Origin of the sequence: Fictibacillus phosphorivorans (genome assembly GCF_023715845.1) — a bacterium.
GTDB classification, from domain to species: Bacteria; Bacillota; Bacilli; order Bacillales; family Fictibacillaceae; genus Fictibacillus; species Fictibacillus phosphorivorans_D.
The window spans coordinates 1-44,168 of the sequence record NZ_JAMBOR010000027.1; the positions used below are offsets into that span (position 1 = coordinate 1).

Annotated in this window: 50 protein-coding genes and 1 rRNA gene; 34 read left to right on the forward strand and 17 right to left on the reverse strand. The window is 40.5% G+C overall.

Features of this window, described 5'->3' with window-relative positions:
* The first annotated feature begins 424 nt into the window (after nt 1-424).
* Nucleotides 425-1,285, forward strand: a complete 861-nt coding sequence (locus M3206_RS16705) for a YfkD famly protein (RefSeq protein WP_251313648.1) — start codon at nt 425-427, stop codon at nt 1,283-1,285.
* 53 nt (nt 1,286-1,338) lie between these two features.
* On the opposite strand, the gene M3206_RS16710 is transcribed toward M3206_RS16705, so the two are convergent.
* A complete protein-coding gene (locus tag M3206_RS16710) occupies nt 1,339-1,656 on the reverse strand; it encodes a winged helix-turn-helix transcriptional regulator (protein ID WP_251313649.1) in 318 nt (105 codons plus the stop codon).
* A gap of 101 nt (nt 1,657-1,757) precedes the next feature.
* A complete protein-coding gene (gene yfkAB, locus M3206_RS16715; protein ID WP_251313650.1) occupies nt 1,758-2,876 on the reverse strand; it encodes a radical SAM/CxCxxxxC motif protein YfkAB in 1,119 nt (372 codons plus the stop codon).
* 152 nt (nt 2,877-3,028) lie between these two features.
* On the opposite strand from yfkAB, the gene M3206_RS16720 reads away from it, so the two are divergent.
* From M3206_RS16720 to M3206_RS16740, 5 genes are all read left to right on the forward strand, one after another.
* On the forward strand, nt 3,029-3,220 hold the full coding sequence (locus tag M3206_RS16720; protein ID WP_251313651.1) for an SE1561 family protein: 192 nt from the start codon (nt 3,029-3,031) through the stop codon (nt 3,218-3,220).
* Nucleotides 3,221-3,334: 114 nt separating this feature from the next.
* The gene (locus M3206_RS16725) at nt 3,335-4,882 is read left to right on the forward strand and encodes a fumarate hydratase (RefSeq protein ID WP_251313652.1); all 1,548 of its coding nucleotides are present in this window, start codon (nt 3,335-3,337) and stop codon (nt 4,880-4,882) included.
* Nucleotides 4,883-5,309: 427 nt separating this feature from the next.
* Nucleotides 5,310-6,122, forward strand: a complete 813-nt coding sequence (gene pdaA, locus M3206_RS16730; RefSeq protein WP_251313653.1) for a delta-lactam-biosynthetic de-N-acetylase — start codon at nt 5,310-5,312, stop codon at nt 6,120-6,122.
* A gap of 116 nt (nt 6,123-6,238) precedes the next feature.
* Nucleotides 6,239-7,627 (forward strand): 23S rRNA (uracil(1939)-C(5))-methyltransferase RlmD, encoded by a 1,389-nt coding sequence (gene rlmD / locus M3206_RS16735; RefSeq protein WP_251313654.1) that lies wholly within the window; start codon nt 6,239-6,241, stop codon nt 7,625-7,627.
* Between the two features lie 26 nt (nt 7,628-7,653).
* Nucleotides 7,654-8,217 (forward strand): maltose acetyltransferase domain-containing protein, encoded by a 564-nt coding sequence (locus tag M3206_RS16740; protein ID WP_251313655.1) that lies wholly within the window; start codon nt 7,654-7,656, stop codon nt 8,215-8,217.
* A gap of 230 nt (nt 8,218-8,447) precedes the next feature.
* Here M3206_RS16740 and M3206_RS16745 read toward each other — a convergent pair whose 3' ends face one another.
* The 5 genes from M3206_RS16745 to M3206_RS16765 form a co-directional block, all read right to left on the reverse strand.
* Entirely contained in the window at nt 8,448-8,615 is a 168-nt protein-coding gene (locus M3206_RS16745) for a YfhD family protein (protein WP_425590744.1), read from the reverse strand.
* 115 nt (nt 8,616-8,730) lie between these two features.
* Nucleotides 8,731-8,877 carry a hypothetical protein gene (locus tag M3206_RS16750; protein ID WP_251313657.1) on the reverse strand — a complete coding sequence of 49 codons (147 nt, stop codon included), beginning with the start codon at nt 8,875-8,877 and terminating at the stop codon, nt 8,731-8,733.
* Between the two features lie 154 nt (nt 8,878-9,031).
* A complete protein-coding gene (locus M3206_RS16755) occupies nt 9,032-9,592 on the reverse strand; it encodes a GNAT family N-acetyltransferase (RefSeq protein ID WP_251313658.1) in 561 nt (186 codons plus the stop codon).
* 252 nt (nt 9,593-9,844) lie between these two features.
* A complete protein-coding gene (locus tag M3206_RS16760; protein ID WP_251313659.1) occupies nt 9,845-10,975 on the reverse strand; it encodes an amidohydrolase in 1,131 nt (376 codons plus the stop codon).
* Between the two features lie 30 nt (nt 10,976-11,005).
* The gene (locus tag M3206_RS16765; protein WP_251313660.1) at nt 11,006-11,899 is read right to left on the reverse strand and encodes a TIGR01777 family oxidoreductase; all 894 of its coding nucleotides are present in this window, start codon (nt 11,897-11,899) and stop codon (nt 11,006-11,008) included.
* 103 nt (nt 11,900-12,002) lie between these two features.
* On the opposite strand from M3206_RS16765, the gene M3206_RS16770 reads away from it, so the two are divergent.
* The 3 genes from M3206_RS16770 (at nt 12,003) to recX (ending at nt 15,240) form a co-directional block, all read left to right on the forward strand.
* Nucleotides 12,003-14,105 carry a carbon starvation CstA family protein gene (locus tag M3206_RS16770; RefSeq protein ID WP_251313661.1) on the forward strand — a complete coding sequence of 701 codons (2,103 nt, stop codon included), beginning with the start codon at nt 12,003-12,005 and terminating at the stop codon, nt 14,103-14,105.
* Nucleotides 14,102-14,311, forward strand: a complete 210-nt coding sequence (locus tag M3206_RS16775) for a YbdD/YjiX family protein (protein ID WP_251313662.1) — start codon at nt 14,102-14,104, stop codon at nt 14,309-14,311. Before M3206_RS16770 ends, M3206_RS16775 begins: the two co-directional genes overlap by 4 nt.
* Before the next feature lie 113 nt (nt 14,312-14,424).
* Nucleotides 14,425-15,240 (forward strand): recombination regulator RecX, encoded by an 816-nt coding sequence (gene recX / locus M3206_RS16780; protein ID WP_251313663.1) that lies wholly within the window; start codon nt 14,425-14,427, stop codon nt 15,238-15,240.
* Here recX and M3206_RS16785 read toward each other — a convergent pair.
* A complete protein-coding gene (locus M3206_RS16785) occupies nt 15,227-15,898 on the reverse strand; it encodes an SDR family NAD(P)-dependent oxidoreductase (protein ID WP_251313664.1) in 672 nt (223 codons plus the stop codon). The genes recX and M3206_RS16785 overlap by 14 nt on opposite strands.
* Before the next feature lie 72 nt (nt 15,899-15,970).
* Here M3206_RS16785 and M3206_RS16790 point away from each other — a divergent pair, with 72 nt between their 5' ends.
* Nucleotides 15,971-16,279 carry a YfhH family protein gene (locus M3206_RS16790; protein WP_251313665.1) on the forward strand — a complete coding sequence of 103 codons (309 nt, stop codon included), beginning with the start codon at nt 15,971-15,973 and terminating at the stop codon, nt 16,277-16,279.
* A gap of 197 nt (nt 16,280-16,476) precedes the next feature.
* Here the strand turns inward: M3206_RS16790 and M3206_RS16795 are convergent, their stop codons facing one another.
* Together M3206_RS16795 and sspK are read right to left on the reverse strand one after the other, a co-directional pair.
* Nucleotides 16,477-16,644, reverse strand: coding sequence for a YpzG family protein (locus M3206_RS16795; RefSeq protein WP_251313666.1), 168 nt, complete (start codon nt 16,642-16,644; stop codon nt 16,477-16,479).
* A 40-nt stretch (nt 16,645-16,684) separates the two neighbouring features.
* A complete protein-coding gene (gene sspK, locus M3206_RS16800) occupies nt 16,685-16,840 on the reverse strand; it encodes a small, acid-soluble spore protein K (protein ID WP_066286185.1) in 156 nt (51 codons plus the stop codon).
* A 101-nt stretch (nt 16,841-16,941) separates the two neighbouring features.
* Between sspK and M3206_RS16805 the strand changes: the two genes are divergently transcribed.
* Nucleotides 16,942-17,208 carry a YfhJ family protein gene (locus tag M3206_RS16805; protein WP_251313667.1) on the forward strand — a complete coding sequence of 89 codons (267 nt, stop codon included), beginning with the start codon at nt 16,942-16,944 and terminating at the stop codon, nt 17,206-17,208.
* Nucleotides 17,209-17,222: 14 nt separating this feature from the next.
* Here M3206_RS16805 and M3206_RS16810 read toward each other — a convergent pair whose 3' ends face one another.
* Nucleotides 17,223-18,224, reverse strand: a complete 1,002-nt coding sequence (locus M3206_RS16810; RefSeq protein ID WP_251313668.1) for a metal-dependent hydrolase — start codon at nt 18,222-18,224, stop codon at nt 17,223-17,225.
* A 40-nt stretch (nt 18,225-18,264) separates the two neighbouring features.
* On the opposite strand from M3206_RS16810, the gene M3206_RS16815 reads away from it, so the two are divergent.
* The 3 genes from M3206_RS16815 to M3206_RS16825 are packed head-to-tail and all read left to right on the forward strand — an operon-like array spanning nt 18,265 to nt 20,448.
* Entirely contained in the window at nt 18,265-18,579 is a 315-nt protein-coding gene (locus M3206_RS16815; protein ID WP_251313669.1) for a hypothetical protein, read from the forward strand.
* A gap of 1 nt (nt 18,580) precedes the next feature.
* Nucleotides 18,581-19,696: an A/G-specific adenine glycosylase gene (mutY, locus tag M3206_RS16820; protein ID WP_251313670.1), complete on the forward strand. Its 1,116-nt coding sequence runs from the start codon at nt 18,581-18,583 to the stop codon at nt 19,694-19,696.
* Nucleotides 19,693-20,448, forward strand: a complete 756-nt coding sequence (locus M3206_RS16825) for an SDR family NAD(P)-dependent oxidoreductase (protein ID WP_251313671.1) — start codon at nt 19,693-19,695, stop codon at nt 20,446-20,448. The genes mutY and M3206_RS16825 overlap by 4 nt, the downstream gene beginning before the upstream one ends.
* Before the next feature lie 130 nt (nt 20,449-20,578).
* On the opposite strand, the gene M3206_RS16830 is transcribed toward M3206_RS16825, so the two are convergent.
* Complete coding sequence (locus M3206_RS16830; RefSeq protein ID WP_251313672.1) at nt 20,579-20,803, reverse strand: hypothetical protein; 225 nt, start codon at nt 20,801-20,803, stop codon at nt 20,579-20,581.
* Nucleotides 20,804-20,946: 143 nt separating this feature from the next.
* Here M3206_RS16830 and M3206_RS16835 point away from each other — a divergent pair, with 143 nt between their 5' ends.
* The 8 genes from M3206_RS16835 to M3206_RS16870 all read left to right on the forward strand — a co-directional run bounded on the left by M3206_RS16835 (nt 20,947) and on the right by M3206_RS16870 (nt 29,824).
* Complete coding sequence (locus M3206_RS16835) at nt 20,947-21,138, forward strand: gamma-type small acid-soluble spore protein (protein ID WP_251313673.1); 192 nt, start codon at nt 20,947-20,949, stop codon at nt 21,136-21,138.
* A 356-nt stretch (nt 21,139-21,494) separates the two neighbouring features.
* On the forward strand, nt 21,495-22,022 hold the full coding sequence (gene ntdP, locus M3206_RS16840; RefSeq protein ID WP_251313674.1) for a nucleoside tri-diphosphate phosphatase: 528 nt from the start codon (nt 21,495-21,497) through the stop codon (nt 22,020-22,022).
* A 195-nt stretch (nt 22,023-22,217) separates the two neighbouring features.
* Complete coding sequence (locus M3206_RS16845) at nt 22,218-23,960, forward strand: ABC transporter ATP-binding protein (protein ID WP_251313675.1); 1,743 nt, start codon at nt 22,218-22,220, stop codon at nt 23,958-23,960.
* A 213-nt stretch (nt 23,961-24,173) separates the two neighbouring features.
* Nucleotides 24,174-25,181, forward strand: a complete 1,008-nt coding sequence (locus M3206_RS16850) for an ABC transporter ATP-binding protein (protein WP_251313676.1) — start codon at nt 24,174-24,176, stop codon at nt 25,179-25,181.
* Complete coding sequence (locus M3206_RS16855) at nt 25,156-26,130, forward strand: ABC transporter ATP-binding protein (RefSeq protein WP_251313677.1); 975 nt, start codon at nt 25,156-25,158, stop codon at nt 26,128-26,130. Before M3206_RS16850 ends, M3206_RS16855 begins: the two co-directional genes overlap by 26 nt.
* Nucleotides 26,131-26,189: 59 nt before the next feature.
* Entirely contained in the window at nt 26,190-27,791 is a 1,602-nt protein-coding gene (locus M3206_RS16860) for an ABC transporter substrate-binding protein (protein WP_251313678.1), read from the forward strand.
* A 101-nt stretch (nt 27,792-27,892) separates the two neighbouring features.
* Nucleotides 27,893-28,897 (forward strand): ABC transporter permease, encoded by a 1,005-nt coding sequence (locus tag M3206_RS16865; protein WP_251313679.1) that lies wholly within the window; start codon nt 27,893-27,895, stop codon nt 28,895-28,897.
* A 12-nt stretch (nt 28,898-28,909) separates the two neighbouring features.
* Nucleotides 28,910-29,824 carry an ABC transporter permease gene (locus M3206_RS16870; RefSeq protein WP_251313680.1) on the forward strand — a complete coding sequence of 305 codons (915 nt, stop codon included), beginning with the start codon at nt 28,910-28,912 and terminating at the stop codon, nt 29,822-29,824.
* A 46-nt stretch (nt 29,825-29,870) separates the two neighbouring features.
* Here the strand turns inward: M3206_RS16870 and M3206_RS16875 are convergent, their stop codons facing one another.
* From M3206_RS16875 to M3206_RS16885, 3 genes are all read right to left on the reverse strand, one after another.
* Nucleotides 29,871-30,845 carry a nuclease-related domain-containing protein gene (locus M3206_RS16875; protein WP_251313681.1) on the reverse strand — a complete coding sequence of 325 codons (975 nt, stop codon included), beginning with the start codon at nt 30,843-30,845 and terminating at the stop codon, nt 29,871-29,873.
* A gap of 333 nt (nt 30,846-31,178) precedes the next feature.
* Nucleotides 31,179-32,249, reverse strand: a complete 1,071-nt coding sequence (locus M3206_RS16880; protein WP_251313682.1) for an FUSC family protein — start codon at nt 32,247-32,249, stop codon at nt 31,179-31,181.
* A gap of 216 nt (nt 32,250-32,465) precedes the next feature.
* Nucleotides 32,466-33,752 carry a glutamate-1-semialdehyde 2,1-aminomutase gene (locus M3206_RS16885; RefSeq protein WP_251313683.1) on the reverse strand — a complete coding sequence of 429 codons (1,287 nt, stop codon included), beginning with the start codon at nt 33,750-33,752 and terminating at the stop codon, nt 32,466-32,468.
* 395 nt (nt 33,753-34,147) lie between these two features.
* Here M3206_RS16885 and M3206_RS16890 point away from each other — a divergent pair, with 395 nt between their 5' ends.
* From M3206_RS16890 to bcp, 6 genes are all read left to right on the forward strand, one after another.
* Nucleotides 34,148-35,164, forward strand: coding sequence for an ABC transporter ATP-binding protein (locus M3206_RS16890; protein WP_251313684.1), 1,017 nt, complete (start codon nt 34,148-34,150; stop codon nt 35,162-35,164).
* Entirely contained in the window at nt 35,157-35,948 is a 792-nt protein-coding gene (locus tag M3206_RS16895; protein WP_251313685.1) for an ABC transporter permease, read from the forward strand. Before M3206_RS16890 ends, M3206_RS16895 begins: the two co-directional genes overlap by 8 nt.
* 4 nt (nt 35,949-35,952) lie before the next feature.
* Nucleotides 35,953-36,738, forward strand: coding sequence for an ABC transporter permease (locus M3206_RS16900; RefSeq protein ID WP_251313686.1), 786 nt, complete (start codon nt 35,953-35,955; stop codon nt 36,736-36,738).
* Between the two features lie 161 nt (nt 36,739-36,899).
* Nucleotides 36,900-37,448, forward strand: coding sequence for an NADPH-dependent FMN reductase (locus M3206_RS16905; protein ID WP_251313687.1), 549 nt, complete (start codon nt 36,900-36,902; stop codon nt 37,446-37,448).
* Nucleotides 37,449-37,679: 231 nt separating this feature from the next.
* Nucleotides 37,680-38,096 carry a potassium channel family protein gene (locus tag M3206_RS16910; protein WP_251313688.1) on the forward strand — a complete coding sequence of 139 codons (417 nt, stop codon included), beginning with the start codon at nt 37,680-37,682 and terminating at the stop codon, nt 38,094-38,096.
* Between the two features lie 66 nt (nt 38,097-38,162).
* The gene (gene bcp / locus M3206_RS16915; RefSeq protein ID WP_251313689.1) at nt 38,163-38,633 is read left to right on the forward strand and encodes a thioredoxin-dependent thiol peroxidase; all 471 of its coding nucleotides are present in this window, start codon (nt 38,163-38,165) and stop codon (nt 38,631-38,633) included.
* Nucleotides 38,634-38,659: 26 nt separating this feature from the next.
* Here bcp and M3206_RS16920 read toward each other — a convergent pair whose 3' ends face one another.
* Nucleotides 38,660-38,839, reverse strand: coding sequence for an H-type small acid-soluble spore protein (locus M3206_RS16920; RefSeq protein ID WP_251313690.1), 180 nt, complete (start codon nt 38,837-38,839; stop codon nt 38,660-38,662).
* A 143-nt stretch (nt 38,840-38,982) separates the two neighbouring features.
* On the opposite strand from M3206_RS16920, the gene M3206_RS16925 reads away from it, so the two are divergent.
* The 4 genes from M3206_RS16925 to perR all read left to right on the forward strand — a co-directional run bounded on the left by M3206_RS16925 (nt 38,983) and on the right by perR (nt 42,425).
* A complete protein-coding gene (locus M3206_RS16925; RefSeq protein WP_251313691.1) occupies nt 38,983-40,092 on the forward strand; it encodes an aminopeptidase in 1,110 nt (369 codons plus the stop codon).
* Between the two features lie 293 nt (nt 40,093-40,385).
* Nucleotides 40,386-41,336, forward strand: coding sequence for a D-2-hydroxyacid dehydrogenase (locus M3206_RS16930; RefSeq protein ID WP_251313692.1), 951 nt, complete (start codon nt 40,386-40,388; stop codon nt 41,334-41,336).
* A gap of 1 nt (nt 41,337) precedes the next feature.
* Complete coding sequence (locus M3206_RS16935; RefSeq protein WP_251313693.1) at nt 41,338-41,886, forward strand: cob(I)yrinic acid a,c-diamide adenosyltransferase; 549 nt, start codon at nt 41,338-41,340, stop codon at nt 41,884-41,886.
* A 107-nt stretch (nt 41,887-41,993) separates the two neighbouring features.
* Nucleotides 41,994-42,425, forward strand: a complete 432-nt coding sequence (perR, locus tag M3206_RS16940; protein WP_251313694.1) for a peroxide-responsive transcriptional repressor PerR — start codon at nt 41,994-41,996, stop codon at nt 42,423-42,425.
* 37 nt (nt 42,426-42,462) lie between these two features.
* On the opposite strand, the gene M3206_RS16945 is transcribed toward perR, so the two are convergent.
* Complete coding sequence (locus M3206_RS16945; RefSeq protein ID WP_251313695.1) at nt 42,463-42,828, reverse strand: YgzB family protein; 366 nt, start codon at nt 42,826-42,828, stop codon at nt 42,463-42,465.
* A 120-nt stretch (nt 42,829-42,948) separates the two neighbouring features.
* On the opposite strand from M3206_RS16945, the gene M3206_RS16950 reads away from it, so the two are divergent.
* Both M3206_RS16950 and M3206_RS16955 read left to right on the forward strand, forming a co-directional pair.
* Nucleotides 42,949-43,815, forward strand: a complete 867-nt coding sequence (locus M3206_RS16950; protein ID WP_251313696.1) for a nucleotidyltransferase-like protein — start codon at nt 42,949-42,951, stop codon at nt 43,813-43,815.
* 263 nt (nt 43,816-44,078) lie between these two features.
* A 16S ribosomal RNA gene (locus M3206_RS16955) occupies nt 44,079-44,168 on the forward strand; the annotation flags it as partial.

Genomic DNA, 44,168 nt, shown 5'->3' on the forward strand with positions numbered 1-44,168 from the left:
CTTCGCGACATATTCTCGGTACTCTAAAGACTTTCTTTTCATGTGGACACGTCCCCTAAATTAGTTTTGTTTAAGTATAAAGAATTCTCACAAGGATGTCTCCACTTTTAAGACTAATTTAAAAAAGCTACCCATTTTGAGCGGAGATCGGGAATTTTGAGCGTAGCTCGGCGATTCTGAGCGTAACTCGAGGATACTGAGCGAAAAGCGAGGTAACTTGAGCGAACGTGTAACAAATAAAAAAACACGTACCGTAAAAAGCTTCATGAGATCTGCTTAATCCAAAAAAAAGGGTGGCTGACATAGATCAGCCACCCTTTTGGTTCCAACTTTTTTATTTCCAACAATACCCCAGAGAAAGAGAGGCTTTCAAGCGGATAAATTTCATGTGAAAGAAAAAAATAGAGGGTAAAGGAGGAAAATCATGAGAGCAAGAATTCTTATTATTATATTTGTGATGCTTTTTGCTTTTACTAACCAGGCTTTAGCTAAGGAAAAAACAACTGAAAAGCCTGCAGAGAAAACGCCTGCTGTCGAAAAAAAGGCTGAAAAACCAAAAGTGAAAGCGGACATGAAAGGTGAAATTAAAGTTCCGAGTTCGGTGCTGAATATCTCGAAAGAAAATACGTACCCTAATTCAGCGCAAGATCTCCCGTATTTGGAACCCAGCAAGTTGGCTAAAGCGATGTTAAAAACATCTGATGTCCCGATCACGAACCCTGACCTGATCAGACTTCTGAATGAGTCTAGCATAAACGCTTCAAAAGTAGCATTTTGGTACCGAGCTAAAATTTACTTAGGACAATGGCCGCTTTCTTATCAATCGACAGAAACTACAGTAAACTGGGAGCATCAGGAGATCAATACAAACCGCTTAGATAACCGAGGAGCAAAAGCAACAGCCAAACTATATTACAACCAGACAGCTCATAAAAAGGTGACTGGAGGGCTGACAGCTTCTATTCCAAACGCAGAAGCGGTTCAAAAGATGATGCTTATTACAGCAGCTGAAAAATCAAAACTGCCTTTAGCGTTTCAGACAGCAGTTGGTGCGGGAACAAAGAAACCAAACGTGTATCATGTTTCTCCGAAGCAAGTCGGATACTTACACAGCTACGTTCCGGCAGTTAACGAAAGAGGAAGAGTAACGTATGGTGAAGTGTACATTGTATTAAAAGGCGGAAAAAGAGAAATCGTCATTCAAAACGTAACGCAACAGGGAATTGGGGCTTGGATTCCAGTTCAAGATCACGTTTCACTCCGTTTTCATACGAGCAACATGTAAAAAAGGACAGCGTCTTAAAGGCTGTCCTTTTTCTTATACAAATTATACAAAGCTTAACAATGATCGACCCATTGTTCGCTCCAATCTTGAATAGCATTAATGATTGACTTTAATGAATTCCCTTTTTCCGTAAGTGAATATTCGATTCGTACAGGAGTTTCCGGATAGACGTTGCGCTTTACGATTCCAACTGATTCTAATTCCTTCATACGTTCCGTTAACATACGGTCACTCATCTCAGGAATTTGAGATTTAATATCTTTAAAACGTTTAGGGCCATCCATTAACACTCGAATGATGAGTCCTGTCCATTTTTTTCCGATTATATCCATAGCAACTTCATATTTCGGACACATTGTGCTGTAATCCATATCATTCACCTCTATATGCAGAGCTTAAGCTACAGTTTAATATTTGCCTTTTATTATACGTTTTAAACTTACTTTTGTAAAGTTTATAACTTTTTGCCACTTTAAAGCTTTGCTGTCCTACTGGAAAAATCCATATCTTGATAATAAGAATGTTTTACTAGAACGTTCGGTCCAAGACACTTAACAGCGGGGCAGTGGCACCCAAGTTCTTTAGCAAGCTTTGAACGGTTCCAATTTTCATAAGCATCAAGCAGGCTTGTATCTTTAATATTCCCAAGTGCAGGAGCATCACCGAAATCAGTAACGATAATATTTCCATCGAACAGATTTATATTTAAACGAGATCTTCCGTCAGGATCATTTCTAACCGTTACATTCTCTTCTTTCTGAAGTCTTCTTAACAATTGGAGGTCTTCCGTGTTGTCAGAGCACGCATAAAAAGGCAAAGTTCCAAACAACATCCATGTCTTTTTATCTCTGATATCTAAAAGCCTATGAATGCTTTCCCTCATTTCATCAAGGCTGATCGTTTCTAGCGTGCTTGCAAAATCACTTGGGTACATCGGATGGATTTCATGTCGCTGACAGCCCATTTCAAGGATATGTTTGTGTATGTCTTCTAAGTAAGGGACGGTCTTTTTGTTTAGCATGGTTTCAGCAGATACCATAACACCTGCTTTTGTAAGAGCACGTGCATTCTCAGTAAGCCGTGAAAAATAAGATTCTCTTTGCGCGAGTGTTGGCTTCTTCTCCATCATGGCAAAACCAGTCTCAGAAAACTCCTCCAGTGTACCCCAGTTGTGGGAGATATGAAGTACATCTAGGTAGGGAATAATCTTCTCATAACGCGCTAAATCTAAGGTTAAATTTGAATTAATCTGTGTACGGGCACCGCGTTCTCTCGCGTATTTTAAAAGAGGAACGACATAGTTGTTAATGGATTTCATAGACAGCATAGGCTCTCCGCCCGTAATACTAAACGCTCTTAATTGAGGAATTTCATCTAGCCTTTTTATGACCAGTTCTAGTGGGAGTGGTTCAGGGTCTTTTGTTTGTAAGGTATACCCTACGGCACAATGCGCACAACGCATGTTACAGAGTGTGGTAGTAGTAATTTCTATATTAGACAGCTGCATTCTTTGGTGGTCTTCAATATCTAAATAGGCTTCCCATGGATCATAGTCTGGGGTTATCGCTTTTAAAGGTGTTTTTGTAACCATTATAAAATCTCCTTCATGCCAAAATGGACAATACTTATCTTAACTGAACAATTGGGAAAGAAAAAGGGTAAACTTAAGTCAAAAGCCTAATCTAATATTGGCAAAAGCGTCTGACCTTGTTAAAGTAGTATGGATGGAAAGGAGAGATCAACATGGGTAACTCTATTCAGGATAAATCCTCTCAAAAAGAATATATTAAAAATCGCATTGATTTATTAGTTGATGTTCTGGATTCTATAGATGCTGAAACAGCCGGAATTGATGAGATTGACAAGATCATCTCAATGCTCGACGAACTTGAAGAGAAGTGTAAGCAATTTCGTCACGACTGGGAAGGAAAATAAGTGTGAAATCCGTTTCTTTATAAAGGAACGGATTTTTTTGTTATATTTGTTATAATAGAAGCATGAATATTGATTACGCTTACACAAGCCAAGTCATAAAGGGGTAGTGGAGAGATGGAAAAATTTCAGGAAAGCATGTATAAACTGATCGTAGAAACATCAACTAAATTGCCAAAAGACGTTCGCCGTGCCATCCTTGCAGCAAAGTTGAAAGAAAATGCAGGGACGCGTGCCGCAATGTCTTTAGATACCATTACAGATAATATTTTAAAAGCTGACGAGAATGTATCACCGATCTGCCAGGATACAGGACTTCCTACGTTTAAAATAAAAGTTCCAGTAGGTGTGAATCAGATAGAGATGAAAAAAGCGATCCGCGCTGCTATTGCGGAAGCAACAAAAGACACGAAGCTTCGCCCAAACTCTGTTGATTCCATAACTGGAGATAACAGTGGAGATAATTTAGGTGATGGGACACCTGTTATCAAGTTTGAGCAATGGGAAGAAGATTATATCGATGCTCGTCTTATTCTTAAAGGCGGCGGATGTGAAAATAAGAATATCCAGTACAGTCTGCCTGCTGAATTAGAAGGTTTAGGACGGGCGGGACGTGACCTAGATGGTATCCGTAAATGCATCATGCACTCGGTTTATCAAGCACAGGGACAAGGATGCAGTGCTGGATTTATTGGTGTAGGAATCGGGGGAGACCGAACTTCTGGATATGAACTAGCTAAAGAAATGCTGTTCCGCTCCGTAGATGATGTTAATCCGAATGAAAACCTTCGTAAACTTGAAGAGTATGTGATGGAGAATGCTAACAAACTCGGTATCGGAACGATGGGATTCGGTGGAGAAACGACACTTTTAGGTTGTAAAATCGGTGTGATCAACCGTATTCCGGCCAGCTTCTTTGTATCTGTTGCCTATAACTGCTGGGCATATCGCCGGTTAGGTGTAAAACTGAACGCTGAAACGGGTGAGATCCAAGAATGGCTGTATCAAGAAGGCGAAGAGATCGATTTTACAAAAGCAGATAAAGAAGCAGCTGCGGCTCTTGAGCATCAAGAAGAGAAAACGAGAAGCATTACTTTAGAAGCTCCTATTACGGAAGAACAGATTCGTGAGTTAAAAGTTGGAGATGTTGTGACAATCAACGGTATGATGCACACTGGACGCGATGCGATCCATAAGTATCTCATGGATAACCCTGCTCCGATCGATTTGAATGGCCAGATCATCTATCATTGCGGGCCAGTTATGGCAAAAGATGCAGAAGGAAACTGGGAAGTAAAAGCTGCTGGACCCACGACAAGTATTCGTGAAGAGCCTTATCAAGGTGATATCATGAAGAAATTTGGTATCCGTGCTGTTATCGGTAAAGGTGGTATGGGGCCAAAAACATTAGCTGCTCTTAAAGAACACGGCGGTGTTTATTTAAACGCAATAGGCGGCGCAGCACAGTATTATGCGGAATGTATGGAAAAGGTCGAAGGGGTCGATCTGATGGAATTTGGTATTCCAGAAGCGATGTGGCATATCCGTGTTAACGGGTTTACAGCTGTCGTAACGATGGATTCTCACGGAAACAGTCTCCACGAGCATGTTGAGAAGTCATCTTTACAGAAGCTAGAGCAATTTAAAGATCCGGTTTTTAAATAAGTTTGTTTTTTAAAGGGCTGACTCAAAACTGTGTAATAACTTTTGAGTTTGAGCCCTCTTTTTATATAGAAAAAGGGATGTTTTGATGAATCAAAATTTGTAAGATAATCTAAGCAAATGGACTGCCGATCCAAGCTGTATTTTGCTTTAAGTAAGACTCGAGTTATGGCCGTTTTGCGCGAAAAGCCACCCACTCTGGGGAAGATAAGGGATTTTACGCGTAGCTCGGCAATTCTGCATGTAAATCGATGATTCTGCGCGAACGTGTAACAGAATAAAAAATACGTAGATCTTTTGATCCAAAAAAAGGAATGCTGAATTTGGTCCTTTTCAATAATTCTTAGGGTTTCCTTAATATCCCTAGCATGGTTTTGGCTATTCAAAACACAATAAAGGTATAGGTTGTCGTTTGAAGGAGGAAGTTTTTATGAAAATCAACCGGCTCCTGTGCCTGATTTTGGTTTCCATCTTATTTTTCGCCCAATCACATGAGATTTATGCCGCACGAGGTGTATCGAATCAAAAGCTGGAATGGTTTTTTGAAAAAAAGGGGAATGAAAGACAACCGACCACAGATTCGAGATATCTTCCACTCATTGATAAATACGACAGTCTTTTTCTAGGGGACCCAACCAAGAAAGACATCTATTTAACGTTTGATAATGGATATGAAAATGGATATACAGATAATGTGCTGGATGTATTGAAACGTAAGAAAGTTCCTGCTGCCTTTTTTGTAACCGGACAATTTATGAAAACTCACCCTCACCTAATAAAAAGAATGGCTGAAGAAGGGCATATCGTTGGGAACCATTCGTATCATCATCCAGATCTAACACAGGTTTCTGACTCGCGATTTAAAAATGAATTAGAAAAAGTAAAGCTGAGATATACGGAACTAACCGGTAGAACAGATATGCACTATCTGCGTCCGCCAAGAGGCGTTTTCAGTGAGAGAACGATCAAGCTTGCAAAAGAAGAAGGCTACACTCATGTGTTTTGGTCACTTGCATTTCTCGATTGGGAAACCAACAAACAGCGTGGTTGGAAGTATTCCTACAACCAGATTATGAAACAAATCCATCCCGGCTGTATCCTTCTACTGCATACCGTTTCAAAAGACAACTCGGATGCATTGGAGAAAACGATAGAAGATCTCCAAAAAAGAGGCTATACTTTTAAAAGCCTTGATGACTTACAGATGAAAGAATCTGCACCTCCCGTATTATTTAATCCTTAAACAGTGCCTTTGTAACGATACAAAGGCGCTTTTTTTATGTGGATGAGTTGGTAGAAGACGTTCGTTTCGTCTACAATAAGAAAAGCAACTTCTTAGTGAAGAAATGAGTGAAAAAATTGAAGAATACAAAGCAAGTCAATCCAATCATGAAAATGGGTCAGACCATTCCTCTTTTAATCAAACGGCTAGGAATCAATGGAGAAGGAATCGGGTTTTATAAACGCCAGGTCGTTTTCGTTCCTGGTGCTCTTCCAGGTGAAGAGATTCAGGCTGAAATCACAAGAGTGTTCCCTAACCGAGCAGAGGGCAAAATCAAAAAGATTAAAACGAAGTCTAAAAATCGGACGACTCCTCCATGCCCGATTTATGAGGAGTGCGGAGGATGCCAGCTTCAGCATTTGGCATATCCGTCACAGTTAAAAGAAAAAAGGGATATCGTTGCTCAAGCCTTTGAGCGTTATACCAAAATTTCTAAGGACAAACTCCCTTTAGAAAAAACAATAGGAATGAAAGAACCCTGGTATTACCGGAATAAGAGCCAGTTCCAAGTCGGCAAGATCAAGGACACAGTCATTGCAGGTCTCTACAGCAGTAATTCCCATCAATTAATCAATATTGATCATTGTTTGGTTCAGCACGAGGATACCAACATCGTAACCAACAAAGTAAAACAGATCATACGAGATCTTAATATTCCTGTATATAACGAAAGAAAACGTACAGGAAGTATTAGAACAATTGTTGTACGTACCGCTTTTCGTACCGATCAAATCCAACTGGTTCTTGTTACAGCGAAAGAAGCCTTTCCGAAAAAAGAGCTTTTTATCGCAGAAGTTAAAAAGCGTCTTCCACAAGTAACCTCGTTTGTTCAAAATATAAACGAAGAAAAGACATCATTAATTTTTGGAGAACAAACAGAAGGTGTTTACGGTAAAGATACGATTACAGAACATTTAGGAGACCTAAGCTTCGAACTGTCTGCACGTGCATTTTTCCAATTAAATCCTCAGCAGACTGTAAAACTTTATGAAGAAGTAAAGAAACAAGCGAAACTGAGTGGTAAAGAAAAGGTCGTAGATGCTTATTGTGGTTCAGGAACCATTGGAATGTGGCTAGCAGACGGTGCTAAAGAAGTAAGAGGAATGGACATTATTAAAGAATCAATTATTGATGCGAGAAAGAATGCCGAAAAACATGAAATCACGAATACGCAGTACGAAACAGGCAAAGCTGAAAAGCTGCTTCCTAAATGGTTAAAAGAAGGATGGCACCCAGATGTGGTCGTTGTAGATCCGCCGAGAACTGGCTGTGATCAAGCATTTTTAGAAACGGTAGTCAAAATTAAACCAAAGCGGATGGTCTATGTTTCATGCAATCCGTCAACTTTAGCAAAAGATGTCCACATGTTGATAAGTAATGGATTTGAAGTTGAAAAGGTAACGCCTGTGGATATGTTTCCGCAAACGGCACAAGTAGAAGCCGTTTGTACGTTAGTTTTAAAATAATCAGGCAGAGAAGGGGGAATTTCCTTATGACTTCAGAAAAGGAAAAGATGATTAACGGTGAAATGTACTGGCCGACTGATCCACAATTAGAGAAAGAGCGTTTGGAAGCCAGAAAGTTAACAAGGTTGTATAATGCTACGCTTGAGGACGAGGCTGAAACAAGGAGAAAACTCATAAAAGAACTATTTGGTACAACGGGAGAAAACTTTGGAATAGAACCTAATTTTAGATGTGATTATGGGTACAACATCCATGTTGGGGAAAACTTCTACGCAAACTTTGATTGTACAATCTTAGACGTGTGTGAAGTCCGATTTGGGGATAATTGCATGCTTGCACCCGGTGTCCACATCTATACGGCCACGCATCCATTAGATCCACACGAACGAAACTCGGGTAAGGAATATGGGAAGCCTGTTAGTTTTGGAAACAACGTGTGGATTGGAGGCGGTGCAATTATTAATCCAGGTGTGACAATTGGTAATAATGCTGTCATTGCTTCAGGAGCAGTTGTCACTAAAGATGTACCCGATCATGTTGTTGTGGGTGGAAATCCAGGAAAAATCATAAAAGAGCTTTCAGTAAAATAATAATTTTACTGCTTTTAAAATTCTGATATATACACACTATTCACAGGCTTTTCCACAGAAAATGTGCATAACCCCTAACTTTTGCACAGATTTGCACAGAAACATTCGGTTCATTAAATAATATATCCACAAAATAAACAGGGCTGTGGATATCTTTATCCACAGTTATCCACCTGTAAAAAAATCTTATATCAAAAAAAGACCTGCTATCCCAGCAGGTCTTTTTGCACTTAGCGACGGCCTTTTTTCTGGCGTCGGTCAGCGGCTTGTGCACGAGCTTGCGCTTCTAGATCGTCTTGATCAGCCAATTCACTTGAGTACTCGACGTCAAGTCCTTTGGCTTGTGAAGCTTCAGCTTTGTTGTGCGATGGGGACTTTCGGTTACGTTTTTCCACAATAATACCTCCTTAAAGATACATGCTTTAAAACGTAAATCAAAAGCGTGGTGAGGAACTTGTCCTCGACCTTATAATGTGCAAAATCTTAAATTCTCATGCAGGAATAATTCACCACTTACGAATAGTCTTCATTGGTCATTTCTTTATTTTCAACACTTTCTGCAATGGATTCTGCTGTTTTTAATTCTTCCTTATAAGTCACTTCTTGTGTTTTCGTTAAATCCGCATTCCGCTCTTTTGCTTTTTGTTTGCTGCTTTTCATATGAAAAACCTCCCGTTACCATTTGAATTTTTGTACTAAACTTCCTGAAAAGTGGAAGTACCCCAAGATTATGGCATAATTACCATACAAAAGACCACCCTCAAAAATGAAGGTGGTCTTAGTATGTGCAGGGTTTATTAACATGTTTCGTGAATTACGCTTCCTTTAATTGCTCTTCTGCCACTTCAAGCGGCTGGTTACGAAGCTGATGCATCAAATAGTTATCTTTTTCAATCTGATAAAGGTTATAAATTTCTTCGCCTTGATTAAGCTGATGGTAAATATCCTTTCGTGTTTCATTTGCAAGTGTCACATAAGGAATCTTTTCTGCGGCTTTTTGTGAACGAATATTTACCTTGCGAATTATCATAAATACAGTATGAATATCTTTTTCATAAAATAACTCAGAAAAGAAGGCCTCTTTCGCTAAGTTATTGTACCCCTTGCCAAAGTATGGCTGCCCGATCCATGTTCCAAGAAATCCGTAGCCATCTTGGACATCGAATAAATTAATGGTCCCAATAGGATTATGCCACTCATCCAGAATGGTTCTGGAAATGATCTTTCCTTGGTCTTCTTCCTCGATCGTTTGCTTCGTTAAGAACATGAACTCCTCAAAAGAAGCAGCTTTTTGACGTACAAAAGGGAAGACGTTTGGATGCACCATTAAATTGTAAAGTACATGACTGTCTGATAAATCACGCTTTTTCAACAATTTAATCCCTCCTAGAGGGCAGAATTATCCCCCACCCTCGAATTAAGAATAAAAATTAATTCGGGGTGGGAATCGAACCCACTAGGACCAGTCATAGCTGGTGGCGCACCAATTGCCTTCCCTTGCTCAATATTTAATTTATGAATATAGTTTCGATGTTCATTTAGAGCGCAATTTAGTTTAACCGGATTTATCGAAATCCGCATGTTGCTCTTCTTGTATCATAAGACATTTTTTAAAAAAAGAAAATAGTTATTTTGCATATTTTTTGTAAATTATTTCGCCGTCGATCATGGTCATTACAGGGGTCGCTGAGAAGTGGAAAGGATGCTCTGTCCACAAGGATAAATCAGCATCTTTTCCAGGTTCGATACTTCCAACACGATCGTCTATTCCAAGGTTTCTCGCAGGTGAGATCGTGATACCTTCAAGCGCCTTCTTTTCGCTTAATCCTTCCCGAACGGCAATAGCTGCACAAACATTTAAGTATTGGATAGGAACATAAGGGTGGTCGGTTGTGATTGAAACTTCAACGTTATTTTCAGAAAGTATGCGATACGTATCCCAAGTTTTGTTCTTCAGTTCAATTTTAGATTTTCGAGTTAAGGTTGGTCCCACACTCACTTGAAGATTCAAATCTTTTAAAGAATCTGCTATCAAGTGTCCTTCTGTACAATGTTCAATGCGAAGATCCAAATTAAATTCTTCAGCGAAACGAATGGCTGACAATATATCATCAGCTCGATGAGCATGAATGCGTACAGGGATCTCCCGATTTAATGCTGCTGCAAGCGGAGAAACCCGGAGATTGTCTTGATATGCAGAACCTTTTGCTTCATAAAAAGCCTCACGCAGCATTCCCATAATTCCCATACGGGTTATTGAGTCATTATGGCGCCCACTATGGATCCGTTTAGGATTCTCCCCAAGAGCAATTTTTAGGCCGGCGGTCTCTTTAATAATCATTTTTCGTATATCTTGTCCGTGTGTCTTAATTACGGAAGTCGTACCGCCGATTACATTGGCGCTGCCTGGCATGATATGTGCAGTCGTTACCCCAAATCGTACAGCATCTTTAAAAGCAATATCTAAAGGATGACACCCATCGAGTGCACGGATATGCGGGGTAAGTACCTCGTGAGTTTCATTAGCATCATTTCCGGCCCAGCCTGTTCCTTCATCATAAAGACCCAAGTGTGTATGTACATCAATAAATCCAGGCAGAAGATGAAGCTGTTCACCATCTATTATTTCAAAATCAGAAGAAGGTTCAATAAATGGTTCAACCGCAATGATCTTACCGTTTTCTATTAATACATCTCCCTGATCAAGTTCGTGATTTGTAATGGGATATACTTTTGCTTTTTGAATTAATTTTTTCATAATGTTCACCCGATAAATTTGATTTTATTATCATTGTAACAAATCTTGTAAAGCGTCTTTAAGGTGTGGAAACTTAAAACTGAAATTTAAGTCCATCGCTTTTTCAGGAAGAACTTGCTGCCCTTTTAAAATAAGCATACTCATTTCACCAAATAAAAGTTTAAAAGCCAATGAGGGAGCGGGGAGCCAGTGTGGACGGTGCATAACATCACCTAAAACCTGACCAAACTTTTTCATGGTAACAGGCCCTGGAGCCGTAACATTTACAGGCCCTTCGTAATGTCCGTTTTGAAGCACTTCTTCTATTAAGCGAGCAACATCCTCTTCATGCACCCAGGAAACACATTGAGACCCAGAACCAACAGTTCCACCTGCGAAAAAACGGTAGGGGAGTGCTAATTGAGGAAGAACACCTCCGTCGCGACCTAAAATCAGCCCAAAACGGGTAAATACAGTTCTGCATCCTAAATCTCTCGCTTCATTAGCTTTCATTTCCCATGCCTTAACGACTTCAGCTAAAAAGTCCCTACCGTGCTGTTTTGTTTTTTCAGTGAAAACTTCACTTTCTGATGTTCCGTAATAACCGATTGCTGAAGCGTTTATCCATACTTGAGGTTTTTGGGGCATCCTTTGAACGATTTGCAGTAGATTTTCGGTTACGTTTAAACGGCTGTTTAATATGCCTTTTTTCTTCTCATCCGTCCATCTTCCATTTATAGACTCACCAGCAAGGTTAATCACAGCGTATATAGGAGGGAGTTCGGTTTCTTGAACTGTTTGCCATTGAATATAATGAACGTTTTTATCATTCGTTTCTTTATGGCTTCTTGTTAGTATGAATACCTTGTTCCCAAGTGAAGTTAGATGTTTTGTAATTACTCTTCCTACAAAACCTGTCCCACCTGTAATTAAAATATGTTTCAAAAAAATCCACCTCTCGTCTATATTATTATTTAAAAATTAAGAATATTTGATATAATTCATCTAGTACATACTATATTACCCTACTGAGGAGGAGAAAAGGCATATGGAGCTTCAACCGAATGTACCAGCAAAAAAGAAGAATCCTTTTTTGAAAGCGCTTTTGTGGATAGGTATAGGATTAGCTGGAGGAATTGCACTTTCCATCATTGCCCTGCAACGAGATGAGAAGATTAACGCTATTTGGTTCGTGGTTGCTTCTTTGTGTACGTATGCGATAGCTTATCGTTTTTATGCTCGATTTATTGCAACTAAAATTTTCAGCCTCAACAAAAACAATGCTACACCCGCTGAAAGATATAACGATGGCAAGGATTTTGTCCCTACAAACAAATGGGTGTTGTATGGACATCACTTTGCAGCGATAGCTGGAGCTGGTCCATTAGTCGGTCCGACACTTGCTGCACAAATGGGGTATCTGCCAGGAACGATCTGGATTATCGTGGGGGCGGTTTTAGCAGGCGCTGTTCAAGATTTTGTTATCTTAATCATTTCTATGAGACGCAGAGGTAAATCCATTGGTCAGATTGCTAAAGAAGAAATTGGACCAGTTGGGGGTATTTTAGCTTTAGTCGGTGTTTTTGCCATTATGATCATTTTAATTGCCGTACTTGCCTTGGTTGTTGTTAATGCACTGAAATCCAGCCCATGGGGTACATACACAATTGCGATGACGATTCCAATCGCACTTTTCATGGGTGTGTACATGCGTTATTTGAGACCAGGAAGAGTAGGAGAGGCATCCATGATCGGATTTGTTCTTTTGATCTTTGCACTAATAAGTGGTCAGTGGGTCGCTGATTCTCCAACACTCGCACCACTTTTTACATTTGATGGTGAAACATTAGCTTGGATGCTCATCATTTACGGTTTTCTGGCATCTGTTCTTCCTGTTTGGATGCTATTAGCACCGAGGGATTATTTAAGTACGTTCTTAAAAGTTGGAGTAATTGGAATGATGGCATTAGGTATTCTAATTGTATTGCCTGAAATTCAAATGCCGGCACTAACGAAATTTATTGATGGAACTGGACCTGTATTTGCAGGAAACCTTTTCCCGTTCTTGTTTATTACCATTGCTTGTGGAGCTGTTTCTGGATTCCATGCTCTTATTTCATCCGGAACGTCGCCAAAGTTGATCGCGAATGAGAAGCATGCTCCGATGGTTGGTTATGCTGGGATGCTTACTGAATCCTTTGTAGCCGTAATGGCGATGGTTGCTGCAACACTATTAACACCAGGCATCTATTTTGCGATCAATTCACCTGGGGCAGCTATTGGACCAGATGTTGCGACCGCAGCCGAAACGATTTCTTCATGGGGCTTTACGGTTTCTGCAGATGAGATTAATGAGCTTGCTAAAAACGTAGATGAAGAATCTATTCTTTCCCGGACAGGTGGAGCACCTTCACTTGCTGTAGGGATCGCACAAATATTTTCACAAGTTATTGGCGGACCGCAGCTGATGGCTTTCTGGTACCATTTCGCTATACTTTTTGAAGCCGTATTTATATTAACTACCATTGATGCAGGTACGAGGGTAGGACGATTTATGCTTCAGGATCTTCTGGGACAGGTGTTTAAACCTCTCAGGAAGACGGATTCAATGGCTGCTGTTTATTTTACAAGTGCACTTGTTGTAGCAGGCTGGGGTTACTTCCTTGTAGTGGGTGTTACCGATCCATTGGGAGGAATTAATACACTATGGCCGTTGTTCGGTATCGTTAACCAGATGCTCGCTGCAATCGCACTCATTGTAGCAACCACTGTTATCTTGAAAATGGGGAAAAAGAAATATGTATGGGTAACGTTAGCGCCGCTTGCCTGGTTGATGATCGTAACATTCTATGCGGCATGGCAAAAGATTTTCTCTGATATTCCGAAGATCGGTTTCTTAAAGCAAGCAGAAGTGATGAAAGAAGCTGCAGCAAGCGGTAAATTGCCGTCTACTGTCCCTTCCATTGAGGCAGCAGAGCGTCTCGTATTTAATAACACGTTAAACGCTTATTTAACAGCCATTTTTATGGTCCTGATATTGGGTGTTCTGATCGATGCCATGAGAATCTGGTATAAAGCTATCAAGAGTGATAAACCTTTAGAAACGGCTGAGGAGCCATTTGTACAAACGAAGCTAGGTGACGTATCATGAGTATAAAAGCTCTTTGGGGACGGCTTAGAAAGGTCTTTAGAGTTATTTCCTATATAGGAAAAGGCATCGCAAATCTGCCTGATTACCAAGCTTATGTAAGACATTTAGAGGAAAAACACCCTGAAAAGAAACCTCCAACAGAAAAAGAGTTCTTTGCCGAATTACTTGAAAACAAATATGGAGCTCATGCAAAACGCTGTTGTTAAGCAAAACAAGTGCAGGTTGCACTTTCATGAAAAAGCATCTTCTCCCAAGAGAGGATGCTTTTTTCTTATAAAAACGAATTATGGTACACTAAAAGGTGAAAGAAGGTGGGTAGATGGCTGTTATAACAAGGATTTCTGCTCAGCAAAAAAATGATGAACGTTTTAATGTTTTTATTCAAAAAGGAAAAAAAGAAGAGTTCGCATTTAGCCTAGATGCTGATGTTTTAATAAAGTTTCAGCTTCAAAAAGGCATGGAGATCGATGAGGATGAATGGCAAGAGATCATCGAAGAAGATGAGTATCGTAAAGCTTTTAATAAAGCCCTTCACTTTTTGTCGTATCGCATGCGGACCGTACACGAAATAGAAGCGTATCTTGAAAAGAAAGAGATCGCTGAATCAACGATCAAAAGAGTAATCGAAAAGTTGTCAGAGTATGATTTTGTGAATGACCAAAATTTTGCCGATTCATTTGTGAAAACCAGAATGAACACTTCTTTTAAAGGGCCAGGCGCTATCCGCCAGGAACTAAAGAAAAAGGGAGTCGGTGAGGGTGATGCCGAAAAGGCGTTAGATCAGTTCACTTATGAGGAACAGCTTGAGGCATCGGTGAAATTTATCCAAAAACAATTCAAAAGCCATGCAAAACGTTCTGAGAAAGAACAAAAGCAAAAAATCGCTCAGCAGCTTCAGCAAAAAGGGTTTAACTGGGAAGTGATTGAGATGGCCTTCCAAGAAGCTAAAGTCAGCCAGTCTCATGAAGAAGAAAAAGAAGCCCTGCTGGTTCATGCGAGAAAAGCGCATCAGAAGTATAAAAAATACAGCGGCTATGAGTATGAGTCACGCATGAAGCGTTATCTGTACAGCAAGGGCTTTGATTCATCTGTTATTACGGATGTTCTAAACGGAGATGAGCTTATCGATCGATAAAAATTTCCGGACGGTTATCGTCCTGATCGAAAATCATTTTAGCCACCGTTTCTGGAGACTTTAAACGGGAACGGTCTTTAATGTGATCTGTTTCGTCCCAAAATGGCGTATCCATACCACCCATATAGACAGCTGTAGGGAATATACCGGTTCCTTCCCATTCTTTAACGAGACTTTCGGTAAAACCGCGCACGGCAAATTTTGTTGCACAATAGACGGACTCATTTACTTTTCCTCTAAGTCCTGCTGTTGAGATGATGTTCATCACTTTGCCAAAGCCTTGTTTGTTAAAATGAGGGAACACTGCTTTTGATGGATAAATTGTTCCGTACACATTTGTATGGATCATTTGTTCAATATCGTCTTTTGATAAAAGGTGTAAAGGTTCGAAAATCCCTGTTCCGGCATTATTGATCAAGAGATGTACCGTTTCTTTTTCAAAAATAGTATGTAACACAGATTGTACTTGCTCGTAATCGGCAACATCACAAACGTGATAAGAAACGCGATTTTCAGTCTGTGACAATGTTTCTATGGCTTGCTGAAGTTTTGATTCCGTTCGTCCGATCAGGCAGACATTAAAATTTGTGCTGTAGTGATTTGCTAGTGCAAGACCAAGTCCAGAACCGCCGCCTGTAATAATGACCGTTTTATTCATAAATAAATCACTCCTATGGAAAGTAGGTTTGAATCCACGTTTCAGCGTACAGAAAAGAGAGGAAAGATTCAAATGGAAAAAAGATTTAGCGAAATGACTGAGCCTGAAATACGAGCAGAAATTGCTGCTTTACGTGCAAAAGCACAAAGAGCAGAACAAATGGGCATGGTAAGTGAGTACGCTGTTCATGAACGCAAAATTGCATTAGCTAAAAGCTATCTAATGGACCCTTCAAAGATTGAAACCGGGAAAGAATACGGCATACAAGGAGATCCAGGCTCCACTTTTTCAGTTCTATATCTCAATGGTATTTTTGCCTGGGGCTATAAAAATAAACAAAGCAATCTAGAAGCATTACCAATTTCAGTTCTTGAATCTTAAATTCGTTTCTAATTTTGATGATTGGCCGCTTTGATTGGAGTGAAAGATGCAAGACTCATGGACAGGTGAGACTCCTATTGGCACAGAGCGGCAGGAGGCTCACCGCACGTCCCCCGGAAAGCGAGCATCTGTAACGGAAATCAATCGCTTCAAAATCAAATAAAGAAGCGATAACGGGACCGCTTCTTTATTCGTCACTATGAACGCTTACGTGTTTGAATTTCAAGCACATAGTTATTTAATGCTTGCTGGGTTTCCCCATTCACTTGGTTGTATGCATGCTTCGAGTTGGCACGCGGTGAGTGAAAGGGGTCTGTGTACTTTGCGTTAAATCGTGTTGATGAGAAATATTCTTTCTTGTTCAACTGATTCACCCCCCCAGAATGAAATTCATAACCGCAAGAGTTACTGATCATCTCGGTGTTGATTGGATAAAAACATTCGCTCCTGTGGATGGTCGCGAGTTGATCCATCTGGCCGTTTAGAAGAGAACTCTTCTTTCGCTCTCGGCTCACCTGAGAAGGAGATCCGATTCGGGAAGTTTTTCGATTTGTTTCGCATTTGTAATACCTCCTTTAAATCGGTTCTCAACTAGTATGAAACGTATTAGAAACCTTTATGTGACGGGGGTTTCCTTAAAAATTGGATAAGGAGGGAGAATAATGGAAGAGCGCTTTGAAAAATTAGCGAAAATGCTCCAAAAAGTGAACCCAGACCTGAGTTATCAGGAATCCAGGGAATGGGTGGAAGGATTATGGGAAGATTTTGAATCAACTCGTGCAAGAGCTGGAAGGGATTATGAGGGACAAGATGTAACCGAGAAAATGGTGACACAGCTGATCAATTCCTACGGGCATAAGCTTCACGAGTACTTTTCGAGCAATCCGAAATTTCAACGATTCATTAAAAAAGACGGGCCGATTCACTAAGCCCGTCTCTTTACTTATTCATTGTTGTTTATTAGGTCCATCGGCGAGAAATCCATTTTCTTTTTCAGACGGTCTTCTGAATAAACCCATCCTGTATAAGAAGTGATGATATTCAGGTTCTCATCGAGCTGAACCATAGCGACAAAAGGATAGTGACCTTTACTTCGGTACCTGAGGTCAATAAATTGAACCATATGGCCATGATCGTTCTTCTCAATTTCCCATCGATGCACAGGGGAGAAGGAAAGAAAGGCTGAGATGTTTTTATCTAATTTTGCAGCATCAATAATTTTGGACTGTGGAATAGGGAGCCTGTCGAATGTATCCCAGATTGTCACTTTCCCATTTTTTAATCCAGCCACAAAAAATTCATGCTTAGATTTAATGGCTAAATGGTATTGTCCCCAGCGCATGGTTGGACTCGCATAGATTTCTTCTGCTTCAGGTATTTTTTCTAAAACTACCTTGTTAACCTTTTGACGTGCAAGAATGCGCCAAACGTAATAAAAGACAAGGATGACATACACGCCTAAGAAGGTGTACCCGGGATCTGCGCCTACATACCAAAGGAGTAAACCCGCGATATGAAGGAAGAAGATAAATGGGTCAAAGATGCTGATCACACCTAAAGCAATCCATTTTTTCGAAAGAGGATACAGAGCTTGTGTGCCATAAGCATTAAATATATCTACAAATACGTGCAGGAAAACAGCTATAGCGGTCCATACAAGTAGCTTTCCGCTGTCTGCCTGCGGAACAAATAATGATATGATGCCGAATAATAGAAGCGGCCAAATCACTAATGCAGGCAAAGAATGGGTTAAGCCTCTATGGTTCCGAATATAGACTGCGTTATTTTTCAATTTTAGGATAGTATCAAAATCTGGAGCCTGGGAACCGATTAAAGTTCCGGCAAGGATGGCTTGGGATGTCGCTGGATCATTTGCAATGGCAGGGTCCAGCATGGCTAAACCGCCTAATCCGAGCCCCATTACAATATGTGTGCCTGTATCCAAGGCGACCACCTCCTATGTAGGGAATGGAGTGAACAAATATATGTTAACCGTTTTTATGGAGTATAAAATAATTCCAGAGACACTTCAATCATATGAGTATGAAATGGTATCTGTGATTCGTGAACTTGAAAATTTAGGTGCAACCGATATTCAGTGGTATAGAGCTGCTGATCAGCCTTCACTTTACGTTGAATATTTTAAGGTTTCGGATAAAGAAATGTATGCATCGATAAAAGAAAAACGTACGTCCAATGAGCACCCTATTTTTTCAAAGCTTTTCCCTTTTGTTTCAGGGGGAGCAGAAAAAATACATTGCTGGGCGTTTGAAAAATTGAACATAAAGGAAGATCTGTAAATTGAACAATACAAGTAATAGTTTATTTTCCCTCAACCCGTCATATGTGAAACAATTCCAAGAACACTTACTTACTTGGTATGAAGAAAATAAGCGCACTCTGCCTTGGCGAGAAAATCAAGATCCTTACCGTGTCTGGGTATCCGAAATCATGCTCCAACAAACACGGGTAGATACGGTCATTCCCTATTTCGAGCGTTTCACAAGCCTTTTTCCTACCCTTCAGGATCTTGCATATGCGGATGAAGAAAAAGTACTGAAGGCTTGGGAGGGTCTAGGTTATTATTCCCGAGTTCGAAACTTACAAACCGCCGTAAAAGAAGTGTGTGAAAATTATGGGGGAAAAGTACCGAATACTCCAAAGGAAATTTCAAGTTTAAAAGGTGTGGGACCTTATACGGCTGGAGCCATTTTAAGTATTGCTTATGGAATTCCTGAACCAGCGGTGGATGGCAATGTGATGCGGGTATTGTCACGAATACTCTTAATTGAGGAAGATATCAGTAAGCCCAGGACAAGAGTTTTGTTTGAAAAAGCTGTTCGTGTATTGATCTCGCATGAAGATCCGTCTTCTTTTAATCAAGCGTTGATGGAGCTCGGCGCGCTGATCTGTACACCGAAATCACCAGCTTGTCTACTATGTCCGATGAGAGAACAATGTAAAGGATTTGAGCAGGGCAGACAGCATGAGCTCCCTGTAAAACTTGGTAAAACAAAAGTGAGAAAAGCAAAAATGGCCGCTGGCATTCTGACGGGGGAGGACGGAAGGTTTCTTATTCATAAAAGACCTTCTGAAGGCTTGCTCGCAAACATGTGGGAATTCCCGAATATAGAATATGTGGGCGAAAACAAAACAGCAGGAACAGATGCTTTAAAAGGCTATTTAGATGAATTGCTTGGTGCTCAGACTGTTCTTGATGAAAAGGCAGGATACATCGAGCATGTTTTTTCACACTTAAAATGGGAAATCAATATATGGCAAGGAAACATTGTAAAAGTTACTGAAGAGCTGCCGCCGGATTGGAAGTGGGTGGGAGTAGAGGACTTGAATCAATATCCGTTCCCTGTTTCTCATCAGAAAATTATCCGGCTGATAAAGGAGGCAATCATTGTATGAACTTAGAACTTGAAGGAAAATCAGTCCTTATTACAGGCGGATCGAAAGGAATCGGTCAGGCGATTGCCTATGCATTTTTAGAAGAAGGTGCAAAAGTTGGTATTGTAGGGCGGACGTCGAGTGATTTGGAATCAGCCCAAAAAGAAGGCATCGAAATTTTCCAAGGTGATGTAACCGTTGAAACAGACCGGAAACGTGTCATGAAAGACTTCTTAAAGAAGTTTGGAACGATTGATGTTCTCGTTAACAATGCGGGCGGCAGTAATGGATCAACCGTTATGGATACAAGTTTGGAACAGTTTGAAGAAGCGCTGCATCTGAATTTTTTGTCCGCAGTGGATTTAAGCAAACAAGCAGCGGAAGTAATGAGCGGAAATACAGAGGGTGGAGCAATTATTAACATTTCATCCATCTTTGGCCGAGAATCTGGCGGAAAACCGACTTATAATGCAAGTAAAGCTGCCATGATCTCATTTACGAAATCATTTGGTGATGAAATAATTAAAAAAGGTGTTCGGGTGAATGGGGTAGCTCCTGGTTCCATTTTGCATGAAACCGGAAATTGGAAAAAGCGATTGGAACAAGATCCGGAAAAAATAAATGCATTTGTTCAAGAACATATTTCGGCGGGACGATTTGGTACAGTAGAAGAAGTGGCAAATGTAGTCCTCTTTTTAGCTTCTAAAAGGGCTTCTTGGGTCGTAGGAAGCACGTTGAACGTGGATGGCGGACAATCTTATAGCAATTTTTAATAAAAATAAGCCCCTCGCGAAGCGATGGGCTGTTTTTATGCGCGCGTTCGCTCGCCGAGATAAATGAGCGTTCGCCAAAAAAAACACGCGTCAATAAAATAATCCCCAGCACGCTGGGGATCCACCTCATTTAATCATATTTAACTTCTGTCCCGTGTGTATAATCTGCTTCGCCGCGTTTTAAGCCGCCGCGTGCTTCTATCTCCTTGATAATTTCTCTGTGGATGGTCGTGCCTTCTTCGTTTAAATAGGGAGTCATCTGCTGCAGAGAGTGGTGAAAATAAGCAAGTTCTTCGTCTTTCCATTCCTTTTTGCTGGTCATACTAAGTTCGGTCATATCTCTTCCTACATACATTCGTTTTCAACCTCCTTAATTCATGCAATCATTCATTTATCCCCCAATTTTTTCTCTTTTAATACTGGAAATATCTAATAATAAAAAAACCTTATAAAACCCGGTTACTCCGGGTAAATTATATTTCGTGGAGGTGAAAAAACATGGACAAACAACAAAGACAACAACAACAACAACAAGCGTCTAAAACAAACGCTCAACAAGTTCGTCAACAAAACCAACAGTCTCAAGCTGGTCAATCTTATGGAACTGAATTTGCTAGCGAAACTAACGCTCAACAAGTTCGTCAGCAAAACCAACAGTCTCAACAAAAAAAGAACCAACAACAACAATAACCTCTATCCAAAAATGCTCCCTATCACTAGGGGGCATTTTTTGGTTGTTCTAAAAACCCGCACGTTTCCTATACATAACCGCTGGGAATACTAATAAAGCGGAATTATTATAAAAAAGGCGTTTATTTTAAAAAAACCGGGACAAGTACATTTCCAAACTATTCTTAAAACGATATAATAAAGTAGAGAAAAAAACGTGTTATGTAAGAAAGAAATTGAACGGGAATTAAAAAACAAACGTAGAACGAGGTTTAAACATGGAGCTGGTGAATTACCGACAAATGGTTTAAGAAAGGAGAGTCAGCAACTCAATAGGTAACATTAGCTTCCGGAACTCGGGCAGAAAGGAGAGAGAGATGAGTTTTCCTGCAACCGGAAGTATAATCAATATTCAAAGCTACAAACATAATGGCTACCTCCACCGTAACTGGGAGGATACTGTCATTTTAAAAGGGACTCCCAGTCAGGTAATCTGCGGTAACGACCGAATCTTGGTTACCGAATCAGACGGCCGACAATGGCGAACAAGGGAGCCTGCTATATGCTATTTTAATTCTAAGCAGTGGTTTAACGTGATCGGCATGATAAGAGAAGATGGTATTTATTATTATTGCAACCTTGGCTCCCCTTTTATGTGGGACAAGGAGGCTTTGAAGTATATTGATTATGATTTAGATATTAAAGTATTTCCAGATGGAACTTATATCTTATTAGATGAAGATGAATATGAACTTCATAAAAGAATGATGAGGTATCCGAGTCAGCTCGACGCGATCATTCAAAAAAATCTTCAAGAATTAATTATGATGGTTACACAGAAAAAGGGGCCGTTCGAACCTGGATTTGTGGAACAATGGTATGAAAGATATTTAGAATTTCGTTAAAAAGGAAAGCCTGTTGAGTAGTCAGCAGGTTATCCTTTTTTACTCATAGCGAGAATAACTTGGCAGCAGCCAAGTTTTCTTTTTTTCTAAAATTGAAACGGAAGGGAGTTCCTATCAAGATAATGGGGAAGCCTCTTTCATAAAAATACAGCGTTTGAAAAAACAGTCTGATGAATACAGAATGGTGTGATAGGCATGGATAGTATTAAGCGCTATTTGGCATTTGTTAAGCCCTATAAATGGCAGATTTTCTGGACAATTTTAATTGGTCTTGCCAAATTCGGTATACCTTTATTGACTCCGCTCATCCTCAAATATGTGTTGGACGATATTATTCAGACTTCCTTGCCGTTTGATGAAAAGATGAATAAGCTCTATTGGCTGATGGGTGGAGCTGCTGTTATATTTGTTGTTCTTCGGCCGCCGATCGAATATTGGAGACAATTTTACGCACAGTGGGTAGGAAGTAAGATTTTATATGATATTCGCGATAAGATGTTCGATCATATTCAGCGCTTAAGTCTTCGTTTTTATTCGAATAACAAATCTGGGGAAATCATTTCCAGAGTCATTCATGATGTGGAACAGACGAAGACATTTGTGATCACAGGTCTCATGAATGTATGGCTGGATATGGCAACGATTATTATTGCTGTAGCCATCATGTTTTCTATGGATGTTTGGTTGACGATCGTCGCCTTATCGATGCTGCCGGTCTATGCGTTTTCGGTGAAATTCTTCTATGCGCGTCTCCGTCAGCTGACGAAAGACCGATCACAGGCACTTGCTGAAGTACAGGGGCACCTGCATGAAAGGGTTCAAGGAATGTCTGTGATCAGGAGCTTTGCGCTAGAAGATCATGAGCAAGTTCAGTTTGATAAGCGTAACGCCAAATTTTTAAATAAAGCAATCGATCATACAAAGTGGAATGCAAAAACATTCTCTGTAGTTAATACAGTGACTGATGTCGCTCCACTCCTTGTAATCGGATTCGCGGCTTATCAAGCCATTAGTGGTAACATCACAATTGGTGCCTTAGTCGCTTTTGTCGCTTACATGGACAGGCTTTACAACCCATTAAGACGACTTGTGAATTCATCGACTACCCTAACGCAATCCATTGCATCTATGGACAGAATGTTTGAATTTTTGGATGAAAAGTATGATATCGAGGATTTGCCTAAAGCAAAAACGTTAGAACATGTAAAAGGGGCACTGGATTTTGAGAATGTATCGTTTACCTACAACGAGGACGAAACAGATGTGCTTCATAACGTTACGTTATCGGTCAAACCGGGTGAAACCATTGCTTTGGTCGGAATGAGCGGGGGAGGAAAGTCATCATTAATTAGTCTGATTCCGCGGTTTTATGATGTAACAGAGGGAAGTATCAAACTTGATGGAACGGATATACGTGAATTTAAAGTGAGGTCTTTACGCGATAAAATCGGAATGGTTCTTCAGGATAATATTTTGTTCAGCGAGTCAGTACGTGCGAATATCCTCATGGGGAATCCTGAGGCTTCAGAGGAAGAGATGATTTCAGCTGCAAAAGCTGCAAATGCACATGATTTTATTATGAATTTGCCGCAAGGATACGATACGAAAATAGGGGAACGCGGCGTTAAGCTTTCTGGTGGACAGAAGCAGCGAGTTGCCATCTCAAGGGTATTTTTGAAAAACCCTCCGATTCTTATTTTAGACGAAGCAACCTCCGCACTCGATCTTGAAAGTGAACATTTGATCCAAGAAGCACTAGAGAAGCTTGCGAAGGACCGGACCACTTTTATCGTGGCACACCGGTTGTCTACGATCACTCATGCTGACCGCATTATTGTGATTGATAAAGGAAGGATCGCTGAAATAGGCAATCATAAAGAATTAATGGAAAAACAAGGACCGTATTATGATTTATTTACGGTTCAACAATTGAATTAGAGTGAAAAAAGATCGGCTTATGCCGGTCTTTTTTTTGTAATCTTTTATGAAATTAATGCAATAAAGTTAAGTCTTTATGCCTACATCGGTAGGAGTAATTGTCGATAATTCTGAAAATTAATTATTGTCAAAATGTCAGAGTAGTGTCATAATTCACAACAGAGAAGTAATATTCTAGGAAATTTGACAGCTTAGAGAAAGGAGTGAGATCTCATGGGGAATCCAGTCTTAGAAGTTAAGAATTTAAAGACTTCTTTCCTGACAGAGGATGACGCAATTCCAGCAGTAGATGGTGTTGATTTTCATATTAATCCTGGCGAAGTATTAGGAATTGTTGGTGAATCTGGCTGTGGCAAGAGCGTAACATCACTTTCTGTCATGGGCTTAGTACCTACCCCGCCTGGGAAAATTGAAGGGGAGATCCTCTTTAAAGGTGAAAATCTTGCTTCAGCACCAGAAAAAAGGATGCGTCAAATTAGAGGCAACGAGATCGGAATGATTTTTCAGGAGCCGATGACAAGCTTAAATCCGGTTATCACGATCGGTGACCAGCTCATTGAATCATTGCGCATACATAGAAAATGGTCTAAAAAAGAAGCATGGAAAAAAGCGATCGAAATGCTAAAGCTTGTTGGATTGCCAAGAGCCGAAGAGCTTGTAAAAGAGTATCCGCATCAATTATCAGGAGGGATGCGTCAGCGTGTCATGATCGCGATGGCCATGATCTGTGATCCGAAACTTCTAATCGCGGACGAGCCTACAACAGCTCTTGATGTAACGATTCAAGCCCAAATTTTAGACTTAATGAAGCGATTAAATAAAGAAACAGATACTGCTATTATGATGATCACTCATGATCTTGGTGTAGTTGCTGAAATGTGTGAACGTGTCGTTGTTATGTATGCTGGAAAAGTAGTGGAAGAGGGCGATGTGAAAACTATTTTCCAAAACCCTCAGCATCCATACACGATTGGACTGATCAAGTCCGTCCCAGATATGAGGGAGAAGGTTGGCCGACTTTATTCCATTCCTGGGAATGTTCCGAAGCCTGGTTCCATTAAAACAGGCTGTTCATTTGCGCCACGGTGCGAGCATGCAGGAACAAGATGTATCTCTGAAACTCCGCATCTCAAAACTCAAGAAGGAAGCCATCAAGTTAGATGCTGGCTTTATGAGGAGAAAGGAGTGAACCTGCATGAGTCAGACACAGCCATTGGTTGAAGTAGAGAATCTTAAGATGCATTTTCCGATCAAAGGCGGAGTGCTCGGCAAAAAAGTCGGTGAAGTAAAGGCAGTAGATGGGGTTTCTTTTTTCATCAAAAAAGGAGAAACACTTGGACTCGTAGGGGAGAGCGGTTGCGGTAAATCTACAACTGGACGGATGCTTTTACGGCTATTGGAACCTACTGAAGGGAAAATTTACTTCGAAGGCGAAGATATCACAAAACTCTCTACAAACGAGATGAGAAAGAAGCGCCGAGAAATGCAGATGGTGTTTCAGGATCCTTTCGCTTCCCTCAATCCGCGTCATACGGTTGAAAAAATTTTAGAAGAACCTTTGATCGTTCATGGTGTGAAAGATAAGGCGGAGCGAAAAAGAAGGGTGAAAGAACTGCTTGAAGTCGTAGGGCTCAGCAGCTGGCATGCAAAACGATATCCTCACCAATTTTCAGGAGGACAGCGCCAACGGATAGGGATTGCGAGAGCTCTTGCGGTTAATCCGAAGCTGATCATAGCGGACGAGCCAGTTTCTGCATTGGATGTTTCCATCCAATCACAGGTGCTGAATTTGATGCAGGATCTGCAAAAGGAATTTGATCTAACCTACTTGTTCATCGCACATGATCTTGGAGTTGTACGCCATATCAGTGACCGCGTTGGGGTTATGTATCTGGGGCAAATCGTAGAACTTTCAGATAGTGAAATGCTTTATGATGACCCGAAACACCCATATACACAGGCACTGTTATCTGCTGTTCCGATTCCAGATGTTGAACATCAAAAGGATCGCGTCATCCTTCAAGGAGATGTGCCGAGTCCTTCAAATCCGCCAGCAGGCTGTCCATTTCATACGAGATGCCCGGCGGCGATGGAACATTGTGGTTCAGTAAAACCTGTTTTAAAAGAAGTTGATGAAGGCCACTACGTTGCCTGCCATTTATACGAATAAAAGGTAAGCGCGTACATATAAAAAAAGGCACTATTAAAATGAGAACTGGGGGAAAGAAGATGAAGAAAAGTTTATTAACTTTATTTGCTTTAATGCTTGCTTTATCTCTTGCTTTAGCAGGATGTTCATCAGGCAATGACAGCAGCAAAGGTGGAGACGATGGTAAAGTTGATCCGAACAACGTCTTGATCTATGGCCGCGGTGGGGATGCAGTTGCGCTTGATCCAGCAGTTGTTACAGACGGTGAATCTTTTATCGTTACAGAACAAATCTATGAGCCGTTAGTAAACTACGGAAAAGATAACACAGATATCGTTCCTGGTCTTGCAAAAGAGTGGGACATTTCAGAAGATGGCTTAACGTATACTTTCACACTTGAAGAAGGCGTTAAGTTCCATGATGGCGAGAAGTTCAACGCTGATGCAGTTGTTAAAAACTTCGAGCGTTGGGCAAAGAGTAAAGATGAAGAGAAATTCTACTACTACAAATCTATGTTTGGTGGATTTGAAGGAGACGAAGGCCACGTAATTGAAAGCGTGAAAGCTGATGGAGAGTACAAGGTTGTATTCAAACTTAAACGTCCTCAAGCTCCGTTCTTAAAGAACATTGCGATGAGCCCATTTGCGATTGCAAGCCCTAAATCTTTCGATGGCGACAAGCTAAGCAAAGAACCAGTTGGGACAGGTGCTTTCAAATTCAAGAGCTGGAAGCCAAATGACACGATCGTTCTTGAAAAGAACACAGACTACTGGGTAAAAGATCTTCCAAAGCTTGATGGTGTAACATTTAAAGTAATCAAAGATAACTCATCTCGTTTAAATGCATTAACAAAAGGCGAAATCGATTTAATGGATGGTCTAAACCCATCTGATATGAAGAAAGTTACGGACAACAACAAACTTCAATTATTCGAACGTCCTTCTATGAACGTTGGTTACCTAGGGTTTAACACTGAAATAGCGCCATTTGATAAAAAAGAAGTACGTCAGGCGATCAGCCACTTGATCGATAAGCAAGCGATCATTGATAACTTCTTCGAAGGAACTGCAGAACCGGCTAAAAACCCTATGCCTCCTTCAATCAATGGATATAATGACAGCATTCAAGACCGTGAATTTGACGAAGCAAAAGCGAAAGAACTTTTAGCGAAAGCTGGTCTTCCAGATGGATTCAAGATGGACCTTTGGGCAATGCCTGTAGCACGTCCATATATGCCAAACGGACAAAAAGTAGCGGAAGCAATCCAAGCAAACCTTGCTAAAGTTGGCATCGAAGCTAACATCGTAACGTTTGAGTGGGGTACGTACCTTGAAAAGACACGTAATGGTGAAGCGCCAGTGTTCATGTTAGGTTGGACTGGTGACAATGGAGATGCTGATAACTTCCTTTACGCATTGCTTGATAAAGACAACATTGGTTCTAACAATTATTCTCGTTACAAGAACGAAGAAGTTCATAAACTATTGCTAGAAGCGCAATCTAATCCTAATGAAGATGAGCGTGCTGAACTTTACCAGAAAGCACAAGCCATCATTCATGAAGATGCTCCATGGGTACCGCTTGTCCACTCTAAGCCTCAATTAGCTGGAGCTAGCAAAATTAAAGGATTTGTTCCGCATCCTACTGGATCTCAATCCTTTGTGGATACATCTTTCGAATAAGGTATGGCGGGGAGTATGGACTTATATCCTGCTCCCCCTTTTTTTGCACTGCACCCTGTAATACTACTTAATTTGTAATCTTTCCAGAAAGAGGTGACCATATGTTTGCCTATACAATCAGACGGTTAGCTACTCTTGTCCCTGTTTTGTTGGGGATGACATTTATCGTATTTATGATGATTCGTGCTATACCCGGGAATCCTGCACAGCTTATATTAGGGCAACAGGCGACACAAGATGCAATTGAAGCATTAACAAAACGACTTGGTTTAGATCAGCCATGGTACACACAATTTTTTGCCTATATAAAAGGTCTTTTCGCTGGAGATTTAGGTGTTTCATTAAAAACAAACGTTCCGATCTCTGAAGAAATCTGGCCATATTTAGCCGCAACGATGGAATTGGCACTTGTCGCAATGGTCATTGCGATCGTAGTCGGTGTAAATGCTGGTATCATCTCAGCCTGGTTCCAAAATTCCTGGTTTGATTATTGTGCGATGGTGCTCGCATTAGTTGGGGTATCCATGCCTATTTTCTGGCTTGGTTTGATGGAACAATATGTGTTCTCTATACAGCTGGATTGGTTGCCTACAACCGGCCGTGATAACATTCGTGTACCGGTTGACCCAATAACGAACTTATATTTAATCGATACCTTGATTCAAGGCAGAATGGATCAATTTGTGGAAGTCATCCGCCACCTGATTTTACCGGGAGTTGCACTAGCAACGATACCAATGGCCATTATCGCTAGAATGACTCGTTCAAGTATGCTTGAAGTAATGCGTTCTGATTACATCCGTACGGCCCGTGCTAAAGGGATGAAAATGTTTTGGGTTGTATACAAACATTCCTTGAAAAATGCCATGATTCCTGTAGTAACCGTTATCGGTTTGCAGACAGGACTTCTATTAGGCGGTGCGATCTTAACAGAGACCATCTTCGGGTGGCCAGGAATTGGAACATATATTTATGACGCGATATCGTTCCGTGATTATCCTGTTATCCAGTCAGGTATTCTTGTTGTCGCTACCATATTTGTACTCATTAATTTACTCGTTGATCTGCTGTATGCAGCGATCGATCCGAGAATTAAATTTAAGTAGGAGGATGAAAGCATGTCAGAACAACTAGCCAGATCAACGCCTCCAGTAGTACCGCAACATACGCCTGCACCAGTTGAAGACAAAGTAATTTCTCCTTGGAAGGATGCTTGGAGAAGTTTTAAAAAGAATAAGATTGCTCTTGTTGGTCTATCAATTGTATCGTTTTTTATTTTACTTGCGATATTTGCGGACCTATTAGCTCCTTATGGTTATAAAGAGGTCAATCTATCAGACAAGCACATCGCTCCATCAGCTGAACACTGGTTCGGAACAGACGAGTTTGGCCGTGATATTCTTAGCCGTGTCATCCACGGTGCTCGTATCTCTCTATGGGTAGGTTTCTTCTCGGTAGCCGGCTCTGTTATCGTAGGTTCATTGCTGGGTATCGTTGCAGGTTACTACGGAAGGTGGGTGGATGGTATCATCTCGCGTATATTTGATATCCTGCTTGCGTTCCCGAGTATCTTGCTTGCGATCGCTGTTGTATCTGTACTTGGACCATCTTTAAAGAACGCATTGATTGCGATTGCGATCATCAATGTTCCAACGTTTGGACGTTTATTGCGTTCAAGGGTGCTTAGTGTAAAAGAAGAAGAATACATCACAGCAGCACGGGCGATTGGTATGAGTGATATCCGTATTCTCGTTCATCACATCCTGCCGAACAGTTTAGCTCCGATCATCGTTCAAGGAACACTAGCTATCGCAACAGCGATCATTGAAGCGGCAGCTCTTGGATTCTTAGGGATGGGTGCTCAACCGCCGACGCCAGAATGGGGTAAAATGCTTGCGGATTCGAAGGACTTTATCATCCAAGCACCATGGACGGTATTGTTCCCAGGTCTTGCGATCATGTTGACAGTACTTGGGTTCAACCTAATGGGTGACGGTCTTCGTGATGCACTCGATCCGCGTATGAAGAGCTAATAAGGAAGATATAAAAGGGGGCTTGGTTGATGCCAAGCTTCTTTTTTTAATGCTCTCTTTCTAGTAGAGGATCGAGGTGGTAATGACGAGAGCGATTCGTTCCAGATGCAGGCAGATTTAAAGACCGTAAAAGGTGATAGGCTTGACTGCTTGATGATAAATTTAAATAGTAGGCACACTCATGATTGGTAATTGTTTTTGAGAATAAGAGGGCATAATCTTGCAGTGCCTCAATATGTGCAGTCTTTGAAGAAGTACGGCAAGTATTGCAATGCCACTTCCCCCAGTCATATCTCATAATGGAGTGAGAGCACTTAGGACAAAACACCCCTTTGGCGAGTTCATTCTTTTTTACTTGAAAGAGTTCGCAAATATCAGGATCATATGAAGAGGATAATTTAATTAATAATCTTATTAATTTCTTAATTTGTTTTTGTGTAAGAATGGGCGTGGGATATTTTCGAGCAAGGCTTTCAAATTTTTGTTGAAGACCTGAACTTTTAATTACTTTTTCTTTAGCTTCCTTATAGGTGGGAGAGGATTCAACAATAGCAGAAGGGTGAGTCATTACGACAAGAGTTTCAATGGGAATTGTAGGCATTTTATTCTTTTCAAGAACCCTAGATAGATGATATTTTTGACGATTGACCTGATCGATGGGGTTTGCGAATCCTTCTTCTTTCCCATCATAAGTTCTAATGAATTGAAAGAACTGATCTTCAAATAGCAGATGGCCAGCCATGTATTTAATTTCGAGAATGGTAATGAAACTAGGAGTTATAAGCAAGGTGTCCATTTGAAAATAATGCTTATCGTCTTGAATACGGAGACCATGAAGAAAGTGAGTTTCCTTTGGCAAATAACGATAAAAATATTCGAGAGATTGTTCACCTTTAAAGCCAGAAGAATGATTTCGAAGTTGTACTTGGAATTCTTCTTTCCTAAAGTGATTGGGAGGGATTCTCCTAACTAATTTTGATAATTTCGTAATAAAAATGGGTGTTTTCCTTTGCCTTTTCAATAGGTAGCCTCCTCAGTATTTTTTGACACTGTTAGGATCCTATTTTCCCGCTTTATACCGTTTGAAGCAAAGAGCAAAATTCTTATTTTTGCCACTGAAAGTAGTTGAATCCACAAATTACACCTATGAATCCACGAAATTTCAGGCTCAATCCACGAGTTTTATCCCTGAATCCAAAAATTTTTAGCTTTTATCCACGAGTTTACATTTCTCGACAAGAATCGACGACAACCTTGCCATATTCCACTCAAACTTTTGCCTGAACCCACCAACCAAAGCCAACCAAACCCCCAAAAAAACCAGCCCCACTAAGGGCTGGTCTCCACTTATTTATCAATCTTCAAACCGTTGATCCAACTGAACTTCACTATCATCCTGATGGTAGTTTTTAAAGCTTTCTACCAATGTGTTCAGGTGTTTGAGCTGGTCACTGTAATCGATGATCAATGCGAATACAGGGAACAGTTCGATCCATTCTTCGTGATCAGGGCTTTTGTAATAGCTCATGATACAATTCATAAGCGCCTTCTTGCTGATCTCGTCGTCCATGTCGAGTGTGTGCTGCGCTCTGATTTTATCTGTATATTTCAGCAGCATCTGTTCGTGGAAGTTCGTCAACCCATCGAGTTTCAGCTGAATCAATTCCTGAAGCGGTTCAGGCATGTTATATAATTCGTTCTCATGCCGGTGCAGGCTCTTCAGCAGCTCCAGTGCTTTGTTGGTCGTCTGAATCATCTGTCTGTAGAGTACAAGCTTCCGTGTTTTTGAATATTTGTTTGACCTCAAGTAGGTTCGTTCTTCTTTATATAATAAATAGTATTGATCCATCTTGAAGCGGTTTTCTTTTAGATGATTCAAATCTTCCTTAATCGCATTGTGTTCTGATGCGTGTCTTGTAATCATGCGGATCCATTTAATAATTTCATCGGTGTGACCGGAGATTTTATAATACAATTTTGTTTCGTATTTAGGTGGCATGAATACCAGGTTTACCAAGAAGGCGGAAAGAACGCCCAGCATGATAAGCAAGAAACGGTCCACTGCAAAACCAATAAAGTTTTCTGAATGACTCTCCATGATCACAATTACCGTTACGATGGATAACGGAATGGTTTTTTCAATTTTCATCTTTAAGTTGGCTGCGATAACAAGTACAACTACAAATCCAATCACAAACGGGTTATTACCTAGCAAAATAACAAAAATAATTGCAAAAATAGCACCTACCAGATTACCTTGCATCTGTTCTAAGATCGTTTGATACGACCTGTAGATAGAAGGTTGTATCGCGAATGTAGCAGCAATAGCCGCATAAACCGGCTGATCGAGTTGAAACAACATCGCCAGGTAGATCGATAATGATATGGCTAAACCCGTTTTTATCATTCGGGCTCCTAATTTCATAGCTACGATAATTCCTTTCTCATAAAAAATGTTAATAATCTCAAACACTATAAACTGTTTTTTTAGTTTAATCAAGTCAGAATGTGTTAATAAATTGTGAAAAAAAAACAGACTTACATACCCTATGAAAAGGGATCGTTAGTTATTACTTGTTTTCCCCTAAAACAAAAAAAGAATCCGCATGGATGCGGATTCTTTTAAATCGAACGATCATTCTTAAAGTCTGCTAAATGCTTTTCCAGCTGCTTCAATGGTTGCCATCACATCTTCTTCTGTATGAGCTGTTGTTAAGAACATCGCTTCATATTTGGATGGAGCAAGGTTGATGCCCTCGTTAAGCATGTGTTTAAAATATCTTCCGAAGATCTCTCCGTCAGTGGCTTCAGCTTGCTCATAATTCACGATCTTTTCATCTGTAAAGTAAAGAGTCAATGCACCTTTTAAACGGTTGGTGCTCACGGAAACGTTATGTTTTGCAGCTTGTTCCAGCAATCCTTTTTCGAGGATAGCCCCTAATCGGTCCATCTCCTCATAAACGCCTTCTTCCTTCAACACTTCTAGGCAAGCAATCCCAGCAGAGATGGAAGCAGGGTTTCCAGCCATCGTTCCTGCTTGATAAGCGGGTCCGAGTGGAGCTACCTTTTCCATGATTTCTTTGTTGCCGCCGTAAGCACCGATCGGAAGTCCGCCGCCGATGATCTTACCAAGTGATGTCATATCAGGCTTCACACCTAGTAGATCTTGTGCACCACCATACATAAAGCGGAAAGCTGTAATTACTTCATCGTAAATCACAAGAGCACCATGCTCGTGAGTAATGTCATTAACCGCTTGTAAAAAGCCCTCTTTCGGTTCAACGATTCCGAAGTTTCCAACGATCGGTTCTACAAGAACAGCAGCGATCTGGTCGCCCCATCGTTCCATAGCAGCACGATATGCGTCCACATCGTTAAAAGGAACCGTGATCACTTCTTGTGCGATGCTTTTTGGAACACCTGCAGAATCCGGTGTACCGAGTGTGGAAGGACCAGATCCGGCAGCAACGAGCACCAAATCAGAATGGCCGTGGTAGCAGCCTGCGAATTTGATGATCTTATCGCGTCCCGTATAAGCACGGGCAACACGGATCGTTGTCATCACGGCTTCTGTTCCAGAGTTTACAAACCGGACTTTATCCATCGCCGGCATGGCTTCTTTCAGCATTTTTGCAAATTTAACTTCAAGTGCAGTAGGTGTCCCATAAAGAACACCGTTTTCAGCAGCCTTAACGATGGCTTTCGTAATATGCGGGTGAGCGTGTCCCGTAATAATAGGGCCATAGGCAGCAAGATAATCAATATAGCGATTGCCGTCCTCATCCCAAAAATAAGCACCTTCAGCGCGTTCCATGAAAACCGGTGCGCCGCCTCCAACTGCTTTAAACGAACGAGAAGGGCTGTTCACACCTCCGACAATATGTAAGAGAGCTTCTTCATAAAGAGCTTCCGAGCGAGAGTGGTTCATATATAAATTCCTCCTAAAAAACTAATAAACCTTGAATACAACTAGTATTGTAGCATGAAAAGCTTAGAGAGACAGAACTGGAAAACTGTACCGTACATTCTCAACTATTTGAGTTTTAGAAGATGGATAGGATACACTATCCAAGTGATTAGTTTCTCTAAAGGAAACTCTAAATTTTGCTGTGCAAAATTACAAACCTTAATAATAGATCACTTATTAAAAGGCTTCTAAAAAGGATGCATGTACTTCCTTGTCATTGTGATGGAGTGTAAGGTGCGCACGCCCCCTCGGAGAGCGAGTACTTCTAACAGAAATCAATTATTTTCAAGGGGTACAGGTGGATCCAGAACAGCCCTTTTATTAATTCGTTTATTTTCATTTGGAGGCTTCATTATATGGAGAATATTATAGATGTTCAGAATCTGAAAAAAGAGTTTAAGTCTTTTTCGAGCAGGCAAGGTTTGAAGGGAGCATTTCGTGACCTTTTCACACGAAATTACACCATAAAAACCGCAGTCGACGATATTTCTTTTTCTATTAAAAGGGGAGAAATGGTCGGATATATAGGTGAAAACGGAGCAGGTAAGTCTACTTCTATCAAAATGCTTACCGGCATCTTAACACCTACTGAAGGAAAGATTGTTATAAACGGCATGAATCCGCATAAAGAGCGGGAGAAGTTCGTAAAGACGATCGGGGTTGTTTTCGGTCAGCGTTCCCAGTTGTGGTGGGATATCGCCGTTCAGGAATCATTTAGGTTGTTAAAGAAAATTTACAATGTACCTGATCAGCAGTATGAAGAACATATGAAAGATGTGATAGAGACACTCGACATCGGACCGCTTCTTGATAAGCCAGTCCGAAAGCTGTCACTTGGTCAAAGAATGAGATGTGAATTGGCGGCAGCTCTAATTCATAACCCTCCGTTGTTGTTTTTAGATGAACCAACAATCGGTCTTGATGTTCTTGTAAAACTAAAAATTCGTGAGTTCTTAAAGCGTATCAATGAAAAGCATGGAACGACTATTCTTTTAACAACACATGACCTTTCCGATATCGAAGCTCTTTGTGAGCGTGTAGTTATGCTGGATGAAGGAAAGATCATTTATGATGGTCCGTTAAAAGAGCTTCGTGAAAACTGGGCAGAAGGGAAACAGATTCAGTTCCAGTTTAGCGAAAAAGCAACAATAGAAGAATTGCAGCACTTAACAAAAGATCACCTAGTCGTCTGGGAGCAAGGGGAGAGTGACCAGATTTGGATCGCTTCAGTCGATAGTGATGAAACGGTAATATCAGGGGTTATCGGAAAAGTGACAGCTGTTAAAAAGATTGCAGATTTAAAGATTTTGGAGATCTCGATAGAAGAAATCATCAGAAACATCTATGTAGAAGGTGCTGTGCGCCATGGGTAAGTATTTAGAGATGATCCGCATCCGTTTTTTAATGATGCTTGCTTATCGAACGAACTATTACAGCGGAATATTAATCTACAGCATCAACATTGGTGCTTATTACTTTTTGTGGAGTGCAATCTATGGCGGCAAGGAAAGCATTCAAGACTTGTCGATCACACAAATGACCACTTATATTGCTGTTGCTTGGATGGCAAGAGCGTTCTATTTTAATAACATCGACCGTGAGATCGCGATGGAAATTAAAGAAGGAAAAGTCGCGATCGAGATGGTTCGTCCATATCCTTATTTGAATATGAAGATGATGCAGGGGCTAGGTGAAGGGATATTCAGGTTATTGTTCTTTTCGGTTCCTGGTATGGTTATCGTGGCGCTTGTTTTCCCAGTTGAGTTATCGGCCAATGCTGGGACTTGGATTTACTTTTTTATTTCGATCATATTCAGTTTTATCATTAACACACAAATCAATCTGCTCGCCGGCATCGCAACGTTCTTTTTATTTAACAACGATGGACTAATACGGGCGAAGCGTGTTGTGATCGATCTTTTCTCAGGGCTGATCCTGCCGCTTAGTTTTTATCCGGTGTGGGCGCAGAATATTATGGGTTATCTTCCGTTCCAGGGGATCAGTTACATTCCGAGCATGATTTTTACCGAAGGTTTTAAAGGCTCTCAAGTGTTTGAAGCTTTAATTAATCAGGCGCTTTGGTCAGTTATCTTAATTATCCCTGTATACGTGCTCTGGATTTTAGCGAAGCGTCAGCTCGTGGTTCAAGGGGGGTAATCAGATGAAATATTTATCGGTCTTTTTTCAATATGCAGGGCAATATTTGAAGACTCGGTTAACATACCGAGCAGATATGGTTGTTGAGATTTTTTCTGATTTTCTATTTCAGGCAGTGAATCTCGTTTTCATCCTAGTTGTTTTTGGACATACTACTCTTCTAGCTGGGTGGAGCAAGGACGAGATGATCTTTATTTATGGATTCTTTCTTGTGCCGTTTGCGATATTTTCTTCCTTCTTTAACATTTGGGATTTTACAGATCGTTATATTGTAAAAGGGGAGATGGACCGTATCCTGACGAGACCTGTTCACAGTCTGTTTCAGATCGTGCTCGAGCGAATGGAGCTAGAATCATTATTCGGTGCAGTGACAGGATTGATCGTTATGTTTTATGCAGGCAGTAAGCTAGGCCTTGAGATCAGCTGGTTCGATCCGTTCATCTTTATGCTCCTTGTTATTGGCGGGGCGCTCGTATATGCGGGTATCTTTATCAGCCTTGCGACGATTGGTTTTTGGTCCGATTCACGTACAGATATCATGCCTATGATGTATAACATCGGGAACTATGGACGGTATCCTGTTGATATCTATAATAAAATCATTAAATACGTGCTGACATGGATTCTGCCCTTTGCATTTGTCGGGGTATATCCTGCTTCTTACTTTTTAAAAAGAGAAGAATGGTATACGTATGCCTTCTTAACACCTGTTGTCGGACTCATATTCTTCTTGATCGCCATAACCTTGTGGAATGTCGGTGTAACCAAGTATAGAGGGGCAGGGAACTAAACTCCACCAAAATAGGAAGGAAAAGGAACTAATCATTTTGTGAAATACCTGACTAAAGTCGGATTTTATTCGTTTGGATTCTTTTTATTTAATAAACCAGGTGAAATTTTAGTAATATAGGAACATACCAAACTTGAACATTGCAGAAATGGGGGATATATATGAAGATCATGGTTATAGCAGGAAGCCCAACAGCAGAATCCAGAACACGTGGTATAGCTCAATTTGCAGCTGAAGAACTAAGAAAAATGAACGTAGAAGTTTTATATTTCGATGTGGGAATTGACCGGCTTCCGTTGTTTACAGGGGACGCATCGTCTGCTGAAAATGAAACTGTAAAAAAACTTTCGAAATATGCTGAGGAAGCTGATGGGTTCTTTGTAACAAGTCCTGAATACCACAGCGGTATAAGCGGTGCATTAAAAAATGCACTTGATTTCTTAGGCGGCAAGCATTTTAAAAATAAACCTTCTGCAATAGCAGTTGCAGCAGGCGGAGGAAAAGGCGGAATTAATGCTTTAGCTAACCTTCGTACTGTATTACGTGGAATCTACAGCTTAGTGATTCCCGATCAATATGTAGCCGATCCGGTTAACTTTGATGAAGGAAACGTACTAGTAGACGAAATGGCACAGACACGTGTACGTGAACTAGCAACACAGCTTAAAGAATTAACAGAGCTTGTCTCTGCAAATAAAGCAAAGAATTAATCACAGAAAGCAGCTTGCATGATTGAACGCGGGCTGTTTTTGTTTTGAAAGTAGTTGAGTTCCGCTTCAGATGCTCGCTTTCCATGGGGTGAACGGTGAGCCTCATGCTGCTACGCGCAAAATTCATTAGTGATATTCAAAATTGTCCTTTTACTAGAAATCAACCCTTTTCATTAAGAAGGCTGTCCTACTCACCTTTATCTTTTCATAAGATAAATTGAGGTGGAGGAAATGGGACATGGCGTTTTAGTCGTTTTATTAATAGCGAGCTCTACGATTATTATGCGCAGCATCTATATGTTATTTAAACATCCCGGGATAAAAGAGCATTTGATGCCTGCGAGTCATCTGCTTATATTATTCATTGTTTATGGAACGATTATTTCGGGTTTCGGCATGATCTATGCCTTATTGTCTATCATGGGTTTCCCGGTTTTAAAACTGGAGCTGGCACAGAGTGATTTCTTATCATTTATTGAAGCATGCATTTATTTCAGCAGTACGACGATTCTTTCCGTTGGTTACGGTGATATTGTTCCAGTCGGTGCAGGGAGGTGGATTGCATCTTTTCAGGCACTAATCGGCTATTTACTTCCGATTGCATTTGTTCTCTCATCCGTTATCCACTATGAACGAACGGCAAAATAGTTGTTGAAGTGGCAATGAATAGGCTACCCTTAATATAGAGAGATTAAATCTGAGGAGGCTTATTCAATGACTGCAGAAACAGGAACAAAAGCACCTGATTTTAAATTGCCTGCGAGTAATGGAGAGGAGATTCAGCTTTCTGACTTTAAAGGCAAGAATGTCGTTTTGTATTTTTACCCGAAAGATATGACGCCAGGCTGTACGACTCAGGCATGTGACTTTAGAGATAGGCATAAAGACTTCGAGGAGCAGGATACCGTTATCGTCGGGGTAAGTCCAGATCCTTTAGCACGCCACGATAAATTTATCGAGAAATACGGTCTGCCGTTCTTGCTGGTTGCTGATGAGGATCACAAAGCTGCAGAATTATATGGGGTTTGGAAGCTTAAGAAGAATTTTGGTAAAGAGTACATGGGAATTGAGAGATCCACTTTTATCATTGACAAAGAAGGAATCATTCAAAAAGAATATCGAAAAGTAAAGGTAAAGGATCACGTACAAGATGCACTTACCTATATAAAAGAACATTTATCATAAGAAAAAGCCCTGAATCCGGGGCTTTTTTAACTTTCATGCAATTCGTTCACAGGGATGTCCATCTCATTATCGGGTTGCTGTCGCGTATAAGCCCTTGCTGTTTGTTTACTCTCATCAACGGATTGAAGCCAGACAGGAGTTCCGTTATGTAAAACCTCGATCTCTTTTTCAGATTCAATGATTTGCTGAGCACGTGATATATTCATTGTTATCACCTCCACGACATTTATTATGTAGCTCATCAATTGATCCTATGCCTTCATTGATAAAAATTAGGCAGGATTGCATACCCATGATAAAATAGAATTGTGTGAATTTTATAACGGATAAATGTATGGGGGACTACATAATGAGAGATGAACGATTAACAACATTAGCAAAAACCTTGTTAACGCACTCACTTAAACTAGAAAAAGGACAAAAAGTGTTGATCACTTCTTTTATTGCAGGTAAACCTTTAGTGAAAGAGCTTGTAAAAGAAACGTATAACATGGGGGCCTATCCATATGTACAGCTTGTAGACGAAGAAATTTCCCGAGTCCTATTAAAAGGATCTTCTAAGGAACATACTGAACCGCAAGTGAAATGGGATCTTGAGAGAATGGAAGACGTAGATGCCTACATCTCTATTCAATGTAAAAATAATGACTCAGAATTTGCTGATATCCCAAGTGATATCTTCCAAATGAAAGCTGAATTGAATAAGCCTGTCCAAAACTTGATTATCAACGATCGTCAATGGGTACTGTTGAACTATCCAACAACAGGTCTGGCTCAAATGGCAAAAATGAGTCTTGAGAAATTTACTGATTTTGTCCTCGATGTATGTAACGTTGATTATAAAGCGATGGCAGAAGCACAAAAGCCTCTACATGCATTAATGGAGCAGACAGATAAAGTACGCATCACAGGACCAGGAACAGATCTAACATTTTCGATTAAAGGCATTCCAGCAGTCATGTGTGCTGGTGAAAATAACATTCCTGATGGGGAAGTATTTACAGCGCCCGTCAAAGATAGCGTAAATGGGAAAATCACATACAACACGCCTTGTCCTTACCATGGAACAACATTTAATAATGTCAGCTTAACCTTTAAAGACGGAAAGATTGTTGAAGCCACTTCAGACAATACTGAGAAATTGAACGAGATCTTTAATACAGACGAGGGCGCTCGTTATGTTGGTGAGTTTGCGATCGGTGTAAATCCCTTGATCCAGCATCCGATGGGTGACATTCTATTCGATGAAAAGATCGGCGGAAGTATTCACTTTACACCAGGAAGAGCTTATCAAGACGCTTTTAATGGAAATGAATCAGGCATCCACTGGGATATGGTTCTCATTCAGCGTCCAGAGTACGGCGGGGGCGAAATCTATTTTGATGATGTTTTAATTCGTAAAGATGGATTATTCGTTCTGCCTGAATTACAAGGGTTGAATCCTGAAAACCTGAAGTAACCAATGTGAAATAATGAGTGGAATGCGGGATGCCCTTTCCCGCTTTTTCTAATTTACTAATAAAAAGTCTATTTTTACAACTGTTGCTGTTGAAGTGATTTCCTCTCCAGATGCTCGCTTTCCGCAGGGCGTGCGGTGAATCCCCCTAGGCAATGAATGCCTGCCGTGGTCTCACCTGTCCCGCTGATCGGCAGGGGTCTCACATCTTCTACTTTAATCATCTACGCAGGAGCACTTTTCAAAGCGACAGTCTTTTCATATGGAACTAATAACAAAAAGAAGGTGTTTTTTATATGATACTTTCAAGCGGACGATTAAGAGATGAAATCAAAGAGGAGCTAAAAGTACGATTTCCTGATGAGGAGTTTCGTTTTTACAACAAGATGAAAGAAGCTGTCCAAGATCTGGATCAAGCTGAAGTGCTTATTACGTATGGGGAAGACCTTACAGAAGACCTCATCCAAAAGGCAAAATCATTAAAATGGATTATGGTGATCTCTGCAGGACTGGATAAGATGCCTTTTAAAGCACTTGAAGATAAAGACATCCTCGTTACGAACGCAAGAGGGATACATAAGACCCCGATGGCAGAGTATACAATCTCTATGATGCTGCAGATATCTAGAAACGCAAAAGAATTAATGAACAATCAAAAACAATATAAGTGGACCCGAAAAGTACCGATGACTGAAATCTCTGGTCAAACGATCGGGGTATTAGGAGCAGGAGCAATTGGTTCAGAAGTAGCAAGACTTGCGAAGGCATTTAATATGAAAACGATTGGATTTAATAGAAGCGGCAGACCCGTAGAGCACTTTGATGAAATAGTGGATCAAGAAGGGATTTATAAGTTGTATGAAGAAAGTGATTTTATTGTAAATGTACTTCCTTCAACACCTTTAACAAAAGGATTCATTGGGGCAAAAGCTTTTGAACGAATGAAACCGTCTGCTGTTCTCATCAATATTGGCCGAGGCACAACGGTTGTTGAGAGTGAACTTATTGAAGCGCTTCGCGAAAAGAAAATCTATCATGCCGCTCTGGATGTGTTTGAAAAAGAACCCCTACCTGAAGAAAGTCCATTATGGGAAATGGAGAACGTGACTGTTACACCGCACCTGTCAGGTATCTCTCCGCAATACCAGGACAGAGCCATTGAGATTTTCAGCGATAATCTTAAATTGTTTCGAAGTAACAAGCTTTCAGATATGATCAATATCATTCCATATGATCGGGGGTATTAATATGAAGATTTACACAAAAACTGGGGATAAGGGAACAACCTCTTTAATCTTTGGTGAAAGAGTATCGAAAAATGATATCAGAGTTGAAGCATATGGCACATGTGATGAAGCGAACAGTATGATTGGGCTTGGAATCAGTCATCTTCCTGATGAAGATTGGGCAAAGCAAGCAGCTGGAGTTATGCATAAAGTTCAAACAGTTCTTTTTCACGTTGGTGCAGAGCTTGCGACACCTGCCGGTAAAGAAGTCTCCTGGAAGCTGAAAGAAGAGGATATTCATTTTCTTGAGGAAACGATCGATAAGTGGCAGGAAGGATTAAAACCTTTGAAACAGTTCATATTGCCAGGAGGGTCTCCTTCTGCAAGTGCTCTACATACAGCAAGAACGATTGCAAGACGGGCGGAGCGCCTAGCTGTAGGAGTAGAAGATGTGAATCCTCGAGTTTTATCTTATCTAAATCGTTTATCGGACTTTTTATTTGTTGCTGCACGCTATGTAAATGAAAAAATGAAGATAAATGAACCTGTACTACACGAAGATTTATCGTAAAGAGTACGCGTTTTGTATACTTCAATTGACAAAACCTGTAGTAAAGCAGTAGACTAATTATAACGATTATAAAGTAATAATTCTTAAAGAAATGGGGTGCATGACGGATGTCTAGTGCGAAGATTAATGCTGCAATTGACAATTTAAAAGAAGCGGGTGTACGTATTACTCCACAGCGTCATGCTATCTTAGAGCATCTTATTGAATCGATGTCCCATCCAACTGCTGATGAGATCTACAAGGCACTGGAAGGGAAGTTTCCTAATATGAGTGTTGCTACCGTCTATAACAATCTCCGTGTATTTAAAGAAGCTGGCCTTGTAAAAGAACTGACTTATGGAGATTCATCTAGCCGGTTTGATTGTGTGACGACCGACCACTACCATATCATCTGTGATTCTTGCGGAAAAATTGTAGATTTTCATTATCCAGGCTTAGATGAAGTAGAAAGTCTTGCTGAGTCGGTGACAGGCTTTGAAGTTGGCCGCCACCGGATGGAGATTTACGGTATCTGCCCAGAATGCAAAAGAAAACATTAAATGAAAAAAAGCTGACTTCCATAACGGAATGTCAGCTTTATCTATTTTCTTTACGCATGTGGCGTTTAGAATTATACTTCTCATCAAACTCTATGCCTTCAAGACCTTTATCCATCGTAAGTGGCTGATTACAGGACATACATGCATCAACTCGGCCAAGGACTTTTGTGACTTTTCCACACTCTGGACAAACAACTTGTACTGCCTGAGTTGAAATCATTCCTATCCAAAAGTAAACACCAGCACTAGCGATCGTTGCTATAAATCCAATAACCATAAAAATAGACATAACGACAAAACTTGTCTTGAAAAACAGGCCGGCATACATGATGATTATACCAATAAACACAAGGCTTAAGGCAAACGTACGAATTTTATTAATCTTGCTCGTATACTTTATCATACCTGTCCCTCCTACGTTCATTAGTATAACATAGGAACTCTAAAGAAAAGAAAAAGGATTTCACTATTTGATGTTGAAAGATAACACACAGGATTTTGTTAATATGGGAGATGACCTTTAATGGACGATATTTTACGGCCTCTATATCAGGAAAGAGCTAGCAACGAAAATACATTAGGTGTTTTAGATGTTGAGAAGACAAAAACATTTAGCCCAGGTACTGATCACTTTGACAGTGTTCTTCTTATAATAGTAAAAGAATTTGATCAGCCATGGATGATCAAACATTATGAGTACCAATCCGGTTCAGCAGCTCTGCATGTTGTAACGGAAGAGCTATTGAATTCGTGGCTCATGCTAGGTACAAATAAAAGAGCGGTCGACTGGGTAATGAATGGAAAAGTACTATTTAACCGAAATGAATACATAACAAGGTTAAGGGACAGACTTCATGAATTTCCGGCAGAGGAACGAACACATAAGATCGGTCTCGAGTTTGCCAAGCTCTTAAGACGTTACAATGACGGAAAGGAATTATTCCACTCTGGGCAATATCTTGATGCTTTCAATAACATCATGCATGCTCTTCATCATTTAGCTCGTCTTTCTGTTATTGAGCATGGTTATTATCCGGAGGTAACCGTTTGGAATCAAGTAAAGATGATTCAACCTGAGATTTTCAAGCTTTATGAAGAGCTTGTAACAGGTGAAGAATCAATCGATAAAAGAATTGAACTTCTATTGCTCGCTTCAGAGTTTTCACTTTCATCTAAAACAAAACTAGGAGCAAACCATTTACTAAGCATCCTTAAACAAAAAGACGAATGGGCTTATCATGAGTTAATGGAGCATAGTGAAGTACAGGATTATGCGATCGACCTTCCGATGCTTCTTACCCATCTAAAAGATAAGGGATATATCAAGACGGTTAAGCGGGAAACGAAAAGCAAAAATCTATACCATCGTTATTATGCGATAAAAGAATAAACTTTTTTACGAAAAGGTGTTGACCTGTTAGTGAGTATCGTGCTATATTATTTCTTGTCGCTGCGACACGCAGAAACATTGTTGCAGTTGGGAAACACGATAAAAAAACAGGTTGACATCTTATTTTTGAGATGTTATCCTAATAAAGTCGCCAAAACGAGCGACAAGCTTTAAACAAACAAGTTCTTTGAAAACTGAACAAAAGCAAAGGTAAGGAATTAGAATTAATTCCGTCAGTAAGAAATTAGAGCAAGTCAAACACTTTTATGGAGAGTTTGATCCTGGCTCAGGATGAACGCTGGCGGCGTGCCTAATACATGCAAGTCGAGCGAATGACGAGGAGCTTGCTCCTC

Bases quoted from the DNA above. Each gene is read 5' to 3' on its own strand.
- M3206_RS16705 (WP_251313648.1), top strand. From the start codon at position 425: ATGAGAGCAAGAATTCTTATTATTATATTTGTGATGCTTTTTGCTTTT.
- M3206_RS16710 (WP_251313649.1), bottom strand. From the start codon at position 1,656: ATGGATTACAGCACAATGTGTCCGAAATATGAAGTTGCTATGGATATA.
- yfkAB (WP_251313650.1), bottom strand. From the start codon at position 2,876: ATGGTTACAAAAACACCTTTAAAAGCGATAACCCCAGACTATGATCCA.
- M3206_RS16720 (WP_251313651.1), top strand. From the start codon at position 3,029: ATGGGTAACTCTATTCAGGATAAATCCTCTCAAAAAGAATATATTAAA.
- M3206_RS16725 (WP_251313652.1), top strand. From the start codon at position 3,335: ATGGAAAAATTTCAGGAAAGCATGTATAAACTGATCGTAGAAACATCA.
- pdaA (WP_251313653.1), top strand. From the start codon at position 5,310: ATGAAAATCAACCGGCTCCTGTGCCTGATTTTGGTTTCCATCTTATTT.
- M3206_RS16740 (WP_251313655.1), top strand. From the start codon at position 7,654: ATGACTTCAGAAAAGGAAAAGATGATTAACGGTGAAATGTACTGGCCG.
- M3206_RS16750 (WP_251313657.1), bottom strand. From the start codon at position 8,877: ATGAAAAGCAGCAAACAAAAAGCAAAAGAGCGGAATGCGGATTTAACG.
- M3206_RS16760 (WP_251313659.1), bottom strand. From the start codon at position 10,975: ATGAAAAAATTAATTCAAAAAGCAAAAGTATATCCCATTACAAATCAC.
- M3206_RS16770 (WP_251313661.1), top strand. From the start codon at position 12,003: ATGGAGCTTCAACCGAATGTACCAGCAAAAAAGAAGAATCCTTTTTTG.
- M3206_RS16775 (WP_251313662.1), top strand. From the start codon at position 14,102: ATGAGTATAAAAGCTCTTTGGGGACGGCTTAGAAAGGTCTTTAGAGTT.
- recX (WP_251313663.1), top strand. From the start codon at position 14,425: ATGGCTGTTATAACAAGGATTTCTGCTCAGCAAAAAAATGATGAACGT.
- M3206_RS16785 (WP_251313664.1), bottom strand. From the start codon at position 15,898: ATGAATAAAACGGTCATTATTACAGGCGGCGGTTCTGGACTTGGTCTT.
- M3206_RS16790 (WP_251313665.1), top strand. From the start codon at position 15,971: ATGGAAAAAAGATTTAGCGAAATGACTGAGCCTGAAATACGAGCAGAA.
- sspK (WP_066286185.1), bottom strand. From the start codon at position 16,840: ATGCGAAACAAATCGAAAAACTTCCCGAATCGGATCTCCTTCTCAGGT.
- M3206_RS16805 (WP_251313667.1), top strand. From the start codon at position 16,942: ATGGAAGAGCGCTTTGAAAAATTAGCGAAAATGCTCCAAAAAGTGAAC.
- M3206_RS16815 (WP_251313669.1), top strand. From the start codon at position 18,265: ATGTTAACCGTTTTTATGGAGTATAAAATAATTCCAGAGACACTTCAA.
- M3206_RS16825 (WP_251313671.1), top strand. From the start codon at position 19,693: ATGAACTTAGAACTTGAAGGAAAATCAGTCCTTATTACAGGCGGATCG.
- M3206_RS16830 (WP_251313672.1), bottom strand. From the start codon at position 20,803: ATGTATGTAGGAAGAGATATGACCGAACTTAGTATGACCAGCAAAAAG.
- M3206_RS16835 (WP_251313673.1), top strand. From the start codon at position 20,947: ATGGACAAACAACAAAGACAACAACAACAACAACAAGCGTCTAAAACA.
- ntdP (WP_251313674.1), top strand. From the start codon at position 21,495: ATGAGTTTTCCTGCAACCGGAAGTATAATCAATATTCAAAGCTACAAA.
- M3206_RS16845 (WP_251313675.1), top strand. From the start codon at position 22,218: ATGGATAGTATTAAGCGCTATTTGGCATTTGTTAAGCCCTATAAATGG.
- M3206_RS16850 (WP_251313676.1), top strand. From the start codon at position 24,174: ATGGGGAATCCAGTCTTAGAAGTTAAGAATTTAAAGACTTCTTTCCTG.
- M3206_RS16855 (WP_251313677.1), top strand. From the start codon at position 25,156: ATGAGTCAGACACAGCCATTGGTTGAAGTAGAGAATCTTAAGATGCAT.
- M3206_RS16860 (WP_251313678.1), top strand. From the start codon at position 26,190: ATGAAGAAAAGTTTATTAACTTTATTTGCTTTAATGCTTGCTTTATCT.
- M3206_RS16865 (WP_251313679.1), top strand. From the start codon at position 27,893: ATGTTTGCCTATACAATCAGACGGTTAGCTACTCTTGTCCCTGTTTTG.
- M3206_RS16870 (WP_251313680.1), top strand. From the start codon at position 28,910: ATGTCAGAACAACTAGCCAGATCAACGCCTCCAGTAGTACCGCAACAT.
- M3206_RS16880 (WP_251313682.1), bottom strand. From the start codon at position 32,249: ATGAAATTAGGAGCCCGAATGATAAAAACGGGTTTAGCCATATCATTA.
- M3206_RS16885 (WP_251313683.1), bottom strand. From the start codon at position 33,752: ATGAACCACTCTCGCTCGGAAGCTCTTTATGAAGAAGCTCTCTTACAT.
- M3206_RS16890 (WP_251313684.1), top strand. From the start codon at position 34,148: ATGGAGAATATTATAGATGTTCAGAATCTGAAAAAAGAGTTTAAGTCT.
- M3206_RS16895 (WP_251313685.1), top strand. From the start codon at position 35,157: ATGGGTAAGTATTTAGAGATGATCCGCATCCGTTTTTTAATGATGCTT.
- M3206_RS16900 (WP_251313686.1), top strand. From the start codon at position 35,953: ATGAAATATTTATCGGTCTTTTTTCAATATGCAGGGCAATATTTGAAG.
- M3206_RS16905 (WP_251313687.1), top strand. From the start codon at position 36,900: ATGAAGATCATGGTTATAGCAGGAAGCCCAACAGCAGAATCCAGAACA.
- M3206_RS16910 (WP_251313688.1), top strand. From the start codon at position 37,680: ATGGGACATGGCGTTTTAGTCGTTTTATTAATAGCGAGCTCTACGATT.
- bcp (WP_251313689.1), top strand. From the start codon at position 38,163: ATGACTGCAGAAACAGGAACAAAAGCACCTGATTTTAAATTGCCTGCG.
- M3206_RS16920 (WP_251313690.1), bottom strand. From the start codon at position 38,839: ATGAATATATCACGTGCTCAGCAAATCATTGAATCTGAAAAAGAGATC.
- M3206_RS16925 (WP_251313691.1), top strand. From the start codon at position 38,983: ATGAGAGATGAACGATTAACAACATTAGCAAAAACCTTGTTAACGCAC.
- M3206_RS16930 (WP_251313692.1), top strand. From the start codon at position 40,386: ATGATACTTTCAAGCGGACGATTAAGAGATGAAATCAAAGAGGAGCTA.
- M3206_RS16935 (WP_251313693.1), top strand. From the start codon at position 41,338: ATGAAGATTTACACAAAAACTGGGGATAAGGGAACAACCTCTTTAATC.
- perR (WP_251313694.1), top strand. From the start codon at position 41,994: ATGTCTAGTGCGAAGATTAATGCTGCAATTGACAATTTAAAAGAAGCG.
- M3206_RS16945 (WP_251313695.1), bottom strand. From the start codon at position 42,828: ATGATAAAGTATACGAGCAAGATTAATAAAATTCGTACGTTTGCCTTA.
- M3206_RS16950 (WP_251313696.1), top strand. From the start codon at position 42,949: ATGGACGATATTTTACGGCCTCTATATCAGGAAAGAGCTAGCAACGAA.